The organism is Salinivibrio sp. HTSP, from assembly GCF_003390965.1.
Taxonomy (GTDB): domain Bacteria; phylum Pseudomonadota; class Gammaproteobacteria; order Enterobacterales; family Vibrionaceae; genus Salinivibrio; species Salinivibrio kushneri.
The window spans coordinates 1-56,432 of the sequence record NZ_PXUD01000001.1 but is presented as its reverse complement, the minus strand read 5'-3'; the positions used below and the strand labels follow the sequence as shown (position 1 = coordinate 56,432).

Sequence of the window (56,432 nt, the reverse complement as noted above, 5' to 3'; positions counted from 1 at the left end):
CTATAATGACGCCAAAATAGAAAAATAAACTCTTAAATAATACTTAATGGAAATAATTTTTCATGACTATCACTTTAGATGAGATAGATCGCACTTTACTTGCGGCGCTGCAGGAAGATGCCAACTGGTCTGTGGCTGCGTTGGCCGAACGGGTGAATTTAACCACCACCCCCTGTTGGAAGCGACTGAAACGGCTGGAATCACAAGGGGTGATCCGCGGGCGGGTGGCATTGCTTGACCCGGAAACCGTTGGCCTAGCCTTTACCGCTTTCGTTCACATTAAAACCAATGATCACAGTGAGCAGTGGTACAAAACCTTTACGGAAGTGGTGACCGAGTTCCCTGAGGTGATGGAATTCTACCGCATGGCAGGCGAGTATGATTACATGATGAAGGTGCAGGTAGCTGATATGACTCGATTTGATCATTTTTATAAAAAGCTGGTCAATTCTGTGCCAAGTCTGAATAATGTGACATCAACATTCGCCATGGAAGCGCTTAAGTACACCACCGCCTTACCGATCCGATAGTTCGTTGTGATGATAAAAAGGCGGGGATAAAAAGGAGACCTCATGAAGGTGTTTTGGCAGTTAGGCTGGTTTTTTAAACGTGAATGGCGTCGTTATGTCGGCGCCATGATTATCTTGGTATTTGTCTCTGTCTTCGAGCTCATTCCACCGATGGCTGTGGGCCATGTGGTCGATGGCGTGGTCGCGGGCGAGATTTCGACTGAGCTATTGATATGGTTACTTGCGGGTATGCTGGCCATTTGGGTGGTGGTATATGTGCTGCGCATTGTGTGGCGAGTGTGGCTGTTTGGTGCTGCGGCTGAGCTTGGCACTGTGCTGCGCAATCGGCTCTATGATCACTTTACCCGCCAATCCCCGCATTTTTTCCGTCGCTATCCGAGTGGCGATATCATGGCGCGTTCTACCAATGATGTGAAAGCGGTGGTGATGACGGCCGGTGAAGGAGTCCTGACCGCTGGGGATTCTATTATCACAGGCGTCGCCGTGCTCATTGTGATGGTGAGCCAAATTAGCTGGCAGCTCACACTCTTAGCGCTGTTACCGATGCCGGTAATGGCAGTACTGGTTAATCGCTTTGGTCGCCGTTTGCACCATACCTTCACCGAATCGCAAGCGGCGTTTTCTGAGCTGTCAGAGGTGAGTCAGTCCTCACTGTCGGCAGTGCGTATGGTGCGTACATTTGGCTTAGAGCAGCATCAAATGAATCAGTTTGATCAAGTTGCCGATCGTACCGGGGAGAAAAACCTCGCGGTGGCACGGGTTGATGCGCTGTTTTCGCCGGTGATCCAAGGCACCATTGGCGCTTCGTTTTTCCTAACCGTGTCTGGCGGCGGCTACATGGTCGCCACTGGTGAGATTTCGCTTGGGGATCTTACCGCATTTACCTTGTATCAAGGCTTGATGATCTGGCCGATGCTCGCGGTGGCGTGGCTGTTTAATATCATTGAGCGTGGGCGCGCGGCTTGGACGCGGATTGATGCGTTGCTGCAAGAGCAGCCGGACATTGTTGGCGGTGACACGCCGCTGCCTGACACCATGCAGCCATTGACGCTGGCCATTGAGCAGTTTAAGTGGCAACCGGATGACAGTTTTGCCCTCAAAGATATCCATGTGACGCTTCCGCCTGGGGCCATGCTGGGGATTGCCGGCCCAGTCGGCAGTGGTAAATCAACCTTATTGCAATTGCTACTTCATCTGACCCAGCTTGAAAAGGGTGATATTCGCTATGGTGATGTGTCGATAGCGGAGGCTGACTTGTCGTCATGGCGACAACGTTTCGCGGTGGTGACGCAAACGCCGTTTTTGTTTTCGCGTTCGATTGCGGAAAACATCGCCCTTGGTCGTCCGGATGCGACCCAAGCGGAAATTGAACAGGCGGCGACACTTGCCTGTATTGATGAAGACATCCGTCAGCTGCCGCACGGGTATGAAACCGCAGTCGGTGAAAAAGGGATCACCTTATCTGGCGGTCAAAAGCAGCGTATTTCCATTGCCCGCGCTTTGTTGGTGGAAGCGGAGTGTTTGATTTTGGATGATGCCTTGTCAGCCGTTGACGGTGACACCGAGCATCGCATTTTGCAGAACCTGCAACAGCATCAGCACACCCGTACCACGATTGTGATAGCCCACCGTTTATCGGCACTCGAAAACGCCGATGAAATTGTGGTACTCAGCCACGGGCAAGTCCGAGAGCGTGGCCAGCATCGCCAATTGATTCAACAGCCAGGATGGTATCAAGAAATGCACCAATATCAGCAGCTGGAAGCGGCATTGGAAGCCGATGAGGAGCCGCGCCATGACTAAGCGAGAGATCTTACTTCGACTGCTAAGCTACATGCGCCGCGATAGGCGTCAATTTGTGATTGCCACGATTTTCTTGCTGGTGGCGGCGGTGGCGGAAGTCACTGGCCCTTATTTGGTGCAAATCTTTCTCGATAACTATGTCGCCAAAGATCATTATCCGGCAATGATCATGTGGGCACTGGCAGTCGGTTATATCGTATCGACCATTGTTTCTGCAGGCTTTCAGTATCAGTACGAGCTGCGTTTTAACACCATGGCGGTGGCCATCATTCAACGCATTCGCAAAGCGGTGTTCGCCAATGTGATTAAACAGCCTTTGTCAGCCTTTGACTATGTGCCGATGGGGCGGATTGTATCGCGTTTGACCAATGATACTGAGTCGTTGAAAGAGCTGTATGTGTCGGTGCTTTCAACCTTTTTGCTCAACATCGCACTGATTGGGGTGATGCTGGTGGCGATGCTGATGCTCAGTGTGCAATTGACAATGGTGATGCTGGTATTACTGCCGTGTGTGGTGCTGGTGATGGCGCGCTATCAAAAACGCTCAGCGCCTGCGTATCGTCGAGCGCGAGATCGGCTAGCAGACATCAACGGGGTGATGAACGAATCTGTGCTCGGCATGAATTTGATTCAGCTAATGCAGCAAGAGCGGGCGTTCTCCTCGCGATTCAGTGATATGACTGCGGATCACCTAGATGCCATGGTGACTATTCAACGCCTGAACGGGATCTATCTTCGCCCTTTGATTGATTTATTGGCGGGGGCCGCCTTGCTGTCTTTGGTGGCTATCTTCGGTTTTAGCGGCACGGCAGTGATTGGGGTTGGCGTGCTGTATGCCTTTTTAAGCTACTTGGGGCGGATCACCGAGCCATTGATCGAAATGATGCAGCAACTGTCACTGCTTCAGCAGGCTATTTCGGCCGGTGAGCGGCTTTTCGAAATGATGGACACGCCGCCTGAGCAATATGGTCATGACACCACGCCGATCCCTGATGGTGCCATTGCACTGAAGAATGTGTCGTTTTCCTACGATGGTGAAACGCCGGTGTTGTCAGACGTCAATGTAGACGTCCCTGCCGGCGGCTTTCTGGCGTTAGTCGGTCATACAGGCAGCGGTAAATCAACCTTGGCGTCGCTACTGATGGGGTTTTATCGCGCAGGCGAGGGGACGCTGACGCTGGGAGGGTTACCGATCGAAAGCTTGAGTCATCAAAGCTTGCGTGAGGGCGTTGCCATGGTGCAACAAGACCCACACATGTTGACGGGGAGTTTGCGAGAAAACATCGCGCTGGGACAGACGCTGGACGATGAAAAAATTTGGCATGCACTCGAGCAAGTGGCGTTGGCAGATTACGTGAAAGGATTGCCAGCGGGGCTGGATACCTTACTTGGTGAGGGCGGAATGACCTTTTCTGCCGGTCAGCGCCAGCTGTTAGCTCTGGCGCGGGTGTTGGTGCGTCAGCCTAAAATTCTGATCCTTGATGAAGCCACCGCCAATATCGACTCCGGTACCGAAGAGCTTGTGCAACAGGCGCTGAATCGGTTACGCCAACAGATGACGGTGGTGGTGATTGCGCACCGCTTATCGACCATTGCCGAGGCCGATAACATCCTCGTCTTGCATCGTGGCCGCGTGATTGAGCAAGGGCGCCATCAAAGCCTGCTGCGTCAGCAAGGCCGATACTGGCAGATGTATCAGCTTCAGCAAGCCAGCGCGCATTTAGCCGCATTAGAGGAAGAGGCGCAGGTGTAGCGGCCCAGTCATGAGTGAAGCACAATTAAAAAGGGGCGCAATGCCCCTTTTTTGTGTCGCTCACGCTCGAGACGTTAATGGTTAGGAGAGTTTACGCATCAAACCCTCTTGGGTCGCTGAAGCAACAAGATCCCCTTGCTGATTGAAGAGTTCGCCGCGCACAAAGCCACGCGCGCCACTGGCGGAGGGGCTTTCAATCGCAAATAGCAGCCATTCATCCATTCTAAACGGGCGGTGGAACCACATAGAGTGATCAATAGTGGCCACTTTCATGCCCGGCGTAAGCAGCGTCACTGCATGAGGCTGCAGCGCCGTGACCAAAAAGCCCCAATCGGCGGCATAGCCGAGTAAATACTGATGGACATGAAAATCGTCCCCCACTTCGCCATTGGCGCGGATCCATAAATATTGCTTAGCGGGCGCGGCGTGGGGCTTGAGTGGGTTGATCACCGTGGCTGGTCGCACTTCAATCGGCTTGTCGCCCCCAAACGCTTTTACCACATTTGGCGGTAGCTTGTGGGCAATATCATTGACAAGCGATTGCTCAGAGCGCAAGGTCTCGGGCGCTGGCACGTCTGCTGGCATGGTGTTTTGATGCTCAAAGCTTTCTTCCTCCTCTTGATAAGAGGCAGTGAGATAGAAAATCGGTTTTCCGTACTGGACGGCTTTTATTCGCCGGGTACTGAAACTTTTTCCGTCTCTAAGTATCTCAACATCGTAGATGATCGGCTGCTCAGGGTCGCCTGGGCGTAGAAAATAACTGTGGAATGAATGCAAAAAGCGATCGGGCTCTACGGAGGTTTTCGCGGCAGACAGCGCTTGTCCAATCACTTGCCCGCCATACACTTGGGGCAGTCCAAGGTTTTCACTCTGGCCGCGGTAAAGGCCGGTGTCTAATCGCTCAAGCTGCAGCAGTTGTAAGAGTTCTTTTAGTGGTTGGCTCATAAGTCCTTGATTCATGCTATGCTTCCATTGTTATTGTTCAAGCTATCATAACCTTAGTGTTTTTGCCGCATTTGAACGTGCTTCAGTGAGGATTCTTTAATGAAGAAACTAACGTTTCTATTGTTCGCCTTATTCACTGCTTTGGTGTTTACTGCTTGTTCTGGAAATAGCCAACCTAATGATTTAGCGACTGTTTCTGGCAGTTTGGTGTATCGCGAACGCCTTGCGTTGCCGGAAAATGCCAGTGTGACGGTGCGGCTGGTAGAAATCAAAAATATGGATGCCCCAGGCAAAGTAATCAGTCGCCAGTCTTTTGTGACAGAAGGGCAGCAAACGCCTTTGCATTTTTCCCTCAACTACGATCCAGGCCAAATCACGGCGACGCACGATTATGTGATCACCGCCCAGATCGATGTGAGTGATCGGCCTCTATTTATTACCAATACGGTCAATAAAGTGATCACGGATACGAATCACACCTATGATCCAACGCTAACACTGGTGCGCGCGGGGCATTGATCGCTACACTGATAAGAGATACCCGCACAAGGAGTGTGCATGCGAATCTCACTGTTTCTCTGGCCAGCGTTGGTGCTATCGGTTATCGCTGTTGCGGGGATAAGTGCCACGTCTTCTCTTAATAGTCTAGCGATTGCCGCGTCTGCTTTATTCTTTCTCTATCCAGATAAAGTCGCGAGTTGGTGCCTAGCGCTAGCGATGGCGATTTTTGCCTTTACCTTGCCACATCTACCTGCGCTGTTAGCCGCGAGCACGCTATTGCTTTTACCGGCTTTGTCTCTCTGGTTCAATCCCGACCGACACCCACACGTCAAGCTATTACTCGGTGCGGTGATGGTAGCCATGTTTGCGGGGATGATGGCTTTGCAATCTGAAGCGAAATTGGGTGGCTCACCGACTACGCTCGCGCTGCAAACGCTAGCACTCATGGGGTTATGGCTAGCGATCAGATATTGGCCAGGTTACCAGCCGCCTCATCGCGGGGCCTGGTTGTTACTGCCTGTATTAGTGGCGGTGAGTGGCTGGCCTGCTGCGTTATGGAGTGCGACAACGGTGATGGTCATTTGGTTGTTACAGTGGGTGGGGTTCACACCGCAATTTGCTCGTTCTCGTCACCTTGCCTTGCATCTTATCCCGAGTATGCCGTTTTTGGTGATTACGTGGCTTACTCCTGGACAACTCACGCTGTCGCTATTGGTCGCGTGGGCCACCATGCTTGCAGCGATTTGGGTTGGTGAGTATTTGCTATTGGAAGAGCCGGACGATCAGTAGGAAAATTGCCTAGAAGATAAACAGTTAACGAATGAGGCCATCAATCCTCCTTGCATTGCATCCAGCCTTGCCACATAATGCCCCGCAGTTAAGCAAGCTTAACGACATATCGATGGAGGCCTCCTTGGTTCTCCCGCAACACTATCTTGTGTACTGGGTCAGGTCCGGAAGGAAGCAGCCCGCGCTTGGGACGTGTGTGCCGGGATGTAGCTGGGGAGGTCTCCGCCCTTTCTGCCTCTCGTAAAACGTTCTCACTTCCTCCATTGACTCTCTATCTTTATTGACTGTGTGACACAGCCACTTTCTAACCAGCTACAATGTTGACACTCGGGTGACACAGCTTTTAATTGCTTAACTATGATCTCATCATTAGCACTTGTTGCGTCAGTGTGAGGATCCAAAAGGGTGGCAAAGTGGTGTTTCGAGCGTTAGCAGCGTTACTGTTGGCTTTACTCAGCAGCCAAACGGCGGCCAGTGAGCTGCACACGCAACTGAAAGGGTTTTATGATAAGGCCTGGCAAACGGGCACCTTGATGGTTGCACAACCCGCATTAAATGCCTATCCACAGGCTTTATTGGTCAGTCAGTCGCAGTACCCTGATTTCGAGGAGGTTGATTGGCAGGACTTAAACGCGCTACACCAAGTGGTGCAAACGTGCCAGCCGACTCCCAGTATCGTGTCCCCCCTTTTGTTAGCCGCCCAGCGTTTTGAGTTGGCTTTGTGTCGTGATGAGCCTTTACCCATTGAGTGGTTTGAGCAAAACCCGCTACTCCATCCTGCCGGTGGCAGTTATGCGGAGCGCTATGTATCAGCGCGTGGTATCACCACGCCGTCATCCGAACTGGTACAACGTTTTACCTTAGCCAACGAAGAGCACCCTTTACATGCTGCACTGAATGCTCTCAGCCAGGCAGGCCGAGATGCGTTACTCAGTGGTTACCGCGCGTATTTGGATGGCGGACGTCTGTGGCTTAACGGCGAAGAAGGGTGGAAGGCGCTATCTCATGAACAATGGGCGCCAATTGCTGAGCAATATCGTTTGAGTTTATCGACCAATACGACGGGTTGTGATTACCGCTATGGCAATATTTGTAATCAACTCCACCCGGCGTACCGTGGCGTGATGATTGCGGTGTTGGTAGCGGTTTTTTGTGCGCTGATATTGGGTTTAGCGCGTAGCCTGTACGATCGATACCAGCAGCGCCGTGAGCGCCAATTTATTCTCCAGTTGCTGACGCACGAGTTAAGAACACCGATTGCTAGTCTCGGCATGACGGTGGAAATGTTGCGCAGCCAGTTCGATTCGCTTGAACCCAGCACGCAAGATGTGCTGTGGCGATTACTGGCGGATCATCAACGCTTAAGTCAGCTGACTGAGACCAGTAAGGGCTATTTAAGTACCGATAAACGCGAACAATTTAAATTACAAACGGCGTCATTATCGGAGTGGCTGGATAATATTTGCGATTGTTTAGAGGTTGATTACACCCTCGAGCAAGATAAAACACTGACGCTGCCTTTCTACTGGTTATCTATCTGCTTGAAAAACCTGATTCAAAATGCCCATCATCATGGCGGTGATCAAATTTGGCTTCGTGTATGCGTGGATAAGCGTGTACGTGTTTGTGTGTATGATAACGGAGTTTTTCCATCCTGGTGGCAAAGGCTGTGGCGGCGATATAAGTCGTCATCGTCAGAAAGAAATATGGGGATTGGATTGTTTTTAGTGGCGCGTTTAATGCGTCAAATGGGGGGTAAGCTAGTGATCAAACGCCATCCAACCTGCTGTATCCTGGAGTTGCCGCAATGAACCACCTATTGTTGATTGAAGATGACACCTTATTAGGGGAAGGCTTACGCCAGTTTCTGGTACAGCAAGGCTTTGAATGCACCTGGCTGACTGAGAGTCATAAGGTGGCTAAGCATTGGTTTCATGCTGATTTGGTGATTTTAGACCGCCAGCTCGCCGATGGCGATAGTTTGGCGCATTTGCCCCATTGGCTGTCTTTAAAAGCAGTGCCAGTGATCGTATTGACAGCCAAAATTGAGGTTGAGCAACGGGTTGAAGGCTTAATGGCCGGCGCCAAAGATTATGTGGTTAAACCTTTTTCACATCAGGAGCTTTTGGCGCGCATCTATGCCCAATTAAGGCCGTTAGGAGAAAGCCAACTCGTATACGGGCAGATCAAGGTTGAACCTGGCTCCCGTCATGTGTATTGGCAAGACCAGGATGTGACCCTCAAGCCTAAAGAGTTTGATTTATTGTTATTACTGTTACAAAACCAAGGGCGGGTTTTTCATCGCGAAGAGTTGCTCAATAAAATATGGGGATATCAGGCGTTTCCTACCACGCGCACGGTCGACAATCATGTATTGCGGCTACGACAAAAATTGCCCGGTTTAGCGATAGAAACGCACCGCGGTGTCGGGTATCGATTGGTGGTGCTGTGAACCGGTGTGGCTATCTCTTACTCGTGGCAGTGTGCATGGTTTGTAGCTTCAGCGTCCGCGCTGAGCAAGCTTGGCTGCCAAAAACACCGATGCAGGAAACCTATCAGGCACTCCTCGCAGATAGGCCCAAGGTGGCGTGGCAAGAGCTTATTTTTGCGCTATCGCAGCAGCAAATACCGACTGAGCGTTGGGCGAAGATAAAGTACGCGATCATCAATCAAACCGATTGTGGCCAACAGTTAACCGAGCCCAACGGTAAGGGGATCCCTCAAGGGCTTACTATTTCTTTTGTACGTCGGGCGGGCGCGTCGAGTCTTGGCTATGAAATCAAGCTCTCTGCCGAGCAGGTCGAGCGTGATACCTTGCTAACCCTCACTGATCCTACTGGGCAAACGGTGCTCAATGAGATTTTGAACGCGAAAAGCGGGTATCAAGAAATAGAATCAGGCCAGCTATTTACCCAGATTACACCGGGGATCTATGAGTTAAGAATGGGCGGCCAGCACTATAGCTTGGTGGTATATGGTTTGCCTCGTCGACCTTGGGTCAAACTGATTGGTCACCCTGAACAACAGCTCGCGGTCGATGTGCCCGATACGCCTATAAGTTGTTCACCCGCCGCAGCACACTGGCTGTGGCTTGATGATGCCTATCGCTGGATCGAACAAACGCCGATTTATTTGTCCGGCCGCGCAGATAACTCCTACGCGCCAACCAAGATAAAATTGCCCACCTCATCACTTGTTAATGCGGAGCATTTAAGCGCCACTGTCAGCCATTTTGAGTATCAAGGTGCCATTAAAGTCAACTATGTTGAGCGATTAGCGTTGCCGCTGCCGCGATCAGAGAATAAGAAATGAACCATAAAAAAAGCCCGCATTCACGCGGACTTTTGCTGAATCTTATTGATTGATGATTAGTTAAGGTAAGCGTTTAGCATCCACATCAGTTTTTCTTGTTCGCGGATATAATCGCTCATCAGTGCAGATGTCCCTTCGTCACCCGCATCACCGGCAAGGTTCATGATATCGCGTTGTAGGCCAATCAGAACACTAAAGCCTTCGACTAATGCTCGGACACCAGCTTGACCATTTGCTTCGGGTGCATGCTCTTTAATTTCACTGACCTTCAGGTACTCGCTGAAGCGATGCTCGGCGGTGCCACCGATGGTGAGAATGCGCTCGGCGACTTCGTCAATTTTGGTTTGAAGATCGGTATAAATCTCTTCAAATTTGGTATGCAACTCGAAAAAGTCGTTGCCTTTGATGTTCCAGTGAAAACCACGCACATTGGTGTATAGCACTTGGTAGTTCGCTAATAGCGTATCCAAACGCGCGCCTAGATCTTCGGCTTTGCTGCTGTCTAGTCCAATCAATGCTGCTTGCTTACTCATTTAATGCCTCCTTAGTGGCAAATCAATGTGTTCGACCCTTCGCTTTATCGCGAGTGCCAAGCACTGGAAACGGTTCGTTCCAAACGATGTGGATAGAGTAACTACCCGATATAAAAAAAGAAAATGGAGTTAACCTATATACGCGATAGGTGTGACCTATGATGTGATCTAGGTATCGTCATGAACAATAAAATGCTCCGGCAGGCGCTCGAGGCCAGCCATTAGCGCTTGTAAACATTGCGCGTCGATGGCTGTGCCTGTCTCTTCTTTCATGATAGAGAGGGCTTTGTTCATCGGAATCGGGCCACGATAGGGGCGCTCGGCAGTGATGGCATCGAAAATATCAGCGGTGGTAATAATGCGAGTGAGCAAAGAGATCTCATCGCTTTTGATCCCCTCAGGGTACCCAGTACCATCGAGCTTTTCGTGATGGGCGCTGGCGAACTTGGCAAGGTGATCGAATTGGTGGATTTTCGATAAGATGGTTTTACTCAGTGCGGCATGGCGTTTAACATGCTCCCATTCCTCGTCATCCAATTTTCCCGGTTTATCAAGCACATCATTGCTTACGCCGAGCTTGCCAATATCGTGCAGTAACGCGCCACGCTTTAGCCATTTTTTTTCCTGTTCACTGATACCAAGCTCATCAGCAATTAAGCTGGCGTAAACGGCCACGCGCTCGCTGTGACCGGAGGTGAAAGGGCTTTTGGCATCAACAATGCGCCCGAAAGCCGCTGCAATGTCATCCAAGTAGTCATCATCGACCGGAATACTTGTGTCAGCCGGCGTCATCGACAGCACGTCTTTTTTTAACGCGGGGCTGTCCAGTTGCTGCCAAAACTGCGGCTCGCGCGCTATCTGTAAAAAGGTATCGACCAGCGTTGGATCAAACCAGGTGCCGCGACGGTTTTTTAGCTCGCGAAGTGCGGCGTCGACACCGGACTCGGTTCGGAAGACATCAATGACTTGCGTCATCAATGCGATGCGCGAAAACAAGGGGATCTGATCGGCCTTTAACTGATCAGGACGCCCACCACCATCATAGTGTTCATCCAGCGCATAGATGGCTTCAGCAACGGTTTCACTAAAACGTAAATCGCGTGCGACATCGGCACCACGGGTACATCGCGTTTCGATCAGCTCTTGCGCATACATGTCACCGTTGCGGATGATATCGAGTGTGGTCGAGAGTTTTTGCATGAAGCCGCGTTTGACCCCAGTATTTTTTAACACAAAGTTAAGTACGCTGGACAAGCTACCGTCCACTACCTTGTAGCTTTGTTTAAACGCTAAATCATTGGTGAGGTACAGTTCGCAGATCCGTGCCGCATTGCTGCTGCAGCCCGCATCCTTTAGCAGCAGGGTATAGAAAAGATCATGACGTTGTTGATCATCGAGCGCTAAGGCGTCAGCGAGTTTCATTCCTAACCACGTGCAGCGCATACAATGTTCGGGAGGTTGCCCCTCCGTCATATCCAACGCGGTACTTAACGCCAGAATAAGCTCCGATAATTGCAACTGTGTCGCGCTGCTGGCCTGGGTGTGCATCGTATTTCCTTATCCTTTGTACTCATCGCGACCGAATGGCAATGAGATCGACGGTTATTGTGTCAGCCGGCGAACGGTAGCGGACACTTCTTCCGCGCCGGCATGAATGTCACTCATCACAGTGTCGGCAGCGGTGACTTTTTCTTGTCCTATGGTCGATTGCTCGGTCACTCTTTCCATTGCCTCACTCACGCCTTTGATCAGTTGTTGGTTTTCATCGACAACATCGGCAATTTCGGTGGTCGAGTGACTAGTGCGTTGCGACAGGCCGCGTACTTCATCGGCGACCACGGCAAAGCCTCGCCCTTGGTCGCCCGCGCGTGCGGCTTCTATTGCCGCATTTAGCGCTAGAAGGTTCGTTTGCTCTGCGATTTGCTTAATGGTGGTGACGATGTTTTCGATACTTTGTGCGTGCTCACTCAATTGTGCGACTTGATTGGTGGCCTCGACGGCTTGATCGTTCACACTCTGCGACAGCTTGACGGCCTCTTGTAACAAGGCACTGCCGTTTTCACTGTGGCGGAGTGTTTGTTCGGAAGAGGCTTGCGCGAGTTCTGCCGCCTGATTGACTGCCTGGTTTTGTTTCACCGTATCGGTGATGGCAGTAGCGAACTTGATTACCCGATGAACGTTTCCCTTCGCATCAAAAACGGGATTATAGGTGGCTTCTAACCAGACTTCGTTACCATATTTATCGCGGCGCAAATATTGCCCAGAAGTGAATTGTCCGCGTGCTAAATTCGCCCAAAAATCAGGGTTCTCATCGTAAAAGTCCTGATCACAGAACATACGGTGATGTTGGCCTTTGATCTCGTGGTCTTGATAGCCGACTGCAGCGAGAAAGTTATCGTTGGCACGAATTATGGTGCCATCGGGCTCGAATTCAATCACCGCCAATGAGCGGTTAATCGCTGCTAATATGGCCTCTTGTCGGCGGGCGTCTTGATACTGTTGCGTCACATCAGCCGCTAATTTGCGAATGCTGACGACTTTGCCGTTGGCATCTTTAATGGGGACATAGGTCGCTTCCATCCAAATCTCGGCGCCGGATTGATGTCGCCGACGAAACACCCCTTTTTGTGCCTTTCCTTGCGCGAGTGACTGCCAAAACTGCTGGTAACTTGGGGCTTGACTGGTCTCGTCAAAGCACACCGCACGGTGATGTTGGCCGATGACTTCATCGGCGGTGTAGCCGATAATATTGAGCAGCTTGTCATTCACATCGGTAATAATGCCATCAGGTGTAAAGGTGATGGTGGCAATATGTGCTTTGATAGCATCGAGCTCTGCTTGGAGCGCGGCTTTTTCTGCTCGGCAGGTGTCCAGCTCTCGCTGCGCTTTTTTGAACATGACAGCAAACTTCCTTTTGTTCAGGTGTTTATGTTAACGGCGCGTCTTGTTTCATCGTTATAAGGAGGCGCACCGTGATAAGTGTAGGCGATAATGACACTCCTAATGTGATCTTGTCCCCAAATACATTGTGGTTGCCAGTATAAAAAGCCATTTGTGTTGAGAAACTCGATGATTATAAAACTCTCAATTGTGTATCTGTTTGTGTGTTTTCCCTTTCTTTTCCGTCCGTGGGTACGTAACCTGTGTGACTTCGATCATGTTTAATTATAGCTGAATGTAACGTATTCATAACCTCTCTTCACCTTTGCTTACAACTTTGCTTTTCTATTTTCAATAATTTCTGAAATTTCCAAATTTTCATTGATCCCCCGCAAAGAAACTCCATATTATCCCACAGAAGCACTGTGAGGGAGATCAAGATGGAGCTATCACAAGAACTACGTAATGTGGTGATGCACTTTGGTGAAATGGGAAGTCGTTGGGGCTTTAATCGTTCGGTGGGCGAAATGTTGGCACTGATTGTGTTGAGCGAGCATCCACTGAGCGCAGACGACATTGTGTCGGCGCTCAACATTTCTCGTGGCAATGTCAGTATGGCAACCAAAGAGCTGCAAGGCTGGCACTTGATCCGTTCGCAGCGCACCCCCGGGGATAGAAAGGACTACTTTGTGCCCAATGGCACTATCTGGGAGTTGGCGCAGCAAGTTCTCGCCGAAAGGAAGAAGCGGGAAGTTGACCCTACTTTATCCATGCTGCGCTCACACTTTATGCGGAGTGAAGACGACGCAGAGAGTCACTCGGTTAAGCAGTTGCACGAAATCCACGATCTCCTAGAGCTGTTTAACCACTGGTTTGACGATGTGCAGCAAATGAAACCTGAACATCTAAAAAACTTGATGAAGCTGGGTAGCAGTGTCGGCAAGCTTCTTGAGTTATCCGGCAAGCTGTTTCACAGCAAGTCCAACGAAGAATCGGGTAGTTAACCTCCTGAGGGTAATGTCATGTTAGATACATTAATGTTGTCGCGGATCCAATTTGCGGCCAACATCAGCTTTCACATCCTGTTTCCCACCATCACAATCGCGCTTGGGTGGATGCTGGTGTTTTTCAAGTTCCGGCACAACCGTACCGGTGAGCAAATCTGGTTGGATACCTACTACTTCTGGGTAAAAGTGTTCGCGCTCACCTTTGCGCTAGGGGTGGTGTCTGGGATCACCATGAGTTTCCAGTTCGGCACCAATTGGCCTGGCTTTATGGAAAAGGTCGGTAATATTGCCGGGCCTCTGTTGGGCTATGAGGTGATGACCGCCTTTTTTATGGAGGCGACCTTCCTTGGCATTATGCTGTTTGGTAAAAATCGCGTTCCGAACTGGGTGCACACATTAGCGACGCTGCTGGTGGCGATTGGTACCACTATTTCTGCGTTCTGGATTTTGGTGCTGAACAGCTGGATGCATACGCCAACCGGTTTTGAAATTATCGATGGTGTGGTGCATCCAACCAGTTGGTTCGAGGTGATTTTTAATCCGTCTATGCCGTATCGCTTAAGCCATATGCTATTAGCGTCAGGGCTGACCGCGTCTTTCTTGATTGCCGGTATTTCTGCCTACCAAAAGCTAAAATCGCCTAAGTCAGGTGTGTCAGATAAACCATTAAAAGTGGGGATCACGGCTGCTGCCATCCTTATTCCGTTGCAAATTTTTGTCGGTGATATGCACGGCCTCAATACCCTTGAGCATCAGCCACAGAAAATTGCGGCCATGGAAGGGGTCTGGGAAACCGAGCAAGGTGCGCCTTTGCTGCTGTTTGCGGTACCCAATGAAGAAACCCGTTCCAACGACTTTGAAGTTGGGATCCCGAATCTAGCGAGCTTGATTTTGACCCACCAACTCGACGGCGAGATTAAAGGGTTGGAAAGCTTTGACTATCATCCGCCGGTCAAGCCGCTGTTCTTTGGTTTCCGAGTCATGGTTGGCGTCGGTGTGCTGATGTTGGCGGTTAGCTGGTTCACCGCGTATCGCGTGTGGCGTAACCAGCCCATGCCCAAATGGCACTTAATCGGCTTGGTGGCGATGACCTTCTCAGGCTGGGTCGCTACGCTTTCTGGCTGGTATGTGACGGAAATTGGTCGTCAGCCTTGGCTGGTACAGGGGGTGCTTAAAACCGCCGATGCGGTCACGCCAGTCGCCAGCTCGAACGTGGGGATTAGCTTAACCATTTACCTGACGCTCTACGCGGTGCTAATGGTGGCGTATATCCGCACTTTGTTCTTTTTGGCGAAAAAACGCCTGCCTGAATACCAATCAGACAATCACGCTCAGCCTGAGAAAGAGGTATCCGCATGAGTATAACGCCGTATTTACCTGAAATTTATCTATTGCTATTTGGTTTTTCGGTCTTTATGTATGCCGTGCTTGACGGCTATGACCTCGGCGTCGGTATGCTGTTACCGCGCTGCAATCAGGCACAGCGTGACCGTATGATTGCGTCGATTGGCCCTTTTTGGGATGCCAACGAAACCTGGCTGGTGTTGGCGGTAGGCTTGCTGTTGATTGCCTTCCCCGCGGCACATAGCATGATTTTGACCGAGTTGTATTTGCCCACTTCCGTGATGTTGGCGGGGCTTATCTTGCGTGGTGTCTCATTTGATTTTCGTGCCAAGGTGAGGCCAGAGCGTAAAGACCTCTGGGACCGCTGCTTTAAAGCGGGCTCTTTTATTGCGTCGATGACGCAAGGCTACATGATTGGTCGTTACGTGTTGGCCTTTGATGAGAGCACAGGATCGTATTTGTTTGCGCTATTAAGCGGCCTTTGTGTGACCGCGGCGTACATCTATATTGGCGGTACCTGGCTGGTAATGAAAACCGAGGGCGATTTACAAAAACGGGCGGCGAAATGGTCACGTCGTGGCGGCTGGCTGGCGGCATTGGGGGTGTTAGCCATCAGTGTCGTTAACCCTTTAGTCAGTGAGACAGTGGCGGAGCGTTGGTTTGGCTTCCCGGAAATTTTATTACTCGCGCCCGTTCCATTGGTTTGCCTTGCCATCATGCTGCTTGTTGATCGCTACCTACGCCACGTACCGGTCGAAAACGATGTGGGGTACCAGTTCCCGTTCATTGGTGCGATTTTCCTATTCGCATTGAGTTTCTTTGGTCTCGCGTATAGCTTTTTCCCCGATATCATTCCCGGGGTAATGACAGCGAAAGAAGCGGCCAGCGCGCCGGGGACCTTGTTGATTGTGGGCTATGGTGCCATGTTTGTCTTGCCGATGATCTTTTTATATACCCTGTTTGTGTATCGTGTCTTCTCTGGGAAAGCGACTGAGCTAAACTACGAGTAACCGACCCTAAACAGCAAATGAGGCGCTCAGGCTTTTTGACAGGCCTGAGCGCTTTTTTATTCCTTCCTGATTGCACGTCTTAAATGCGCTTTATTAAGCGGTGCTAAGATTGCCCGTTATCGTTTTATCCATCACTCTGTGCGGCTACAAACATTGCCACCCTAAACATTTACCGAGTTAACCATTACATCTCGTTTGTTTGTGGTGCGTTTGGTTTGGACTTCTTCTTTTGGTCATCGACCATGGTCATTGTCTTTTTTGTCTAATGTCGCTAATTTGCAGTCATTTGTCGCAAATGTACGTTTTTAAGCGGGTAATGTTCGCAATGTGACGTGATCAATGACCGGCTGTGGTCGAGGTGATGAGTTATTTTTCTTCTTTATACCCCTTATTAAAGCCAACATTTACTGTCAGTGAAGGCGAATTTTTGCGCAAATTGCTCACAAATAGTGCTATCAGCACAAAGTATTAGGTGTGTAATCAGTCAGGGTAAAATTGACCTAAATCATTGTTTTGTCTTTATCTTGCTGTTTTTGGGTGGGGGTGAGTGTAGCAAATTGGTTAAAAATAATGTTTGAGATCTAAAGATTAGCGTGTAAGATTATCTTTAACTAATCGTTCAATTAAAAACGAATGGGAGACGAAATGCCTAAGGTAGGGATGCCGGAAGTAAGAAAACCGCAGCTTGTTAAAGCCACCATGACGGTGATTGGTCGAGTGGGGCTGCATGCGGCAAGTATTTCTCTGATTAGTAAGGAAGCCGGCGTATCGACAGGCATTATCAACCACTATTTCGGTGGTAAGCATGGCTTGCTGGAAGAGACGATGCGCGTGGTATTGCGTGAGCTTTCAGCGACTGTGATCGACGCATTGAGAGAAATTCCGCGTCATCACCACCAGGCGCGTATTAACGCGATTATCAATGCCAACTTTGAAGGTTTTCAGGCCAAATCTGATGTGGTTAAAACCTGGTTGGCGTTCTGGTCTTATGCCATGCATGACAATGAGTTACACCGTTTACAACGTGTGAACGAGAAGCGCTTGCTGTCGCATTTGCGCATTGAACTTCGCGCACTATTGCCAGAAGAGCAGGCGGCGATGGTGGCTCAGGGGATTGCAGCATTGATTGATGGTATCTGGTTGCGTGGTGCATTGAACCCTAAAGGTATTGATGCCAACAACGCGCGAACCATCATCAATGACTACTTGGATAAGCAACTGACCTTTTATGGTCGTCCTCAGGGCTAAGCCTAGGTAGCACCTTACATGCACACTCGAACAGAAAAGAATTCAGGATTAATCATGAATGCGAAAACGCTTTTTATTAATGGTCAGCTTACTTCCGCAACAAGCGGCGAACAGTTTGCAACGGTAAACCCAGCAACGGGCGAGACACTGGCGCAAATCGATCAAGCCTCGGCAGATGATGTGCAAGCGGCGGTTGATGCGGCTAAGCAAGGTTTTGCGGTCTGGTCACGCATGACAGCTATGGAGCGTAGCCGTATTTTGCTTAAAGCGGTTGCGTTGTTACGTGAGCGTAATGATGAGCTAGCCAAACTGGAAGTACTGGATACCGGCAAACCGATACAAGAAGCGGTAGAAGTTGATGTGGTGACGGGTGCGGATGCGATTGAATATTTCGCTAACTTGGTACCATCAATGCAGGGTGAGCAGCAGCCGCTTTCTGACAACCAATTCTTCTACACCCGTCGTGAGCCACTTGGCGTATGTGCAGGCATTGGTGCATGGAACTATCCGATTCAAATTGCCATGTGGAAGTCAGCACCTGCCTTGGCCGCCGGTAATGCCATGGTTTTCAAACCGTCTGAAGAAACGCCGCTGACCGCACTGAAACTGGCAGAGATCTTTGCCGAAGCGGGTATGCCTGCTGGCGTATTTAATGTGGTGCAAGGTGATTATCGTGTGGGTCAAATGCTGACGGCACACCCTGAGATTGCCAAAGTCTCTTTCACCGGTGAAGTGGGCACGGGCAAAACCGTGATGGGCGATGCCGCGAAGACCCTGAAATCAGTCACTATGGAGCTGGGCGGTAAATCGCCATGTATCGTGTTTGATGATGCCGATCTGGATAACGCGGTATCCGCAGCCATGGTCGCGAACTTCTATACCCAAGGCGAAGTGTGTACACACGGCACCCGTGTATTTGTTCACGACAGCATTTACGACGCCTTTGTTGAGCAACTGAAAGCGCGTACAGAAAAGCTCGTTATCGGTGACCCAACCGATATGAACACCCAGGTCGGTGCGCTGATCTCGACCGAACACCTTAATAAAGTGATGACGGCGATTGAGACCGCGAAACAAAGCGGCGCGACCTTGCTGACCGGTGGTTACCGCGTCACTGAGAACGGTCTCGATAAAGGTAACTTTGTGGCCCCCACCATTTTCACTGACTGTGACGACAGCATGGCGCATGTTCGTGACGAGATCTTTGGTCCTGTGATGTCGGTGCTGCGTTTCTCTGACGAGGAAGAAGTAGTAGCACGTGCTAACAACACGCACTACGGCCTAGCGGCTGGTGTCTTCACCCAAAACCTATCGCGTGCGCATCGCATTATTCATCAACTCGAAGCGGGTATTTGTTGGGTCAATACTTGGGGCGACTCACCCGCCGAGATGCCTGTCGGTGGTTATAAGCACTCAGGGGTAGGGCGTGAAAACGGTGTCGAAACCCTCACGCATTATACCCAAACCAAGAGTGTGTTAATCGAGCTTGGCGACTTCGCCAGCCCTTACGCCTAATTTCTAACGGAGCGACCAATATGTCACAACGCTACGATTATATTATCGTCGGCGCGGGTTCGGCCGGCTGCGCATTGGCTGATCGGCTGACCGAGTCTGGCCAACATCAAGTGTTATTGCTGGAAGCCGGCGGTACCGATAAGAGCATTTTTATTCAGATGCCAACGGCGCTATCGATTCCGATGAATACCAAGCGCTACGCTTGGCAGTTTGAATCCTTGCCTGAGCCAGGCCTTGATGGCCGCCAACTGCATTGCCCGCGTGGCAAGGTGCTGGGTGGAAGCTCATCGATTAATGGCATGGTGTATGTTCGTGGTCACGCATGTGACTTTGAAGAGTGGGTTGAGCACGGTGCTAATGGCTGGGATTACGCAAGCTGTTTGCCGTACTTTAAGCGCGCGGAAACCTGGTCTGGCGGAGCCGATACCTATCGTGGCGGTCATGGCCCGGTGGGCACATGTAACGGTAACGACATGAAATTAAACCCGCTCTATCAAGCCTTTATTGATGCGGGTGTCGAAGCGGGCTACCCAGAAACCAAAGATTATAACGGTTATCAGCAAGAGGGCTTTGGCCCTATGCACATGACCGTCGATAAAGGCGTGCGTGCGTCTACGTCAAACGCTTATCTGCGCCGCGCACTGAAGCGTAGCAACCTGACCTTGAAAAAAGGCGTGGTCACACGCCGCATCTTGTTGGAAGGCAAGCGCGCGGTGGGCGTGGAATTTGAAAAAGGCGGCAACATCGAGCATGTGATGGCCGACAAAGAAGTCATTTCCAGTGCGGGTTCAGTGGGCTCCCCACAGCTACTACAGCTATCAGGGATAGGTTCGCGAGATGTGCTCGAGAAAGCCGGCGTAGACGTCAAGCATGAGCTGCCGGGTGTAGGCGAGAACCTGCAAGATCACCTCGAAGTCTACTTTCAGTTCCACTGTCAGCAGCCTATTACGCTTAACAGCAAGTTAGGTCTTATCAGCAAAGGCAAGATTGGTACCGAGTGGATTTTGACGCGTAAAGGCTTGGGGGCGACCAACCACTTTGAGTCATGTGCCTTTATTCGTTCTCGCGAAGGGTTGAAGTGGCCGAACGTCCAGTATCACTTCTTGCCAGCTGCAATGCGTTATGATGGCAAAGCCGCGTTTGCTGGCCATGGTTTCCAGGTGCACGTCGGCCCGAACAAACCAGAGAGCCGCGGCCATGTAAGGATCAAATCCGCTGATCCGCACGATAAGCCGTCAATCTTATTTAACTACATTACCACCGAGCAAGATCGCCAAGACTGGCGTGACACCATTCGTTTGACCCGTGAAATCATGGCGCAAAACGCGATGGATGCATTCCGCGGCGATGAAATTCAGCCAGGCAATGATGTTCAGTCTGATGAAGCGATTGACCGTTGGGTGAAAGATAACGTGGAAAGCGCGTATCACCCTTCGTGTACTTGCAAGATGGGTGCCGATGATGACGCACTGGCCGTGCTTGATGAGCAGTGCCGTGTACGCGGAATTCAAGGGCTGCGTGTGGTGGACTCGTCTGTCTTCCCAACCATCCCTAACGGCAACCTGAATGCCCCAACCATCATGGTAGCGGAGCGCGCCGCTGACATGATCCTTGAAAAGCCACTCTTGCCTGCCGAGCAGGTGCCAGTATGGATTGCGGCTGAGTGGCAGCACAAGCAACGCAATCAAAACGCGCAGAGTGATGATGCCACCGTCGGTGAGCACACACTAGAAACTAATCAGTAAGCATTACAAGGAAACTAAGATGTCAATGAATAAACGTAAAACCAGCAAAACTCTGATGACCGCAGTGGGTTTGAGCTCAATGGTCGCCTTTAGCGCCGCGGCTAATCAGTGTGAGACAGTCCGTTTTTCGGATATCGGTTGGACAGACGTGACCTCAACGACTGCCATCACTACTGAAGTGCTGAAAGGCATGGGTTACGAGACACAAACCGATCTATTGTCTTTGCCGGTAACCTTCTCATCACTTGCGTCGGGCGACATCGACGTATTCCTCGGTAACTGGATGCCTACGCAAACAGGCGATATCAAAAAGTATCTTGACGATGGCTCGATCGACAGCGTTCGCGCCAACTTAACAGGTGCCAAATATACGCTCGCCGTGCCTAAGTATGTTTACGATGCAGGTGTTACTAGCGTCGCAGATATCGCGAAATACGCTGACAAGTTCGACTCACGCATTTATGGCATTGAGCCAGGTAACGACGGTAACCGCCAGATTCAAAAAATGATCGATACCGATGATTTCAATCTGGGTGATTTCCGTCTCATCGAATCCAGTGAAGCGGGCATGGTGTCTCAGGTGTCTCGTGCCGTGCGTCGTGACAAGTGGGTTGCCTTCCTAGGCTGGGCCCCGCACCCAATGAACAGCAACTTTGATATGAAATACCTATCGGGTGCGGACGAGTACTTTGGTCCGAACTATGGCGGTGCCACGGTGCATACCAACGTACGTAGCGGCTATGTCGAGCAGTGCTCCAACGTCGGTCAAATGCTCGAACAACTTGAGTTCAGCCTCAAGATGGAAAACGAAATGATGGGCAAAATCCTGAATGACGGTGAAAAGCCTCAGGCTGCAGCACGCGAATGGTTGCGTAACAACCCAAGTGTGTTGAACAAGTGGCTGAATGGCGTGACCACCGTTGATGGTGAGAACGCGGTTGAAGCAGTCACTGAATATCTAAACAAGACTGAAGCGTAAATAAAAAAGTGTAGAAGGAGAGGGCGGTGTTAACGCCGCCCCTAAGGTTTTATTGTGAATATTATTACAGATAACAAGATCCCACTCGGTCAATGGATGGAAAATGGCGTTGACTGGCTAACCATGAACGCCGCCGGCTTTTTTGATGCGATCTCAATTGGCTTAGATACGACCATCACACTATTAGTCGACATTTTTAAATGGATGCCAGCGGCAGGGCCGATCCTCATGACAGCCGCCTTAGCATGGTACCTGCAGCGTCGAATTTCCATCGTGATCTTTGTTGTGAGTGCGCTCTTGTTGATCCTCAACCTGGGCTACTGGCAAGAGATGCTGGAAACCTTTGTTCTGGTATTTGCCGCGACAACGATTTCCGTATTAATTGGCATACCGCTTGGGATAATGGCCGCGCATCGGCCCTTGGTGTACACCATTATGCGGCCCTTATTGGACTTGATGCAGACGGTACCGCCGTTTGTCTACTTGATCCCAACCTTGGTGCTGTTCGGTTTGGGCATTGTCCCAGGTCTGATTTCTACCATCATTTTTGCCATCGCGGCGCCGATTCGTTTGACGTATCTTGGCATCACCCGCGTACCGGAAGAGTTGGTAGAGGCGGGACGCGCCTTTGGTGCTAACCGTATGAAATTATTGTTTAAAGTAGAGTTGCCTGCGGCGCTACCTAGCATTATGACCGGTGTCACCCAGTGTATTATGTTGTCACTATCGATGGTGGTGATCGCGGCGTTGGTCGGTGCTGACGGCTTAGGTAAACCAGTGGTTCGTGCACTGAATACCGTCAACATTTCTCAAGGTTTTGAAGCGGGTCTGGCGATTGTATTGGTAGCCATCATTCTTGACCGCCTGTGTAAAGCACCAAATCAAGGCAACGAATAAGGGGGAAACCATGGACGCAATCGCAATTAAAAATTTAGACGTGGTGTTTGGCGACAATGTTAAGCCAGCACTGGACCTGCTTGATAACGGATTAAGCCGCTCAGAGATCATCGAGAAAACCGGTCAAGTCGTGGGCGTGGACAATGTTTCACTCAATGTGAAAGAAGGTGAAATCTGCGTCTTGATGGGCTTATCGGGCTCAGGTAAATCGAGTCTACTGCGCGCGGTGAATGGATTGAACCCCATCAGCCGCGGTAGCCTTGAACTCCGTGATGACAACAGAATGGTCGACATGGCAACGGTTGATTCGCAAACCCTTCGCCACCTTCGCACTAACCGTGCGTCTATGGTGTTCCAAAAGTTTGCGCTTATGCCTTGGCTGACAGTGGTTGATAACGTCGCCTTTGGCCTGGAAATGAAAGGTATCAGCAAGAAAGAGCGTCGTCGACAAGCGCTGGAAAAACTAGAAATGGTCGGGTTGGACGATTGGGCTTATCAATACCCGCATGAGCTGTCGGGTGGTATGCAGCAGCGCGTTGGCTTGGCTCGTGCGTTCGCGATGGACAGTGATATTCTGCTGATGGATGAACCTTTCTCGGCATTGGATCCACTGATCCGTGCGCAGCTGCAAGACGAGTTGCTAGAGCTGCAGAAAAAGCTCAATAAAACGATTTTGTTTGTGAGCCATGATTTGGACGAGGCACTAAAAATTGGTAACAACATTGCCATTATGGAATCGGGCCAGCTTATTCAACATGGTAAGCCTGAAGACATTGTGCTGCGTCCCGAGACCGATTACGTGCGTGACTTTGTGGCTCATACCAATCCACTAAATGTGTTGAAAGGGCGGTCGATGATGAAGTCTGTTGACGACTTACCACATGTCGACAACCGTTGGAAAGTGTGTGAGCAGCGTGATATTTGGGTTACCGCAGAGCAGGGTGGTCGCTTGTCAGCTGCGGCTGGCTCACAACCCTTGCGTGTCGTTGAATGGCAAAAAGACGTTCAAGATCTGTCACAAGTTGGAGACGACACCATAGTGGTTGCCTCGCCTGACATTGAAATGCGTGATGCGATTGAAATTCGCTACCACACTGTTAAACCGGTGTTACTCATCGAAGAAGGAAAACTGGTTGGCACCTTATCTGACCATGACTTCTACCACGCGCTGTTGGGTAAGTTTCAACAAAAGTGCACGGATAAAGCGGCGTAAAATCCGCTGCATGCGTCGTCACTAGACGGATGAATAAAACAGCCTACTCGTGGAGTAGGCTGTTTTTTTACGTCCTTATCTATCCTTGCTGTCTCGCCCATATTGCTTCACAAGCGCCCTTTGAACGCGAGACGAATAAGGTGCTAGGGCATTATTACGGTATCAATCACATGGATAACGCCGTTAGTGGTCATGATATCGGGCTTGATGACGGTGGCGTTATCGACTTTCACATCCCCGTATGATGTTTTAATCATCACGTCGCTGCCTTGCACTGTGGTCGCGGAAGACATTCCCATTACTTGCTCAGCCGTTACTTTTCCTGGAACGACATGGTAGGTCAGGATATCGGTGAGCTTGCCTTTGTTTTCCGGCTTGAGTAACGATTCTACCGTGCCGTCAGGTAACTTGTTAAAGGCTGCGTTAGTGGGGGCAAAGACGGTAAATGGGCCTTCTCCTTTCAAAGTATCAACCAGATCCGCTGCCTTTACGGCTGCCACCAAGGTTGAAAAGTCGTCATTTTTCATCGCCGTATCAACAATGTCATGCTCGCCTTTATGGTGGGCAGCAACGGCGCTTCCCATTCCAACTAGCAATGTCGCAGTGATAGCTAATGTCGAGATCGTGCGTGTTAACATCATTGTTCTCCCTTTTGCGTTCGTTTCCCCACCCAATAAATTGCCTTATTGCAAACCTTGGTGACGACTTGGGAAGGATCACTTTGTTGCAAGGGTGAAAACGAGGATGGGAGTAAAGTCGATCACTGGACAGAAAAATATTCCCCATCTTCCCCTTTTCTACGCCGAATAACTGCCGCCGTCTTGTGAAATTTTTCGAACGAGTTATTCATATTATTGTGATTGTCGTCACGGTATTTCAGGCGTAATCTCACTCTCGTTCCAAGGCAATAACGCAACGGCGATATTGAACCGTGCTAGCACCTTGATGACTCTCTGAAACCAGGTTTTAGAAATGGAGACATTGAGGTGACAAATCGCCGGCACAATTTGCGTTTAATAGCCGTCAACCCATTACGAAAGAGGAAACAAACCATGAAAAAATTGGCTGCAATCTTTGCCCTAGCGTTCGCTTCAACGTCTGTGATGGCGGGTGGTCTGAACCTCAATGTAGACCCTGCAGAAGGGGGCGCTTGGGTAACGGTCACTGAACAAGGTCAAGCGGTAAAAGGCGCTAAAGTCGCCAGCGAATCGGGTCTGGATGCGAAGGTAACGGATGAGTCTGGTCGTGTATTTATCCATGCCCAAAACCAAAACAGCCGCTCAATCAACTTTGTCGCTAGCACCGACCAAGGTGAGCGCGCAGAGCAAGCTGCATTCATCAAAGGTGACCACAGCTAAGCGACGCGCGATGGCGTTTAGGCCGCTATGGACAATGGCGGCGCTGATAAAAGAGAGCATGATTGCTCTCTTTTTTTTGGATCCATGTTTAGGTCGGCAGTAGCCAGTTCTTTAATTGATGCAAGGAGCTAACTTGGTGTGTCGGCGCAATATCTTCAGGCACGGGCGTGTTATCAGCGTTTAGCCAGCATGTATCAATGCCCGCTTGCATCCCGCCAAGGACGTCGGAATGTGGGTTATCACCCACCATCAATATTTTTTCTTTTGGCGGGCGGCCCATTTTTTCAAACGCGTGTTCAAAAATACGTGGATCAGGCTTAGCGATACCGACCTGTTCGGAAATAACCAACGTAGAAATCGCATCCTTCAACCCTGTTTTTTCCAAACGAATATCTTGTAAAGCCGTAAACCCGTTAGTGATGATGCCAATATGGGCATGTGGGGAAATGGCGTCGATCAGTTCCCGTGCCCCTGGTAATGGTTCACAGATGTCTGCCATGGCATCTAAAAAGCCTTGGTTTAAGGTGGAAGGGGCGACGTTTAAGTGCTTTCCCCAGTAAGTAAAGCGTTCGGTCTGTAGAGTCTGGGCGTCAATTTCGCCATTTTGATACTGTACCCACAGTGGTTTATTGCGTGCGGAGTACTCGGCAAACGCCTGATGATCAAAATCGACATCATAATGTGAGAATAGACGTTGTAGGCCAGAGAAGGCATCAAAGTGAAACAAGGTCTCGTCGGCATCGAATAAAACCCATGGGTATCGCATGTTATTACATCTCTTTACGTAAAGTTAACTAAGTGTAACAGAGTGCCAATGCGGTTTTCGAGTCTATTTTTTTACTCACCGTCCATGGTGAGAAACAGTGTGCGTGGTCGCGAGCGAATACGCTGTGCCGTTACAGGGAAAGATAGAGGCCAGCGAGCGTCGCACTCATCAGGTTGGCTAGGGTCGCCGCGAGAATGGCTCGCATACCGAGTTTAGCGATGTCGCCACGGCGTTCGGGTACGATACCGCCCAGGCCTCCCATCAACATGGCAATGGACGTCAAGTTGGCAAAACCACACAGTGCAAATGTCACGATAGCTTGACTGTGAGCGGATAACTGGCCTTTTAGGTTCATAAAATCAGCAAACGCAACAAACTCGTTCACGGCGATTTTTTTACCAATCAAGGTGCCTGCGGTCATGGCTTCTTGCCAAGGGATACCAATTAACCAAGCGACGGGCGCGAACAGGTAACCAAATAACCACTCAAGGCTTAGCTGAGGCACGTGTACCATCGGACCAAGCTTACCTAAGCCACCATTGATAAGCGCAATCATGCTGATCACAGCCAATAAGCTGGCACCCACCGCCATGGCGATTTGTAAGCCACTTAATGCGCCTTGCGTGCCGGCATCAATCAGGTTGACTGGCTCATCCTGTGCGTCTTCTACTGATTGATGTTGCGCTTGACTCATCGGCGTTTCGGTTTGTGGCACCATGATTTTGGCCATCATGAGTCCTGCCGGTGCCGACATAAACGCCGCTGCAATGAGGTACTTCATTTCCACACCGAGCCCGGCATAGCCGACCATAGTGCCGCCAGCCACTGAGGCGAGCCCGCCCACCATGACAGCAAAAAGCTCTGAGCGTGTCATGGCAGCAAGAAAAGGACGAACGACCAGCGGCGCTTCAACAGAGCCAACAAAAATATTGGCGGTAGCAGACATAGATTCTGTACGCGATGTGCCGAGTACACGTCGTAGTAGTCCACCAATCAGGCGAATGATCCATGTCATGACGCCAATGTGGTACAGCACGGCGATCAGGGCAGAGAAAAAAACGATGGTGGGTAATACATTAAAGGCAAATATAAAACCGAGTTTGAATGTAGCGAGGTCGCCAAAGAGGAATTCTGCACCAATGTCACCAAAGCTGATGATCGCAGAGACGGTTTCAGATGCATTGGCTAAAATACGCTGGCCTAGGGGAACCGAGATGATAAAGCCAGCAAAGACGATTTGTATCAGGAATGCACCGCCAACGGTGCGCCAGTTAATCGCGGCGCGATTTTCAGAAAAAACCATTGCGACAAGAAAGAGGACGCTAATCCCCAAAAGGCCAATGCCAAACTGCATGATGTTGCTCCGCAAACGTTAAACTTAGGATGGAAAACGATTGCGGCGGTATTGTACGTGGTTTTATAGATGTGACAAGAGTCACTTTGTTTGAGTTATGTTTGCATTTTGTTGCATTGAAGGGGGATGTGATATGAGAAAGCGCGATGACCAAGCGTGAAGACTGTCATGCTCGCGATATTTGCTTCGCAATGGTGGAAAATACGACTATGATTTTAAAAGGGTCTTAGGGATTCTCAAGCCTATTAACCAAATTGTTTATTGTTCTGAAATAAAGAGTTCAAATAACTGGGAAGGCCAGTAAAATCGGGACATGGAGGGAAGTTAGAATTAGGTGGTTGGTCAGAAAGTAAACATTTGGTTAGGGGCCTAATTAAATTTTTTCTCAGATGTGGTAATGTAGCGGATTGTGTGGTGACAGCTGGTCTTTTATTGCTGATAAAGATGGCTTGAACGGCAATAAATAATGGGCGCACCACCAACACTCACAGGCTTCCGAATAAACGGACTAAGGAGTTAACTCGTGAGCGATAAAAGCCATGAAGATATGATGACACCAGACGGGAAGGTTAACCCGATCGATACTGACTATCAGGTCGGTCAGGATAACGTGGCACTGAAACTCGGCCCGTTTGGTTTTGATATTCACAACCGAGTATTTATGGTCTCAGGGCTGGCTATTTTGGCCTTCATTTTTGTCACCCTGGCCTTTCAAAACCAAATTGGTCCTGTTTTTGGGGATCTACGTGGATGGCTAACTTCAAACCTAGACTGGTTCTTCCTTTCAGCAGGAAACATTTTTGTCATTGCCTGTCTAGTTCTGATTGCGTCTCCACTGGGTAAAGTGAGGCTCGGTGGTACCGAAGCGAAGCCTGACTACGGCTACGGCGGCTGGTTTGCAATGCTTTTCGCTGCTGGTATGGGTATTGGCCTGATGTTCTACGGGGTATCAGAGCCATTGACGCATTTCCAAACGGCGCTAGGCGGGACATCCGTGGGGGCTGATGGCCTTCGCACTGACTGGGCGCCTTTAGGGGCTGCTGCCGGCGATACAGAGGCGGCGCGCCGCTTAGGTATGTCTGCCACCATTTTCCACTGGGGCTTGCACCCATGGGCGATTTACGCAGTATTGGCGTTAGGCCTGGCACTGTTTGCGTATAACAAAGGCTTGCCTTTGACCATGCGTTCTGTGTTCTACCCACTGTTCGGTGAGCGTGTTTGGGGCTGGACGGGCCACGTGATTGACATTTTGGCAATCATCGCGACCTTGTTTGGTCTTGCGACATCGCTCGGCTTAGGGGCCTCACAGGCATCAGCGGGTCTTCACTATCTGTTTGATACACCGCTAGGCGATACCACAGAAGTGTTATTGGTCATGGGTATCACAGGGGCAGCGATTCTTTCGGTTGTTGCTGGTGTTGATAAAGGGGTCAAGCGCCTATCTGAAATCAACATGATGCTTGCGCTATTGCTGCTAATCTTTGTGATTGCAGTGGGTCCAACCATCGCTATCCTGACCGGTTTCTTTGGTAACTTGGGCGCGTATCTGCAAAACTTGCCTGCGCTGTCAATGCCATTTGGCCGTGAAGATGCCAACTTTACCCAAGGCTGGACATCCTTCTACTGGGCGTGGTGGATTTCTTGGTCCCCATTCGTCGGTATGTTTATTGCGCGCGTATCGCGTGGCCGTACCGTGCGTGAATTCATCACTTGTGTGTTGATTATCCCATCAGCTGCATGTGTGTTGTGGATGACGGCCTTTGGCGGCACCGCAATTGGTCAGTTCGTCAATGAAGGCTACACAGCCGTTGTGGATGCAGAGCTGTCACTGAAATTGTTTGCGATGCTAGATGATCTGCCACTGGCAGCGATCACTTCGTTTATCGGTATTGTCCTGGTCATGGTGTTCTTTATTACCTCGTCTGACTCAGGGTCATTGGTTATCGACACCATTTCTGCCGGTGGTAAAGTGAACGTGCCTGTACCACAGCGTGTGTTCTGGGCATCTTTCGAGGGCTTAGTCGCCGTTGCGCTGATCCTTGGTGGGGGCTTGGTCGCCCTACAAGCAATGGCGGTCTCGACAGGCTTCCCATTCACCATTGTGTTGCTGATTGCTACCGTGTCTCTGTTCAAAGGTTTGGCCTCAGAGCCGCGTGCTTAATTAGCAAAACATCGGTAATTTTGTCGATGACGAAAGAGGCAGCGCACTACGCGCTGCCTCTTTTTTATTCCTCTCTTTCTTATCAGACCGTTTCTGCCGCTAATGTCTGTTCCCCTGGTATGAAGAGTCGTGAAGTGGTTGATCCTTGACCAAGCTCGCCAAGCCTTTATTCACCTCTTTAGCTTGTGTGATATTCTTGCTGACTTTTCTGTCATTGTGTCTTTTTGTGGGCTGACGTTTACCTCGATATCGAGTGTCACCCAGACAGCGTTCAGCAACAATGGCAGGTTGCCGAGTAGACGGAGTAAGGAGTTTACGTGTGAGCGATAAAAGCCATGAAGATATGATGACGCCAGACGGTCAGGTGAATCCGATCGATACTGACTACCAAGTGGGTCAGGATAACGTCGCTCTAAAAGTGGGCCCGTTTGGTTTTGATATTCATAACCGTGTATTTATGGTCTCAGGGCTGGCGATCATGGCCTTCGTCTTTGTGACCTTGGCCTTTCAAGACAAAATGGGGCCGATTTTTGGTGATTTACGTGCTTGGTTAACGGCAAATCTCGATTGGTTTTTCCTCTCGACAGGTAATGTTTTCGTCATTGCTTGCTTAATATTGATTGTCTCGCCGTTAGGTAAAGTGAGGCTGGGTGGCACAGAAGCCAAGCCGGATTTTGGCTATGGTGGCTGGTTCGCGATGCTTTTCGCCGCGGGTATGGGCATTGGTCTCATGTTCTATGGTGTGTCAGAGCCGCTGACACATTTTCAAACCGCGCTCGATGGCACGTCGACAAATGCCCATGGTATCCGGACTGACTGGGCACCGTTAGGCGGTGCCGCGGGGGATACAGACGCGGCTCGTCGCTTAGGGATGTCAGCGACTATTTTTCACTGGGGACTGCATCCTTGGGCGATCTACGCGGTGCTGGCGCTTGGCCTTGCCCTGTTTGCGTATAACAAAGGGTTGCCGCTGACTATCCGCTCGGTATTCTATCCCTTGTTCGGTGAACGCGTTTGGGGCTGGACGGGGCATGTGATTGATGTGCTCGCGATTGTTGCGACCTTGTTTGGCCTCGCGACCTCTTTAGGTATCGGCGCGTCACAGGCTTCGGGTGGATTGCATTATTTGTTTGATACGCCGTTAGGGGCCACGACTGAAGTCATCTTGGTAGTGTTGATCACCGCAATGGCGATTTTCTCAGTGGTCGCCGGCGTCGACAAAGGGGTAAAGCGCCTATCCGAGCTTAACCTTATCCTGGCGTTCTTATTGCTGCTGTTTGTGATTGCGGTTGGCCCAACGCTCGCGATTCTGACCGGCTTCTTTGGCAATCTTGGTGCCTATTTAGAAAACTTGCCAGCATTGGCGATGCCATTTGGCCGTGAAGATGCCAACTTTACTCAAGGTTGGACATCCTTCTATTGGGCATGGTGGATCTCTTGGTCACCATTTGTCGGGATGTTTATCGCGCGGGTGTCGCGTGGTCGAACCGTGCGTGAATTCATTACCTGTGTGTTGTTGATCCCATCCGCGGCGAGTGTACTTTGGATGACGTCATTTGGGGGGACGGCAATTGACCAGTTTGTTAACGAAGGGTACACCGCCGTTGTCGATGCCGAGCTTTCTTTAACGCTGTTTGCAATGCTTGAAGGCCTGCCGCTCGCGACGATTACCTCGTTCATTGGTATTATTCTGGTCATTGTCTTCTTCGTCACGTCATCCGACTCAGGCTCTTTGGTGCTTGATACCATTTCGGCGGGCGGAAAAATGGATGTACCGGTCTCACAACGGGTATTCTGGGCATCATTCGAGGGCTTGGTTGCGGTGGCGCTGATCCTTGGCGGCGGCTTGGTAGCGTTGCAAGCGATGGCCGTCTCAACAGGCTTCCCATTCGCGGTGGTGCTGCTGGTTGCGACTGTCTCTTTGTTTAAAGGCTTGGCTTCGGAGCCACGCGCAAAATAAAGAGGTGTGCTAACTGTTTGATTGTTAGCTAAGATAGGAAAGGCAGGCCGTCGGGGCTGCCTTTTTTATTATCCGGCGAGCGCTTGAGCTGTGCCGCTCGCGAAAGAACGGACGCCCCGATCTGGGCGTCCTTCAATAAAATGCAGGTTTAGGTGAGCATTATGGAAGCTGAACAGATTGAAATCGCGACATTTCTTGCGCAGTACGCGCCGTTTGACGCGATGCCGGAAGAGGTGGTGGCTGAGGTGGCAACCAGCATTGAAATCAGTTACTACCGCGCAGGTACCGATATTTTTGCTTACGGTGATGAAATTCACGATTTGGCCATTTTGCGTAGTGGTGCCGTTGAGCTATTTCGCCGTAATGGCACCTTATACAACCGTATTTCAGAAGGCGATATCTTTGGTCAAATGGGCCTTTTGATGAATAACCGTGTCCGGATGCCTGCCAAAGCGATCGAAGATACGCTGATCTATTTCATCCCTGAAGCGATGTTTAACCGTTTGTTTGACGACTTTGAGCATTTCGCTGACTTTGTTGAGGTAGAAGACCGAACTCGGTTACGCCAAGCGGTATCGAGTCATAATGAAGCCAACGACTTGACCACCTCCAAGGTCAAAAAACTGATTATTCGCGATCCGGTAATGATTTCAAGTACCGACTCGGTTCAGCATGCCGCTCAGGTGATGTCCCAAGAGACAGTCTCCTCTATTCTGGTGATGGGCGATGAGCCTGACCCTGACACGGGGTTCAAGCCTGTATTAGGGATCATTACTGATCGTGACCTACGTAATCGGGTGTTAGCGGAAGGCTTGCCTTATGAGACGCCAGTGCAAGAAATTATGTCACCACAGCTGATCACGCTTGACCACAATGCGTATATCTTTGAGGCAATGCTGACCATCTTGCGCTCAAACCTCCATCATGTGCCCGTGCTCCAACACGGTAAGCCGATTGGTGTGGTTGCCCTGTCTGATATTGCGCGCTATGAGTCGCAAAACAGCTTGTTTTTGGTGGCGAGTATTTTCCGCCAGCAATCTGTGGATGATTTGGTGATCCTGTCTCAACAGGTGAAAGATTGCTTTGTCCGTATGGTCAACGAAGACGCGAATTCACACATGATAGGCTCTGCGCTGTCGGTGATTGGCCGTAGTTTCAAGCAACGTTTGCTTGAGCTTGCCGAGGAAGAGCTCGGTGAGCCACCCGTACCGTATTGCTTTTTAGCCATGGGCTCGATGGCGCGCGACGAGCAACTGATTGTTACGGACCAAGATAACGCCATTATTTTGGACGATAGTTATGAGCACAGTGAGCACAATGCTTATTTTGAAGCCTTGTCTAAGCGTGTCTCTGATGGCCTTAATGCCTGCGGGTATACCTATTGCACTGGCAATATTATGGCGACCAACCCTGAATGGCGAAAAACGCTCAAAGAGTGGGAGCAATGCTTTGCTGATTGGATTGATAACCCCAGCCCGCGCTCGCTGCTTGACAGCAATATCTTTTTTGACCTCGATGGCGTGCATGGCCGTACCAACTGGGCAGAGCAACTTAAAGCCTTTATTGGTCGTCGGGCTCGTCGCAACAACCGCTTCTTGGCGGCGATGGCACGCAATGCGCTCAATCGCACACCGCCACTGGGCTTTTTCAAAGACTTTGTGATGGAGCAAGACGGGCGTCATAACAATTCCATTAACTTGAAGCGTCGCGGTACTGCGCCCTTGGCCGATCTGATTCGGGTGCATTCATTGGCGATCGACTCACGCTCGCAAAACTCTTTTGAGCGCTTGGACGATATTATCGAGTCTGGGATCTTGCCGAAAGGTCGCGGGCCAGACTTACGTGATGCCATGGAGTTTATTTCTATGGTACGTATCCGACATCAAGCACTGGATATTGAGGCTGGGCGTGAGCCGGACAACAACATCGAGCCAGAGAACCTATCTGATTTTGAACGTCGAAACTTAAAAGATGCGTTTCAGATCTTAAGCAACGCACAGAAGTTCTTGAAATTCCGTTATCAGCCGAATCGGTCTTAAGGGGAGGGTATGCTTCATTTCGATTTAAGAAAAAAAGAGGATGCCGACTACGTGGATTGGCGTGCCATGTTAGAAACCAAACGTGAAACGGTTCAGCACGAGACCTTGCAAGCGTTTTATCAGCAAGGCTGGGTATCGCCTGATACCCCTGTCTCTCAGGTGTCTTTTGTGGCGTTAGACTTTGAAACCACAGGACTTGATAGCCAGCAAGATGCCATCGTCAGTATTGGCTTGGTGCCCTTTACCCTGAATCGTATTCGTTGTCAGCATGCGCAACATTGGATTGTTAACCCTAATCGGCCGTTGGCAGAGTCGTCGATTGTGATTCATGGCATCACCCACTCGGATATCGTGAATGCCCCTGACTTTTCGCATGTGATTGAGCCCTTACTGAGTGCGTTGGCCGGCTCCGTCGTCGTCGTTCACTACCGCCGTATTGAGCGGGAGTTTCTCGACCGCGCGTTCAAACAGCGTTTGGGGGAGGGGATTATTTTCCCAATGGTCGATACCATGGAGTTAGAAGCGCGCAAACACAGAAGTGGTAAACGCAGTTTCATGGATTGGATTGCACGCCGCCCGCCTGAGTCGATTCGTTTAGCCGACAGTCGTCATCGTTATCACTTGCCCTTTTACCAAAGCCACCATGCGCTGACGGATGCAATGGCTACCGCTGAATTGCTGCAAGCGCAAATTGCTCATGACTTTTCACCGGACACGCCCATCAGTGAACTATGGCGCTAACCATGGGAACGGTCCTCGCGACTAAAGTAGAGGCTCTCGTGGCGAGACAATGAACCCTTCGCTGATGGTTTTCGTAGTGGCTCTCAGGGCGTATAATCAACGTGCTACAAGTCAGTGACGAAAGTGAGAGGAAAAATGACATTGATCCATGCGGTTGAAGGGTTGGCGTTCGGTCTCGGTGTGCTATTGCTGTCATCGTCCATTGGCTTTGCGTATTGGGGGATCACCTTAAAGCCAGAAGAGGCAGAGGACATGACGGCGCGTAAGATTGAATTAGGTTTTTATGCGGGCGCGTGTTTTGTCTTCACCCTGCTGATTGGTTATTGGTTGAGTGTTTAACGCCGCAGCGTCTATGGGTGAGAATCTAGATTTCATTCAGTGAGTAACAAAAAACCACCGATGACTCGGTGGTTTTTTCGTATACCCCGCAAGGAATTACCAAACGTCTTTATCGATTTGTTTATCCAATTTCGGGAACTTAGTGCGATCAAAGGTGGGTTTTTTGCCCGCACGGCGCTGATCTTCGTAGTCTTTCATCAGCGCAAACGCAACACCCGACAAGAGCGCGATAGCCACCAAGTTGATCACCGCCATCATGCCCATCGACAAGTCCGCAAAGCTCCAAATCAGTGGCAGATCCATCACCGCGCCGATTAATACCATCGCGAGCACGGCGATACGGTAGAGTAAAATGGCTTTCCGGCACTTGAATATATACTCGATGTTTGACTCACCATAAGAATAGTTGGCAATAATCGAGGTAAAGGCAAACAGCAGAATCGCAATGGCAATAAAGGCCGCGCCCCAGTCACCCACTTGGCTCACTAATGCTTCTTGGGTAAGCGCAATACCCGTAAGGCCGCTATTTGGCTCAAGCATACCGGAGATCAAGATGATCGATGCCGTCGCGGTACAGATAACGATGGTGTCGACAAAAACCCCCAGCATCTGCACATAGCCTTGCGCCGCTGGGTGATTGGGTTTAGTGGTTGCGGTAGCGGCCGCATTCGGTGCCGAACCCATGCCTGCTTCGTTGGAGAACAAACCACGCTTGATACCGTGCATCATCGCTTGCGCGATCGCATAACCCATTGCACCACCAGCCGCTTGTTCAAGCCCGAGCGCGCTTTTAACAATGGTTGAGATTACCGCAGGCAGTTGTTCGATATTCATACCGACCACGATAAGCGAGACCAGCAAATACGCCAATGCCATAAACGGTACGATCAGCTCTGCTACACGCGCAACCGAACGCATACCGCCAAAAATCACAGGTGCGGTCACTAAGGCAAGGCCGATGCCAACCGCTAAGGCATCAAAGCCAAACGCGGTATTCATTGCGGCGGCAATCGAGTTGGACTGGACACCGTTAAACGCCAGACCAAAGGCGATAATCAGGCAGATAGCAAACGCAATGCCTAACCAGCGCTGACCTAAGCCTTTTTCGATATAGTAAGCAGGGCCACCGCGAAAGGTCTTGTCGTTGTGATTCACTTTGTACGCTTGCGCCAAAGTAGATTCGACAAAGCTAGTTGCCATACCGACCAATGCCGTCAGCCACATCCAGAATATCGCACCAGGGCCACCCAGATAGAGCGCCACGGCCACACCGGCCATGTTTCCGGTACCGACGCGCGCCGCCAAACTGGTACTAAAGGCTTGGAAAGAAGAGATACCACCTGACGCGCCATCGCGGCTGTTGGCCATCAGTTTGAACATGTGGCCAAAGTTACGGAATTGAATAAAGCCAGATCGCACGGTGAAGTACAAACCTAAGCCAATCAAAAGATAAATGAGTACGCTGCCCCAAAGGAGGCCGTTACCTGTATCGACTATGGACACAAATAGATTTTTAAGTTGTTCCATCATTAAACTCTGTTTTGTCTGTTGGGAGACGCCTTGCTCTTTCGCGACGAGAACTTATTGTTCATGGTGAGAGAGCGAGGGTCGACAACCACTGTCCATGTGAGATCTCTGCCGTCCATGCAGGTGAGCAACGAAACGCGCAGTAGCACCAAAATGTCTGGCTGCTATGACGCGTGATGTTGGATCTGCAACAGCATTTTGAATCCATGCTCGGCTGTTGCCAGAGTGCACCGTTAACCGCGATATTGATGTCTTAGCACAGCAATACACTAGGTGGAGCACGCCGGATAATACCGACATTTATGAGACAAAACACTAGATGATTATTGATCTGTTGGTTTTTTGAACGCTTGCTAGTGTTAATAACAGCACTAAAAACTGTAACTAGAATGTAATGCGTTGCACGCTAATTACTTGATGTTAAAGCAGTCACTTTAATCATCCGCGCATACTTTAGCGAATTGAGTGACTAAATATCGGCGTGACACGCGCTGAACGAAATGTGATCAATGCCTCATATTTTCTCTGCGCGCTCTTACTGATTCCCCAGCTACACTGCTCGAACGGATAGATAAAGATGACTTATTCACTGGATGACGCAGCTTTTTTAGTCAGCAAATCATGCTTAACCATATCGATCGCGGAGAGCGCTGTGTCGGTATCAATCGCATGGCTTTCAAGCAAGTAAATAAGATCGACCGCGAGCTTGACGTCGTCGGGCGCCTCTTCGAGTGCTGTTGACGAGGAAGAATGTGAGTCGGTCATGATGCCTCCAGGCTGGCGGAAAAGTCGGGAAAGTGAGTGATAGCGGCTTGGATGAGTTGTTCGTGCAGTGGGATCAGCTGCTCATGGGTGTCATGATAACCTCCTCCAATGACAGCAGCGACCGGTATCTGGTGGGCGGCACACCGTGATAACACGCCTGCATCGCGTTGAAAAATCCCCTCAGTGGTAAGCGACAAATACCCCAACGCATCGTCTGTATGCACGTCGACCCCCGCATCATAGATCACCATGTCGGGACGATGCTGAGCCAGTGCAAGGTCGAGTAAAGGTAAAAAGGCATCAAGGTAGTCGTTATCTTGGGTGCCAATCGGGAGGGGTAAATCAAGCGTTGATGCTGGTTTCCGCGAGGGAAAATTTTTCTCACAGTGGACGGAAAAGGTCACAATATCTGGATGTGAAGAGGCCAGTGCGGCCGTGCCGTCACCGTGATGAACATCGCAATCGACGATCATCACCGTTTCTATACCTGGCTGTGTGAGAGCATGACGCGCCGCAATCATTAGATCGTTAAATAAGCAAAAGCCACTGCCAAAATCATAGTGGGCGTGATGGTAGCCGCCAGTAAGGTGAATCGCCAGACCCGTGCGCAATGCCTGATCCACCGCTAAGGTGGTGCCACCCAGTGAGGTTAAACTGCGTTTTATAAGTGACGCACTCCAAGGAAACCCAATACGACGCATTTTAACCAAAGGCAAGCTTCCCTCGAGCAATTGACTCACATAGGCGGGATCGTGGACCGCGTCAATGATCTCTCTTTGCGCGGCGGTGGGCTGATAAAACGCAACCGGTAATGCAAGTGCTTGCAAGCGCTCAAAGAGCAGACGGTACTTTTGCAGAGGATAACGGTGACCCTCGGGAAGCGGGAAATCAGAGTAAATGGGATGGTATATCAGTGGTAGCACATTCGCTCCTTACGTTATCGCTTTTCCCGGTAAGTAATGGTGGTTTCAATACGCTCTCTGGCTTTGGTGCATCGTGCCAGACGCTGCTCGAGCGCGAGAACCTGTTTTTGGTATTGTTGTCGCACAGCCGGACTGGAAGCCATCTCAACACTGGCGTTGGCATCACGGAGTTTGTCGGCGAGACGCCTTTCCCAGTCTTGGTGTTTGGCCAAGTCTTGATAAAGTTCACCGATTGACTGTCGCCGTGGCCCACGCCGCGCTTGTTCTTGCTTACGTAAAGGTTGGGTGGCAAGCTCACGTTGCAGTGCAGTGATTTGTGCCAACAAGGTTTCGCAAATATGGGTGGCACGCGCATCCGTTAGCACGCCTTGTTGATGGTCGCGGCGCATCACCGCCAATAAGCCTTGCGCTTCATTAACACAAGGCGTTAACAGCTTGCCTTTGCAGTGAAAAAGTGGCGTGGCAAATAAAGGGGCTTTGGCTTCGCCGCGACGCCGATCGACCTCTGCCGCTTGAACAGCGAGTTGGTCTAAATGTTGAGCCATGGCATCGATTTGCGCTTTCATGGTGTTGTTCTCTTTTATTGAGGGCTAAAACCACGCATCAACGGCAAGTTTGCCCGCTAGAATAACCACCGCAGTGATAAAAATGGGGCGAATAAAACGGCTACCAAAGCGGATTGCTGAGTGAGCGCCAATAAAAGCCCCTAGCATTAAGCAGGCTCCCATGGTTAAGCCCAGTGCCCAGCTCACATGGCCTAATAGTGCGAACGCCACCAGTGAGGTGAAGTTGCTGGTAAAGTTCATCGCTTTGGCCAACCCAGAGGATAGCAATATATTCATCCGATAGAGCGACATGGTGGAAACCGTCCAAAACGCGCCGGTTCCCGGGCCGGCCACCCCGTCATAAAAGCCTAGTGATAACCCCTGACTCCATTGTTTTATCGGCAACTTTGGACAAGGTGCGGGTAGCTGGTTGTTATCGCCCTTTGGGTGCGGGTGCCAAATGGTATACACCGCGGCCACCAATACCACGATTGGTATGGCTTTTTCGAGCCACTCGGTGCTTAACACGTCCACCAGCAGGGTGCCGGCCGTGGCGCCAATTAAAGTGCCCCAAAAAGCATGTTGCCAAAACGAGGGAGAAAATAGGCGCTTTTTATAATAAGTGAAGGCAGCGGTGCTTGAAGCAAAGGTCGCGGCTAGCTTATTGGTGCCTAACGCAACATGCGGCGGCAGGCCTAGCGATAACAGGGCAGGCACCGTGAGCATACCGCCGCCGCCAGCCACCGCATCAATAAATCCAGCGACAAACGCAGTCAGCCCCAGAATAACTAAAGTAGAGAGGTCAATCAGTTCCAGCATGTTAACTCATCAGTTTAAGATTCGATCACGCGCTTAAAGGGCGGCAGCGAGTCGAGTAAAGATTGGCCATATCTGCGGGTGATAATGCGCCGGTCAAGGAGCACTACTTTACCAGAGTCCTCTTCTTTGCGCAGTAGTCGCCCCACGGATTGCACCAGCTTTTTACTGGCTTCTGGCACGGCAATTTGTAAAAACGGATTGCCACCACAGCGCTCGATATATTCAGCGTGTGCTTCTTCAACCGGCGACGTCGGCACGGCAAAGGGGATTTTAGTAATAATAAGGTTGGTCAATAAGTTACCCGGTAAATCTAAACCTTCGGAAAAGCTGCCGGTGCCAAAAATGATGCTGGTTTTATCATTATTAACGGCTTGTTGATGCGCTTTGAGTAACGCAGTACGCGACTGGTTTCCTTGGCAAAGCAGCTGCCAGCCCCGTTGCTTACAGGTACGTTCAATCGCTTGTGTCACTTGCTTCATCTGCCAATAGGAGGCAAAGAGCACCAAAGAGGCACGTTCGCCTTCTAGGTGCTCAAGTATTTTATCGTTTAATGCCTCTGTAAAGGCACTGGCTTGCGGCTCACAAGGCATCGTCGGGATCACCAAGCGCGCTTTATTGGCGTAATCAAAGGGTGAGGGTAAGGCTAAATAACGCGAGCCGTCGGTTTCGCTCAAACCAACCTGACGGCAGAAATAGCTAAACCGATTTAGAGCACGCAAAGTAGCGGAAAAAAGGCCCACTCCAGCGGCGCGAGACCAGAGCATTTGATCTAGGCGCCAACCGACTTCTAAGGGAGAGACATGCACCCAAAGATCGCCTTCGCGCTCACGGCAGGCTTGCACCCAACGTGCCAAGGGGGCGCCTTTCTCCGAGTTAGGTTGAGCCATCAAGGTCCATACTTTTTCCAGGTTCTCTAACCGTTGCAGGAAAAACGCGGTTTCCGCGAGTGCCGGATCAGCCAGTTTTGCCGAAATGTCATTTTCTTTCAGACGCTCATTGATCAAATCATGAATTTTTCCCAATGCTTGATGGGCTTTTTTGCTCGCCGTTTTAAGCTGCTCACTGGGTGCAATCAGGGCTTCGGGCAGTTCACCGTCGGCAAAGCGATAACAACCGTCGTCGTTGAGCGACAGTTGGCTGAGCATGTTTTTTGCTTCGCGCAACCCTGGGATCAGGGTTTGAATCGCGTCTAGCAAGCTGTCCACAAACCGATGTGCACGCTTGATATCCGCGGTGTTCCCCAACTTAGTCGTCGCTTGATTGAGCTTTTCCAGCCAACCGACCACGCCGAGCAAACTCGCACTGGCGGCCGAAAAGTCTCGTGCCACCGTGGGCAAGTGGTGAGCCTCATCAATCATATACAGGCATTGTTCTGGCTCGGGTAAGATAACGCCGCCGCCGAGCTCTAAATCGGCCAGCAGTAGGCTATGATTCACCACCACCACATCCGCTTTATCCATCGCTTCACGTGCTTTAGCAAACGGGCAACCACGGTGGGCGGGCAAACCGGCATGACAAGTGTGCTTATCAGAGGCGATGGCTTGCCAAAGATGATCAGCAATGGGCTTTGGCCAGCTGTCTCTGTCACCATCCCACTTGCCCCGACTCAGCGCTTCGTAAAGATCATTCAGCAACAATTGTTCGCTGCGCTTGGGTTTTTGGGTAAATAGCGCGCCTTGAATGCTTTCCGTATCCGCCACCGCGCTCAGTTTATGTGCACAGCAATAGCGTTGGCGCCCCTTGGCCAAAATAAAATCAAACGGCTTGGGGCAAATGCGATGAAAAAACGGGATATCTTTATTGGCAAGCTGTTCTTGCAACGCCACCGTCGCGGTGGAAATGACCACTTTTTTATTGTTGTTGAGTGCAAATGGGATCGCCCCCATCAGATAGGCCATCGACTTGCCGACCCCAGTGCCTGCTTCTGCCACCAATAATCGGCGTTTAGGCTCGTAATCACCGGCCAGAGTTTTCGCCAGCTCTGCCACCAAATAGTTCTGGGCTTTACGGGGAATAAAGTGAGGAAGTTGATCTTGTAGCGTTTGGTAGCACGCGCGAATGTCTGATTTTACGGCAGGGCTGAGCATCAACAGGTCCGAGTTGCAAAGGTTGGCGGTCAGTATAACACGAGGCAAAAACGTGAAAACGATCGCGAACTGCAAGATTTCCTTACAGATATGAGATCCTGGTCACGAATTTAATTTGAACCATTCTTCGCTATCTTGCTGATCTGCCGTTTGATTAACAAAACGCCTGATTTAAGCGACTGATTAGTTTTTTATTCTGAAAGATGATTTTTTTATTGGTGTTTTTGGTGGTTTATATTGCCTTTGTTTGTTGTTTATTTTCATCAAAAGGCGAATTATGAGTCAGATAAACTGTGATCTCAGTTCATAAAACATTGCTATGTTTTTGTTTTTAAGTGGTTTTTGTCTAGGTTGTAATGCGCTTCCGGCGAGTTGACAGAACCACAAATGTTCTGCACGATTAGCCACGAAGTTTCAGTGAACTGGCATTTTGTGCTTCGCAGCGTTTTTGCTGCCGGTAATAGAGTGACAGTCACCATAAAACAGAGTTCCAAGAAGGAACTCATAATGACTAAATAGAAAAGGCAGTGGATTAACCATGAAAAAGACTATTTTAGCAATGGCAGTGCCAGCTCTGCTGGCTGCTGGCTCAGCATCAGCAAGCATCAACCTGTATGACGCAGAAGGCGTTAAAGTCGATTTGTCTGGTGCAGCTGAAGTTCAGTACATGCAAGAAATTGGTAATGACAAAGACGGTATGTGGCGCCTAGACGATGGCGATATCGCTGTTAACACCGAAGTCGCAATCTCGCCAAAAATGAGTGCGCTAGCGGGTATGTCGTTTGAGTTTGAAGACGAGTCTACTGATGCTGGTTCAAATAGTGGCGTAGAAAACAAAGAGCTGTTCGTTGGTTTTAAAGGTGACACTTTCGGCCAAGTTACTTTCGGTCGTCAATATCTCCTAAGTGATGATATTGGTATCACCAAAGATTATGAGCTTTCAATTTCATCTTTTGACGGCACTGAAGCAACTCACGGTGCGCAAGTGGCTAAGTACGTCTACGACAACGGCACAGTGTATGGCGGTATTTCTACGCGTCAAGACAGCGATGGCAATGATGATGGAAGCGCAGAACTGTCTATCATCGATGCGCGTTTAGGCTACCGTGTAGCTGACTTCGATATGCGTGGCTATTACTACAAAGCTGATGACGTTGGTGCAGATAAACCAGCTTCAAGCACAGATGTAACAGCGTATCAGTTTGAAGTTGAGTATGCAGGTATTGAAAATGTAGGCTTGGCAGCTTCTTATGGTAATGGCGAAGCTGAAAGAGTTGTAGGTGGTGCGGAAGTCGCTGATACTGATTATTTCTCTTTGGCTGCTGATTACACCATGGGCAATACTACCTTCGCTGCAGGCTGGGACCGCCAAGATCCAAAAGAGGGTGATAATGTCAACGGTTATTACGCTAACGTGACATATGCTCTGCACAGCAACGCTAAAGTATACGCAGAAATCGGCGATACTAACGCAGACAATTCAGACCTAGGCTACGTAGCAGGTATGGAAGTTAAGTTCTAATTGAGTTTACACCATCCTTGCTAAATGTAGCATTGGTTACAAAAGCCGCCTTAGGGCGGCTTTTTTCGTCTTACCGTTTGGAGTGACAATGAAAAAGTTAACAAAGGTCGCGTGGGTACTGGGTGCACTGATGGCATCGAGCGCCATCCATGCAGCGGAAATTACCTCCGCCCCTCATATTGAATTTTTGGTGGTGGATGGCAGCAAAGTCAGTTTTGAAAACTGGGCGCCGCAGCAGACGATTGAGCTAGATAACGGTACCCACCAATTAGTGATGCGCTTTGACGGCGAAGTGAAACGCGGCAGTAAAGAGGTGATCTTTACCTCCCGCCCGTATCTGTTTGAGCTTGAGGTCGATGGCCGCAATGCCACCATCAATATTGACTCGAAATTGCGGGTAAAAAGCCAAGCGACCAGCTATTTTGACGGCAACCCGCAATGGCAAGCCGAGTTCGATAACGGTGACGTGATGCCGTTGGATGCCGTCGAGTTAAAAGGTGATGGCTTTGCTGCCTATGCCGATATGGAAGCGCTGGTAGCGGAGTATAACCGTGAGAATGGGATCATTATCGACCAAGGTGAAAGCAAAAACCTTAACGACGTATTAGTCGAGGTCGACGATCAAGGTCAAGCTTCAATTAAGGGTGATGCACTCTCTCAGTTGAAGCTTTGGTATACCAAAGCCAGTGACCAAGAGCGTAAGTCGTTCCGTCGTTGGATTATTGACCAAGATTAAGCGCCTAGTGTGATGGATGGCCACTAGTTCCACGCGCTTGACAGCTTTAAACAGTCAATAAAAAACGCGCCCAGCTGATGCTGGGCGCGTTCCGTTTAAGCCACGATGAGACAAGCGAAAGTCAGCCTCGCGATCACACGGTTTTACGTTCTCCCGCTGTGGCTTGGCGAGTGGCTGGATCGTGATGATAATAATTGGACGCACGGCACTGCGGGCAGCGCTGCTCGGCAGCGTCTTTCATTAAATCATCCAGTGGAATGTCACTTTCACAATCGGCACACAAGCCATAAATCTCCAAATCCATGGCACATAAAGCCGCATCGACTTTTTCTAAACGTTCACCGAGACATCGGATGGCGCCAGGTACCCCTTGGCTTTCTTTAATCAGATCCGAAATGGTGAGGTTTTCGCAATGCTTGTCCCAGTCTTCACGCAATCGCGTGGTTAGTGTTGCTACTAGCTCAGTGCGTTCGCGGTTAAGTTCACGCCCCAGCTGAGCAAGGGTTGTTGTATCCATGGTCAGTTCGCTTGATTGGCTAAAATGACGTTTATCATGACGCAGTCACACAAGTTGTTACCCTGATGTAAATCAAGGATTCAGTTAAAACCTTACAAATCGTCCGTTTTTAGCGCTGTTAACCTGAGCTATAGTAGCCGCTCACTGTTGTTATGCTGTTGTGAGTGAAGTAACAAAATGGAACACGATTTTAAAGAGCCTTATAACGTTAAGTACTTCATCGGCTTTCTGCTGGTATTACTGATCCCGACCTTACCTGCCAGTCTCACCTGGCTTGGCATTATTTTTGGCGGCTAATCACCGCCTTGTTCACTTACCGCACCGTATTCCTTATTCGCCATCCTGTACCTCCATTGTCTCTGCCACTACACTTAGCGTGAGTGAACAAGCGCAACCATCGTGAATCGAGAGGTAGTAGAGACTATGCAGCAAGCACCGACAGCCGCATGGCGTTGGTTATGGAACGGATTAGGGTGGTTATGGGTCGCGTTGGGTGCGACAGGCGCCTTTTTGCCGGTACTCCCGACCACGCCGTTTTTGCTGCTCGCCAGTGGTTGCTTTATGCGAGGCTCTCCTCGTATCGCTAACTGGCTCCATGCCCACCCCACGTTTGGACCGATATTGACCGATTGGTACCAAAAGCGCGCGATTAGTCGCAAAGTAAAACGACGCGCGACCGTCATGATTGTGGCAAGTTTCAGTTTCTCCATTTATATCGTCGGGGCGATGTGGCTGAAAGCGTTACTGATTACCTGCCTAATTGTGCTCTTGTGCTGGTTTCTCCGCCTACCTGAAACGGAATCTGTTGCTGGTTCGGCCGAAAATTCATAACATGGCGGTTTGCGTTTTTTATCGGCGAGAATTGGCCATGAGCACCGACAGCTTGAATGTCATCAAACAAAGTATTCAAACCATCCCAGATTACCCCAAACCTGGCATCTTATTTCGAGATGTCACCAGCTTAATGGAAGACCCTGCTGCCTACCAAGCGACAATTGACGCCTTGGTGGCACAATATCGCGATCATGGATTTACCAAGGTGATTGGTACCGAGTCACGTGGTTTTTTATTCGGTGCGCCTCTGGCGCTTGCGCTAGGGCTCCCGTTTGTGCCGGTTCGTAAACCTGGCAAATTGCCACGCGCGGTGATCAGCGAAAACTACCAGCTGGAATACGGTGAAGATACCCTGGAAATCCATCGTGATGCGATTGATGAGGGGGATAAAGTGCTGGTGATTGATGATCTACTGGCGACAGGCGGCACTATAGAAGCCACCGTGAAGTTGGTGCGCCGTTTAGGTGGCACCGTAGAACACGCTGGCTTTGTGATAAGCTTGCCGGAGATCGGCGGGGAAGAAAAACTGGCCGCGCTTGGGATCAACGTTTATAGCTTGTGCGAATTTGCCGGTCATTAATGACAGGCTATGTGCAGGGTCTCGCGTTAGCCATAAGCATACAGGAAGCGAATTGACATGAGCTACCAAGTTCTCGCACGTAAGTGGCGACCCCATAATTTTGAGTCTGTTGCTGGTCAAAGTCATGTGCTCACGGCCTTGGCCAATGCGTTGGATCATGACCGCTTGCATCACGCATACTTGTTTAGTGGTACTCGCGGTGTGGGTAAAACCACTATTGCGCGTATTTTTGCCAAAGGGCTTAATTGTGAGCAGGGCGTGTCGTCATCGCCATGTGGACAGTGCGCAACCTGCCGTGAGGTCGACGAGGGCCGGTACGTTGACTTGCTGGAGATTGATGCCGCTTCTCGTACCAAGATAGAGGACACGCGAGAGCTGCTCGATAACGTCCAGTACAAGCCTGCACGTGGCCGTTATAAGGTGTACCTGATTGATGAGGTACACATGCTGTCGCGCCACAGCTTTAATGCATTGTTAAAAACGTTAGAAGAGCCGCCCGAATACGTGAAGTTTTTGCTGGCGACCACGGATCCACAAAAGCTACCGGTCACCATTTTATCGCGTTGCTTGCAGTTTCATTTAAAGCATTTTGACGCCAGTCAGATCCAAACACAGCTAGAGCATATTCTTGGTCAAGAAGGTGTCGAGGCAGAGTCACGTGCTTTAATGCTATTGTCACGGGCGGCGGAAGGCAGTATGCGCGACGCCTTGAGCTTGACTGATCAGGCGATTGCGCTGGGAAATGGCCAAATTAGCACCCAAGCAGTGGCAGAGATGCTAGGGACACTGAGTACCGATAACGCACTCTTACTCCTTGAAGCCTTGGCGAAACATGATGCGGTCGAGTTGATGAACATGCTGACGCAGATTGCGCACGTCGAGGTGGAATGGGATGGCTTACTCAAAGAGTTAGCCAGTCAGCTTCACCATGTGGCGCTGGCCCAAGCACTGCCTCAGACGCATGATGATGACAGTGGTGAGCAAGCACGGATCCACGCCTTGGCCTCGCGACTTGCGCCACAAGATGTGCAGCTGTGTTACCAAATGGCACTGCAAGGACGGCAAGACCTGCCTTACGCCCCTGATGGGCGGGCGGGATTAGAAATGGTCTTGCTGCGTATGTTGGCGTTTCAGCCGGTCAAAACCGTGCCGTATGAACCGGCTACCATATCGGTGCCGACACATGATCCCGCTTCTGTGTCACAGCAGCCGACAAAAAAAGATCCTTCGCAAGCGCTGAATGCATTAAAAGCGCAGGTCTCATCGGCCAGTGTGGCGTCGCCAAACCAAGCGCCACCAAGCCATGCGCCTCAGGAGCATGAGGCACAACAGAGCCGAACCATGGGCGATACTCCGGTGCGCAATGACCGAGATACGCCGGAAAGCCCCCAAAACGCCAATGCTCCCCACGCGCCAGCGCCTCAGCAGCCGATGGCAAAGACTGGCACGGAGGAGCCCAGCATAGATGCGTCCGGCAGTGAGGCACGTGACGCGAGTGTCGTCGAGCAAAGCCAACCGGTGGTTGATGACTCGGTGTCGGATGCAGCGCCAGCGCCCGCGAGTGAGCCATCTGCCTCTTCGCCTGCCTCTAGCCTTATCCAGGCGCGTAATCAGCTGCGTAGTCGTATGAAACGTCAAGCTGATAAAACGGGAGATGGGGTAAAAAAGACGGGACGGACACCGGCCAAGACTGATGCGTTATCTGTGCTCGATCGCGTAGCGACGGCGGCAGAGAGTGCATCGCCTGTGTCCGCCCCGGCGCATCAAACGGGCAATTCGACGTCAGCCCCCCAGCAGACATCGCATGGAAATACGATGTCGTCAGAGCCTTATCAATGGCGTCCTACTCAGCCTGTGTCACAATCGCCTGAGGTCGTACCAACCCTGACCCCTAAGTCGATAAAACAGGCGTTAGAGCATGAAAAAACGCCTGCCATGCGTGACAAACTGGTGGAGGAAACCAATGCGCAAGATCCTTGGTGTGCACTGGCAGACAGCTTGGACGTAGAGCGATTGGTCAAGCAAATGGCACTCAACGCGGCCATGTGCCAGCAAGGTGAGCAGGTACAGCTTATCTTACGCCCGGATCAATCGCACTTGAATACCGAAAAAGCCCAGCAGCAATTAACTCAGGCCTTGACGACGGCATTGGGTGCCCCCATAACCTTAGAGGTACAGCTCGGGGAATCGGGAATCACACCGTTAGAGCGGCGAGAGCAGCTCTATCAACAAAAATTAGCGCAGGCGACACACAGCCTGCATAATGATCCGAATGTCACTTTTATGCTTCAACGCTTTGCGGCGGAGTTAGAGGAAGACAGCATTCGACCAATTTAAGACACCTAACCAAGAGAGAGAATTATGTTTGGTAAAGGCGGCATGGGTAACATGATGAAGCAGGCGCAGCAAATGCAAGAGCGCATGCAGAAAGTACAAGAAGAAATTGCCAGCATGGAAGTGACAGGCGAAGCGGGCGCAGGCATGGTGAAAGTCACCATGACAGGCAGCCACAGCATCCGTCGTGTCGACATCGACGATAGCTTGATGGAAGATGATAAAGACATGCTGGAAGACTTGATCGCGGCCGCATTCAACGATGCTGCCCGTCGTGTTGAGGAGCAGCAAAAAGAGAAAATGGCGGACGTGACAGGCGGTATGCAGTTACCACCAGGCATGAAAATGCCATTTTAATCTATGCGCACCAGCCAGTTACTTGAACAACTGATGGACTCGCTGCGTTGTTTGCCCGGGGTGGGCCCTAAATCAGCGCAGCGGATGGCCTACCACCTATTGCAACGAAATCGCCAAGGTGGACTGGCTCTCGCGCAAGCACTGAGCACGGCAATGACAGACATTGGCCACTGCAGCCAATGTCGAACTTTTACCGAGCAAGACGTGTGTGCGATTTGTGATAACCCGAAACGCCAAGAAACCGGGTTGATCTGTGTGGTTGAAAGCCCGGCAGACATTTCGGCCGTCGAGGCGACTGGGCAGTACGCTGGGCGGTATTTTGTCTTGATGGGGCATCTGTCCCCCCTTGATGGCATTGGTCCGGCAGACATTGGCCTTGATGTGCTAGAAAAGCGTTTGCAGCACGAACCGATTCAAGAGCTTATTTTGGCGACCAATCCAACAGTGGAAGGCGAGGCCACCGCGCAATACATCGCTGAGCTTTGCCAAGAACATCAAGTGGGTGCCAGCCGAATCGCACATGGCGTGCCCATGGGCGGCGAGCTTGAACTGGTCGACGGTACGACACTGTCTCATTCGATTATCGGTCGCCAGCAGTTGAAATATCGCTAGAAGCGCCTGCCGTGCCCAAGAGACCGCACCTACCGGTTGTGACATTGTCTTCCTCCGCGAGGGGCCGAAAGACAATGTGGCAACACCAACCGTCAAAGCAGCGATGTCAATCACGCTACTGACTTGCAAAGCCTAGCCTCTGGTTAGGCTTTTCTTTTTCTATGGTTTATAGCCCCATCCTGTGTGATATACCTCGAGTGTCGGCAACTTAACACTAACTGGCTTATATTTGACCACTTAGGCCTTGAAAGCGTGGTACCGGATCCCTATATCCAAGGAGACTGAGTAACGAATTCATTGAAACGTGGGCATCGAGTCCACGTCGCCATTAATCCTCATAGTGTTAGGTAGATTGACATGAGCGTGAAAACCCCAGAAAAACATCAGTTTGGTTCTGATACTTCCAAATTGCTGCAGTTGATGATCCACTCTCTCTACTCAAACAAAGAGATTTTCCTGCGAGAGCTGGTGTCAAACGCGTCAGATGCTGCTGATAAGCTGCGCTTTAAAGCATTATCCGCGCCTGAGCTTTACGAAAATGACGGTGACCTGCGCGTTCGCCTTTCCTTTGATAGTGATGCCGGTACGTTAACTGTCTCAGACAATGGTATTGGTATGAGCCGTGATGACGTCATCGCTAACCTCGGTACCATTGCCAAATCTGGCACAGAAGAGTTTCTTAAAGAGCTTAACGAAGATCAAAGCAAAGACTCGAACCTGATTGGCCAATTCGGGGTCGGTTTTTACTCTGCCTTTATTGTGGCTGACAAGGTAACCGTGTGCACTCGCGCGGCGGGTCTTGCGGCCGACGAGGCAGTGCAGTGGGAGTCAACCGGTGAAGGTGAGTATACCCTAGAGCCTATCAGCAAAGCAGAGCGTGGCACTGAAATTACGCTGCATCTTAAAGACGACGAGAAAGAATTCCTCAATGATTGGCGCCTCCGTGAGGTGATCGGTAAATACTCCGACCATATCGGTATTCCGGTAGAAATGTGGACGCAAGAGAAAGACGAGGAAGGTAACGAGACGGGCGAAGGTAAGTGGGAGCAAGTCAACAAAGCGCAAGCGCTTTGGACCCGCGCTAAGTCAGATATCTCGGCAGACGAATACAAAGAGTTCTATAAGCATGTGTCCCATGACTTCGCCGAACCGCTGACCTGGAGCCACAACCGCGTTGAAGGTAAAAACGACTACACCAGCTTGTTGTATATCCCGTCAAAAGCCCCATGGGATCTTTACAACCGCGAGCACAAACATGGACTGAAACTCTATGTACAACGCGTCTTTATCATGGATGATGCGTCACAGTTCATGCCAAGCTACTTGCGCTTTGTCCGTGGTTTGATTGACTCTAACGATCTGCCACTTAACGTCTCGCGTGAAATTCTGCAAGACAACAAGATCACGCAGTCACTGCGTGGTGCATGTACCAAGCGTGTGTTGTCGATGCTAGAAAAACTGGCTAAAAACGATGCGGAGAAGTATCAGACGTTTTGGCGTGAATTTGGCTTGGTGATGAAAGAAGGGCCGGCGGAAGATTTCAGCAATAAAGAAAAAATTGCTGGCTTGCTGCGCTTTGCCTCAACGCATGAAGACAGCGCTGAGCAGACCGTCTCCTTGGCCGACTACGTGTCGCGCATGAAAGAAGAGCAAGACAAGATCTACTATATCACCGCGGATAGCTACAATGCGGCCAAGCACAGCCCGCACTTGGAGCAGTTTAAAGCCAAAGGCATCGAAGTTATCTTGATGTATGACCGCATCGATGAGTGGTTGATGAGCTACCTGACCGAGTTTGATGGTAAGTCGTTCCAGGCAATCACCAAGGCAGACCTCGATCTGAGCCAATTCGATGATGAAGAGGCAAAAGCAGAGCGTGAAGAAACCGAAAAAGCCTTTGCGTCTGTGATTGAGCGAGTAAAATCGCACCTAGGTGAGCGTGTTAAAGATGTGCGTACCACCTTTAAGCTCTCTGGCACACCGGCGGTGGTAGTGACCGATCAGTTTGAGATGGGCACGCAAATGGCGAAGCTTCTTGAGGCGGCTGGTCAGCAAGCGCCTGATGTGAAGTACATCTTTGAACTGAACCCAGAGCACGATCTGGTTAAGCGCATGGCGGATGAGAGCGATGAGCAAAAATTCGGTACCTGGGTAGAAATGCTGCTGGGTCAAGCGATGCTGGCAGAGAAAGGCAGCATGGACGATCCGTCAGACTTCTTGGCCTCGGTCAACCAGCTTCTGACTAAGGTATAATCGACAGGCGATTGTCGAGACCACATACTGAATGACTATCGAACAAGCCCGGCCGGATTGCCGGGCTTGATAGCGTTTAGTTAAGCGTGTATGTTTCGTGTCTTTGCGAATATAGACGCAGTTTAACGAAACCTAAATAATCATAAAGGGGATCACTATGCGCATCATTCTGTTGGGTGCACCGGGCGCGGGTAAAGGGACGCAAGCGCAGTTCATCATGGAAAAATACGGGATTCCGCAGATTTCTACGGGTGACATGCTGCGCGCCGCGATTAAAGCGGGCACTGAGCTTGGTTTAAAAGCCAAAGCGGTTATTGATGCTGGCGAATTGGTGTCTGATGACATCATTCTTGGATTGGTTAAAGAGCGTATCTCGCAAGATGATTGTGCCAACGGCTTCTTGCTAGATGGGTTCCCACGCACCATTCCTCAAGCTGATGGACTGAAAGAGATCGGTGTTGCGATCGATTACGTACTCGAATTCGACGTTCCGGATGACGTAATTGTTGAGCGTATGAGTGGTCGCCGTGCTCACCTTGCTTCAGGCCGTACTTATCACGTTGTTTACAACCCACCGAAAGTGGAAGGAAAAGACGACGTGACTGGCGAGGAGCTAGTGGTACGTGATGACGATAAAGAAGAGACAGTGCGCGCACGGTTGAATGTGTATCATAACCAAACCGCACCTCTGATTGCTTACTACAAAAAAGAAGCGGATGCTGGCAACACTCAGTTTGTGACCTTCGATGGTACACAAGCCGTGGAGCAGGTGAGCGTAGAGATCCAAAAGGTACTCGGCTAAACCCGGCTCAAGGTGTCGCGCGTTTACGTGCTAACACAGGTTGTCATCGGTATAGCTAATAGTAGAAACCGGAGCTGACGATTAGTCGCTCCGGTTTTTTTGTGGCAAGCTACGCGTCATTCTCCAAACAATTTAATCAGATACGTTAAATTGGAAAGGTACAACAAAAATACTAGGCTCGTGGCCGAGCCAAAGCCAAGGACAACAAACATGACCGAAAAGCATAACCAAGTTGGCGTACTTCTGGTCAACCTGGGAACCCCAGATGCGCCTACTTCTTCTTCTGTAAAGCGCTTTTTATCTGAATTTCTGCATGATCATCGGGTGGTCGATTTAACGCGTTGGTTGTGGTGCCCACTGCTGCATGGTGTGATTCTGCCGGTACGCTCTCCCAAGGTGGCGAAGCTCTATCAAAGTGTTTGGATGGATGAGGGCTCACCGCTGATGGTATACGCCACACGCCAGCGTGATGCCTTAGCCAACAAGTCGGGATTACCCGTTGCCCTAGGCATGACCTATGGTTCCCCGTCGATTACGGATGGTATAGAGAAACTGCAGCAACAAGGCTGCGAAAAGGTCATGGTTTTGCCCTTGTATCCGCAATACTCTGCGACCACCACCGCCGCGGTATTTGATAAAGTTGCCAAATCCCTCAAAGGACGCCCCTTGCTGCCTGAGCTTCGCTTTGTGCATCACTATCACGATCATCCAGCGTATCAATCCGCATTGGCAGACTCCGTGCAGCGACACTGGGATAAGCATGGCAAGGGCGATCTCTTACTGTGTTCATACCATGGGATCCCGCAACGCTTTGCCGATAACGGCGATCCGTACCCGCAACACTGTGAACAAACCACAGCATTGTTGCAGGCGGAACTCGGGCTCCCCGATCAGGCGATCATGATGAGCTACCAATCGCGTTTTGGGCGTGAAGAATGGCTTAAGCCTTACACGGATAAAACCTTGGAAGCGCTGCCCGCGAAAGGGATTAAAACCCTGGATATCATGACGCCAGCCTTTTCCTCTGACTGCTTGGAAACCTTGGAAGAAATTGCCGGTGAGTGTCGGGATATCTTTTTAGAAGCGGGTGGCGAAGCCTTCCGTTTTATCCCATGCTTAAACGATGATGAGGCGCATATTGAGTTAATGGCGACGCTGGTGGCAGAGCATACCCAAGGGTGGTAGACAGATAAAATTCGTTTCTCCAACGCTATGCAGGCGCAAATTCTGTGGTAGAATTCGCGCCTCCCTTCCATTAGCTAGTTACACGAACCATGAAATTTCCAGGACAACGTAAGTCTAAACACTACTTTCCGGTTCATGCCCGGGATCCTTTGCTTAACCCTGCCAGTGAGCGTGGCTTTAAACGCCCCCATGTGATTGGCATTGACCAAACCTTGGTGGATATAGAAGCAAAAGTGAGTGATGACTTCCTGGAGCGCTATGGTTTGAGCAAAGGCCACTCGTTAGTGATTGACGATGAACGGGCTGAAGCCTTGTATCAAGAGCTCAAAGACAACAATTTGGTGACGCATGAATTTGCGGGCGGCACCATTGGTAATACCTTACATAACTATTCCGCCTTGGCTGATGATCAATCCATTCTGCTTGGCGTGATGAGTCAGGATATTCGCATTGGTAGCTACTCTTATCGCTATTTATGCAATACATCCAGCCGCATGGATCTCAACTATCTGCAACCTGTCCAAGGCCCGATTGGCCGTTGTTACGCGCTGATTGGCGATTGCGGTGAGCGTACCTTTGCTATCAACGAAGGCTTGATGAACCAGCTGCGTCCTGAATCGATTCCGGAACATATCTTTGAGCACGCGTCAGCCTTGGTTTTGACAGCGTATTTGGTTCGCTGCAAAGACGGTGATCCGATGCCGGATGCGACCATGCGTGCCATCGAATATGCCAAAAAGCATAACGTGCCTGTAGTGATGACGCTGGGCACCAAGTATGTGATTGAACAAAATCCACAATGGTGGCGTGATTTTCTGGCTGAACACGTCAGTGTGGTGGCGATGAACGAAGATGAGGGCGAAGCGCTCACGGGTGAAAGTGATCCTCTGCTCGCGGCCGACGCCGCCTTACAATGGGTGGATATGGTGCTTTGCACCGCCGGCCCGATTGGCCTCTACATGGCGGGTTATAGTGAAGATAAAGCCAAACGCGAAACCTCACTGCCTTTATTACCTGGCGCTATTCCCGAATTCAATATGTATGAGTTTAGCCGTCCAATGATCAAAGCCGATTGCGAAAATCCGATCAAAATTTATTCGCACATTGCCCCATACATGGGCGGGCCGGAACGGATCAAAAACACCAATGGTGCGGGTGACGGTGCGCTGTCTGCCTTGCTGCACGATATGTCAGCGAATCGTTACCACCGTGATAACGTGCCCAATTCGAGCAAACATCAGTACCCATTTTTGACTTACTCTTCGTTTTCTCAGGTGTGCAAATACGCTAACCGTGTTAGCTATGAGGTGCTGGCGCAGCACTCTCCGCGCTTGTCACGTGGCTTGCCGGAGCGCGAAGATAGCTTGGAAGAGGCTTACTGGGAACGTTAATCGCATTGCCCTAAACGATAAAAAACCGCCAATTGCTGTTGGCGGTTTTTTATTATTGGTCGTGAGGGGGCTTATTGATACGCTTTTTCGTGTACGTTGCGGACCGCACGACCTGATGGATCAGCTTGGTTTTTGAACGATTCATCCCATTCAATCGCTTTGGCACTGGAGCAGGCGATCGACGGGCCACCAGGAACACACTTCGCGGCATCTTCCAGAGGGAAGAGTTCGGCGAAAATCTCACGATACATATACGCTTCTTTGGTGGTCGGCGTATTGTATGGGAAACGGAACGCGGCGGTTGCTAACTGTTGATCGCTGACTTTTTCATCGGCGATGGCTTTTAAGGTGTCAATCCAGCCGTAACCGACGCCATCGCTAAACTGCTCTTTTTGACGCCATGCCACTGACTCTGGTAACAGATCCCCGAAGCACTCACGAATAATGTGTTTTTCCATTTTGCCGTCACCGCACATTTTATCGTCTGGCTTGATTTGCATCGCCACTTCCAAAAACTCTTTATCCAAGAAGGGCACACGCGCTTCAACGCCCCAGGCGGCCATCGATTTGTTTGCGCGGGCGCAATCAAACATGTTGAGCGCAAGCAGCTTGCGAACGGTTTCCTCGTGGAATTCTTGAGCGTTGGGCGCTTTGTGGAAATATAAGTAGCCGCCAAACACCTCATCGGCGCCTTCTCCTGAGAGCACCATTTTGATCCCCATCGCACGGATTTTACGTGACATCAGATACATAGGCGTTGATGCTCGGATAGTGGTTACATCATAGGTCTCGATGTGATACACCACGTCGCGGATGGCATCCAAGCCTTCTTGAATGCTGTAGGTAAACTCGTGGTGAACGGTGCCAAGGTGATCAGCGACCTCTTTGGCGGCCTTCAAATCCGGCGCCCCTTCTAGGCCGATAGCAAACGAGTGCAAACGTGGCCACCATGCTTGGCTTTGGTCGTCATCCTCGATGCGGTTGGCGGCATACTGCTTGGTCACTGCGGAAATCACCGATGAGTCCAACCCGCCGGACAGCAATACACCATAAGGCACATCCGTCATCAATTGGCGATGAACTGCTTTCTCTAGGGCTTCTTTGAGTGCCGCCTTATCCGTGGTGCTGTTTTTTACGCCATCGTATTCCATCCATGCGCGTTTGTAATAGCGGACCGGCTCACCTTGTTTACTCCATAAAAAGTGACCCGGAGGGAACTCACTAATGGTTTTACAAATAGGGGCTAGCGCCTTCATCTCAGACGCGACGTAATAGTTGCCGTGCTCATCGTGGCCATGATAAAGCGGGATAATGCCAATATGATCACGACCAATTAAATATGCATCTTGCTCCTCATCATACAAAATAAAGGCAAAGATACCGTTGAGGTAATCGAGTAACTCTGGGCCTTTCTCTTGATATAGGGCGAGAATAATTTCGCAGTCAGACTCGGTTTGAAACGGGTAGTCGGGGGCAAACTCAGCGCGGAGCTCTTTGTGATTGTAGATCTCACCGTTGACTGCGAGGGCTTGAGTTTGGTTTTGGTTATAAAGTGGCTGTGCCCCACTGTTAAGATCGACAATCGCAAGGCGCTCATGAACGAGAATCGCTTTTTCAGACGAATAAATCCCTGACCAGTCTGGGCCACGGTGACGCATGGTCTTCGACATTTTTAACGCGACTTCCCGCAATTGTTGCGAGTCGGTTTTGATGTCAAGCGCTCCAAAAATTGAACACATAATCTTCCTCTCTGTTTATGTTATGCGGTGTTTGTCGCCGTGTTATGCCCCCGATAAAGGGCGACTGGCGGCGACTTGTTAACCACACTTTGCCCTGTGGCAGAGAAAGACACAAGTAGATAAAACAAATTCGTTATCTAAACTTGCTTTATAGTGAATGAAATTTAATAAAAGATAAATAT

Annotated in this window: 49 protein-coding genes and 1 other RNA gene; 35 read left to right on the top strand and 15 right to left on the bottom strand. The window is 50.3% G+C overall.

The window, feature by feature from the left end:
- Positions 1-62 precede the first annotated feature (62 nt).
- The 3 genes from C7A19_RS00255 to C7A19_RS00245 are packed head-to-tail and all read left to right on the top strand — an operon-like array spanning position 63 to position 4,086.
- A complete protein-coding gene (locus C7A19_RS00255; protein WP_046073854.1) occupies positions 63-530 on the top strand; it encodes an Lrp/AsnC family transcriptional regulator in 468 nt (155 codons plus the stop codon).
- Between the two features lie 42 nt (positions 531-572).
- Positions 573-2,333, top strand: a complete 1,761-nt coding sequence (locus C7A19_RS00250; RefSeq protein ID WP_116643844.1) for an ABC transporter transmembrane domain-containing protein — start codon at positions 573-575, stop codon at positions 2,331-2,333.
- Complete coding sequence (locus tag C7A19_RS00245; protein ID WP_116643843.1) at positions 2,326-4,086, top strand: ABC transporter transmembrane domain-containing protein; 1,761 nt, start codon at positions 2,326-2,328, stop codon at positions 4,084-4,086. Before C7A19_RS00250 ends, C7A19_RS00245 begins: the two co-directional genes overlap by 8 nt.
- A gap of 81 nt (positions 4,087-4,167) precedes the next feature.
- Here C7A19_RS00245 and tesB read toward each other — a convergent pair whose 3' ends face one another.
- Complete coding sequence (tesB, locus tag C7A19_RS00240) at positions 4,168-5,031, bottom strand: acyl-CoA thioesterase II (protein ID WP_077673588.1); 864 nt, start codon at positions 5,029-5,031, stop codon at positions 4,168-4,170.
- A 99-nt stretch (positions 5,032-5,130) separates the two neighbouring features.
- On the opposite strand from tesB, the gene C7A19_RS00235 reads away from it, so the two are divergent.
- The 6 genes from C7A19_RS00235 (at position 5,131) to C7A19_RS00210 (ending at position 9,633) form a co-directional block, all read left to right on the top strand.
- Positions 5,131-5,550, top strand: a complete 420-nt coding sequence (locus C7A19_RS00235; protein WP_069361358.1) for a YbaY family lipoprotein — start codon at positions 5,131-5,133, stop codon at positions 5,548-5,550.
- Positions 5,551-5,589: 39 nt separating this feature from the next.
- Positions 5,590-6,321, top strand: a complete 732-nt coding sequence (locus C7A19_RS00230; protein WP_116643842.1) for a hypothetical protein — start codon at positions 5,590-5,592, stop codon at positions 6,319-6,321.
- A 122-nt stretch (positions 6,322-6,443) separates the two neighbouring features.
- An RNA gene (gene ffs, locus C7A19_RS00225) (signal recognition particle sRNA small type) lies at positions 6,444-6,540 on the top strand.
- A 197-nt stretch (positions 6,541-6,737) separates the two neighbouring features.
- Positions 6,738-8,132 carry a DUF3404 domain-containing protein gene (locus C7A19_RS00220; protein WP_158075201.1) on the top strand — a complete coding sequence of 465 codons (1,395 nt, stop codon included), beginning with the start codon at positions 6,738-6,740 and terminating at the stop codon, positions 8,130-8,132.
- Positions 8,129-8,773 (top strand): response regulator transcription factor, encoded by a 645-nt coding sequence (locus C7A19_RS00215; protein WP_069361360.1) that lies wholly within the window; start codon positions 8,129-8,131, stop codon positions 8,771-8,773. The genes C7A19_RS00220 and C7A19_RS00215 overlap by 4 nt, the downstream gene beginning before the upstream one ends.
- A 35-nt stretch (positions 8,774-8,808) precedes the next feature.
- Positions 8,809-9,633, top strand: coding sequence for a DUF2861 family protein (locus C7A19_RS00210; protein WP_162300221.1), 825 nt, complete (start codon positions 8,809-8,811; stop codon positions 9,631-9,633).
- Between the two features lie 56 nt (positions 9,634-9,689).
- On the opposite strand, the gene C7A19_RS00205 is transcribed toward C7A19_RS00210, so the two are convergent.
- The 3 genes from C7A19_RS00205 to C7A19_RS15830 form a co-directional block, all read right to left on the bottom strand.
- On the bottom strand, positions 9,690-10,166 hold the full coding sequence (locus tag C7A19_RS00205) for a Dps family protein (protein WP_077486604.1): 477 nt from the start codon (positions 10,164-10,166) through the stop codon (positions 9,690-9,692).
- 168 nt (positions 10,167-10,334) lie between these two features.
- Positions 10,335-11,714 (bottom strand): HD-GYP domain-containing protein, encoded by a 1,380-nt coding sequence (locus C7A19_RS00200; protein WP_116643839.1) that lies wholly within the window; start codon positions 11,712-11,714, stop codon positions 10,335-10,337.
- Positions 11,715-11,768: 54 nt separating this feature from the next.
- Complete coding sequence (locus C7A19_RS15830; RefSeq protein ID WP_116643838.1) at positions 11,769-13,064, bottom strand: PAS domain-containing methyl-accepting chemotaxis protein; 1,296 nt, start codon at positions 13,062-13,064, stop codon at positions 11,769-11,771.
- Positions 13,065-13,486: 422 nt separating this feature from the next.
- Between C7A19_RS15830 and C7A19_RS00190 the strand changes: the two genes are divergently transcribed.
- The 9 genes from C7A19_RS00190 (at position 13,487) to choV (ending at position 24,004) form a co-directional block, all read left to right on the top strand.
- Complete coding sequence (locus C7A19_RS00190) at positions 13,487-14,050, top strand: MarR family transcriptional regulator (RefSeq protein WP_046073610.1); 564 nt, start codon at positions 13,487-13,489, stop codon at positions 14,048-14,050.
- A gap of 18 nt (positions 14,051-14,068) precedes the next feature.
- The gene (locus tag C7A19_RS00185) at positions 14,069-15,412 is read left to right on the top strand and encodes a cytochrome ubiquinol oxidase subunit I (RefSeq protein WP_069361365.1); all 1,344 of its coding nucleotides are present in this window, start codon (positions 14,069-14,071) and stop codon (positions 15,410-15,412) included.
- A gap of 2 nt (positions 15,413-15,414) precedes the next feature.
- A complete protein-coding gene (gene cydB, locus C7A19_RS00180; RefSeq protein WP_100297946.1) occupies positions 15,415-16,407 on the top strand; it encodes a cytochrome d ubiquinol oxidase subunit II in 993 nt (330 codons plus the stop codon).
- Between the two features lie 645 nt (positions 16,408-17,052).
- Positions 17,053-17,655, top strand: a complete 603-nt coding sequence (gene betI, locus C7A19_RS00175; RefSeq protein WP_069361367.1) for a transcriptional regulator BetI — start codon at positions 17,053-17,055, stop codon at positions 17,653-17,655.
- Positions 17,656-17,709: 54 nt separating this feature from the next.
- On the top strand, positions 17,710-19,170 hold the full coding sequence (gene betB, locus C7A19_RS00170; RefSeq protein ID WP_069361368.1) for a betaine-aldehyde dehydrogenase: 1,461 nt from the start codon (positions 17,710-17,712) through the stop codon (positions 19,168-19,170).
- Positions 19,171-19,190: 20 nt separating this feature from the next.
- The gene (gene betA, locus C7A19_RS00165; RefSeq protein WP_069361369.1) at positions 19,191-20,915 is read left to right on the top strand and encodes a choline dehydrogenase; all 1,725 of its coding nucleotides are present in this window, start codon (positions 19,191-19,193) and stop codon (positions 20,913-20,915) included.
- 19 nt (positions 20,916-20,934) lie between these two features.
- On the top strand, positions 20,935-21,894 hold the full coding sequence (locus tag C7A19_RS00160; RefSeq protein WP_077456639.1) for a choline ABC transporter substrate-binding protein: 960 nt from the start codon (positions 20,935-20,937) through the stop codon (positions 21,892-21,894).
- Between the two features lie 54 nt (positions 21,895-21,948).
- Entirely contained in the window at positions 21,949-22,791 is an 843-nt protein-coding gene (gene choW / locus C7A19_RS00155; protein ID WP_069361371.1) for a choline ABC transporter permease subunit, read from the top strand.
- A 10-nt stretch (positions 22,792-22,801) separates the two neighbouring features.
- Positions 22,802-24,004 (top strand): choline ABC transporter ATP-binding protein, encoded by a 1,203-nt coding sequence (gene choV, locus C7A19_RS00150; protein WP_069361372.1) that lies wholly within the window; start codon positions 22,802-22,804, stop codon positions 24,002-24,004.
- 143 nt (positions 24,005-24,147) lie between these two features.
- Here the strand turns inward: choV and C7A19_RS00145 are convergent, their stop codons facing one another.
- Entirely contained in the window at positions 24,148-24,588 is a 441-nt protein-coding gene (locus C7A19_RS00145; protein ID WP_235607548.1) for a fasciclin domain-containing protein, read from the bottom strand.
- A 468-nt stretch (positions 24,589-25,056) separates the two neighbouring features.
- Between C7A19_RS00145 and C7A19_RS00140 the strand changes: the two genes are divergently transcribed.
- Positions 25,057-25,362 carry a hypothetical protein gene (locus C7A19_RS00140; protein ID WP_069361374.1) on the top strand — a complete coding sequence of 102 codons (306 nt, stop codon included), beginning with the start codon at positions 25,057-25,059 and terminating at the stop codon, positions 25,360-25,362.
- Between the two features lie 88 nt (positions 25,363-25,450).
- Here the strand turns inward: C7A19_RS00140 and yjjG are convergent, their stop codons facing one another.
- Both yjjG and C7A19_RS00130 read right to left on the bottom strand, forming a co-directional pair.
- Positions 25,451-26,128: a pyrimidine 5'-nucleotidase gene (yjjG, locus tag C7A19_RS00135; RefSeq protein WP_116643837.1), complete on the bottom strand. Its 678-nt coding sequence runs from the start codon at positions 26,126-26,128 to the stop codon at positions 25,451-25,453.
- A gap of 130 nt (positions 26,129-26,258) precedes the next feature.
- A complete protein-coding gene (locus C7A19_RS00130; RefSeq protein WP_116643836.1) occupies positions 26,259-27,482 on the bottom strand; it encodes a NupC/NupG family nucleoside CNT transporter in 1,224 nt (407 codons plus the stop codon).
- 547 nt (positions 27,483-28,029) lie between these two features.
- Here C7A19_RS00130 and C7A19_RS00125 point away from each other — a divergent pair.
- The 5 genes from C7A19_RS00125 (at position 28,030) to C7A19_RS00105 (ending at position 34,722) form a co-directional block, all read left to right on the top strand.
- Positions 28,030-29,643 carry a BCCT family transporter gene (locus C7A19_RS00125; protein WP_201264046.1) on the top strand — a complete coding sequence of 538 codons (1,614 nt, stop codon included), beginning with the start codon at positions 28,030-28,032 and terminating at the stop codon, positions 29,641-29,643.
- A 343-nt stretch (positions 29,644-29,986) separates the two neighbouring features.
- Positions 29,987-31,603 (top strand): BCCT family transporter, encoded by a 1,617-nt coding sequence (locus C7A19_RS00120; protein WP_235614232.1) that lies wholly within the window; start codon positions 29,987-29,989, stop codon positions 31,601-31,603.
- Between the two features lie 161 nt (positions 31,604-31,764).
- On the top strand, positions 31,765-33,642 hold the full coding sequence (locus C7A19_RS00115; protein ID WP_069361379.1) for a DUF294 nucleotidyltransferase-like domain-containing protein: 1,878 nt from the start codon (positions 31,765-31,767) through the stop codon (positions 33,640-33,642).
- Positions 33,643-33,651: 9 nt separating this feature from the next.
- Positions 33,652-34,383, top strand: a complete 732-nt coding sequence (locus tag C7A19_RS00110; protein ID WP_116643835.1) for a 3'-5' exonuclease — start codon at positions 33,652-33,654, stop codon at positions 34,381-34,383.
- Positions 34,384-34,518: 135 nt separating this feature from the next.
- The gene (locus C7A19_RS00105; protein ID WP_069361381.1) at positions 34,519-34,722 is read left to right on the top strand and encodes a hypothetical protein; all 204 of its coding nucleotides are present in this window, start codon (positions 34,519-34,521) and stop codon (positions 34,720-34,722) included.
- A gap of 96 nt (positions 34,723-34,818) precedes the next feature.
- Here C7A19_RS00105 and C7A19_RS00100 read toward each other — a convergent pair whose 3' ends face one another.
- The 6 genes from C7A19_RS00100 to dinG form a co-directional block, all read right to left on the bottom strand.
- Positions 34,819-36,249 (bottom strand): alanine/glycine:cation symporter family protein, encoded by a 1,431-nt coding sequence (locus tag C7A19_RS00100; RefSeq protein ID WP_116643847.1) that lies wholly within the window; start codon positions 36,247-36,249, stop codon positions 34,819-34,821.
- A 582-nt stretch (positions 36,250-36,831) separates the two neighbouring features.
- Positions 36,832-37,014 carry a DUF2496 domain-containing protein gene (locus C7A19_RS00095; protein ID WP_069361382.1) on the bottom strand — a complete coding sequence of 61 codons (183 nt, stop codon included), beginning with the start codon at positions 37,012-37,014 and terminating at the stop codon, positions 36,832-36,834.
- Complete coding sequence (locus tag C7A19_RS00090) at positions 37,011-37,937, bottom strand: histone deacetylase (RefSeq protein WP_116643834.1); 927 nt, start codon at positions 37,935-37,937, stop codon at positions 37,011-37,013. Before C7A19_RS00090 ends, C7A19_RS00095 begins: the two co-directional genes overlap by 4 nt.
- Before the next feature lie 14 nt (positions 37,938-37,951).
- On the bottom strand, positions 37,952-38,503 hold the full coding sequence (locus C7A19_RS00085; protein ID WP_235607543.1) for a primosomal replication protein: 552 nt from the start codon (positions 38,501-38,503) through the stop codon (positions 37,952-37,954).
- A gap of 24 nt (positions 38,504-38,527) precedes the next feature.
- Complete coding sequence (locus C7A19_RS00080) at positions 38,528-39,298, bottom strand: TSUP family transporter (protein ID WP_102505634.1); 771 nt, start codon at positions 39,296-39,298, stop codon at positions 38,528-38,530.
- Between the two features lie 17 nt (positions 39,299-39,315).
- Positions 39,316-41,388 (bottom strand): ATP-dependent DNA helicase DinG, encoded by a 2,073-nt coding sequence (gene dinG, locus C7A19_RS00075; protein WP_116643846.1) that lies wholly within the window; start codon positions 41,386-41,388, stop codon positions 39,316-39,318.
- A 538-nt stretch (positions 41,389-41,926) separates the two neighbouring features.
- Between dinG and C7A19_RS00070 the strand changes: the two genes are divergently transcribed.
- Complete coding sequence (locus C7A19_RS00070) at positions 41,927-42,910, top strand: porin (RefSeq protein ID WP_069361385.1); 984 nt, start codon at positions 41,927-41,929, stop codon at positions 42,908-42,910.
- 88 nt (positions 42,911-42,998) lie between these two features.
- Positions 42,999-43,646, top strand: a complete 648-nt coding sequence (locus C7A19_RS00065) for a DUF2057 domain-containing protein (protein WP_116643833.1) — start codon at positions 42,999-43,001, stop codon at positions 43,644-43,646.
- A 133-nt stretch (positions 43,647-43,779) separates the two neighbouring features.
- On the opposite strand, the gene C7A19_RS00060 is transcribed toward C7A19_RS00065, so the two are convergent.
- Positions 43,780-44,163: a hypothetical protein gene (locus C7A19_RS00060; protein WP_069361387.1), complete on the bottom strand. Its 384-nt coding sequence runs from the start codon at positions 44,161-44,163 to the stop codon at positions 43,780-43,782.
- Between the two features lie 423 nt (positions 44,164-44,586).
- Between C7A19_RS00060 and C7A19_RS00050 the strand changes: the two genes are divergently transcribed.
- From C7A19_RS00050 to C7A19_RS00010, 9 genes are all read left to right on the top strand, one after another.
- Entirely contained in the window at positions 44,587-44,994 is a 408-nt protein-coding gene (locus C7A19_RS00050; protein ID WP_116643832.1) for a YbaN family protein, read from the top strand.
- 37 nt (positions 44,995-45,031) lie between these two features.
- Complete coding sequence (gene apt, locus C7A19_RS00045; RefSeq protein WP_116643845.1) at positions 45,032-45,577, top strand: adenine phosphoribosyltransferase; 546 nt, start codon at positions 45,032-45,034, stop codon at positions 45,575-45,577.
- A gap of 57 nt (positions 45,578-45,634) precedes the next feature.
- Positions 45,635-47,914: a DNA polymerase III subunit gamma/tau gene (gene dnaX, locus C7A19_RS00040; RefSeq protein ID WP_116643831.1), complete on the top strand. Its 2,280-nt coding sequence runs from the start codon at positions 45,635-45,637 to the stop codon at positions 47,912-47,914.
- Between the two features lie 24 nt (positions 47,915-47,938).
- Positions 47,939-48,268: a YbaB/EbfC family nucleoid-associated protein gene (locus C7A19_RS00035; RefSeq protein ID WP_021022483.1), complete on the top strand. Its 330-nt coding sequence runs from the start codon at positions 47,939-47,941 to the stop codon at positions 48,266-48,268.
- Positions 48,269-48,271: 3 nt separating this feature from the next.
- Positions 48,272-48,880, top strand: a complete 609-nt coding sequence (gene recR, locus C7A19_RS00030) for a recombination mediator RecR (RefSeq protein ID WP_069361390.1) — start codon at positions 48,272-48,274, stop codon at positions 48,878-48,880.
- A 357-nt stretch (positions 48,881-49,237) separates the two neighbouring features.
- A complete protein-coding gene (gene htpG, locus C7A19_RS00025) occupies positions 49,238-51,133 on the top strand; it encodes a molecular chaperone HtpG (protein WP_116643830.1) in 1,896 nt (631 codons plus the stop codon).
- 157 nt (positions 51,134-51,290) lie between these two features.
- The gene (gene adk, locus C7A19_RS00020) at positions 51,291-51,935 is read left to right on the top strand and encodes an adenylate kinase (protein ID WP_069361392.1); all 645 of its coding nucleotides are present in this window, start codon (positions 51,291-51,293) and stop codon (positions 51,933-51,935) included.
- A gap of 210 nt (positions 51,936-52,145) precedes the next feature.
- Positions 52,146-53,120, top strand: a complete 975-nt coding sequence (hemH, locus tag C7A19_RS00015; protein ID WP_116643829.1) for a ferrochelatase — start codon at positions 52,146-52,148, stop codon at positions 53,118-53,120.
- 89 nt (positions 53,121-53,209) lie between these two features.
- A complete protein-coding gene (locus C7A19_RS00010) occupies positions 53,210-54,511 on the top strand; it encodes an inosine/guanosine kinase (protein WP_069361394.1) in 1,302 nt (433 codons plus the stop codon).
- A gap of 71 nt (positions 54,512-54,582) precedes the next feature.
- Here C7A19_RS00010 and asnB read toward each other — a convergent pair whose 3' ends face one another.
- Positions 54,583-56,250 carry an asparagine synthase B gene (gene asnB / locus C7A19_RS00005; RefSeq protein ID WP_069361395.1) on the bottom strand — a complete coding sequence of 556 codons (1,668 nt, stop codon included), beginning with the start codon at positions 56,248-56,250 and terminating at the stop codon, positions 54,583-54,585.
- Positions 56,251-56,432 lie beyond the last annotated feature (182 nt).

Coding starts and splice junctions, on each gene's coding strand:
- C7A19_RS00120 (WP_235614232.1), top strand. CDS start 29,987: ATGATGACGCCAGACGGTCAGGTGAATCCGATCGATACTGACTACCAA.
- C7A19_RS15830 (WP_116643838.1), bottom strand. CDS start 13,064: ATGTTCAAAAAAGCGCAGCGAGAGCTGGACACCTGCCGAGCAGAAAAA.
- C7A19_RS00105 (WP_069361381.1), top strand. CDS start 34,519: ATGACATTGATCCATGCGGTTGAAGGGTTGGCGTTCGGTCTCGGTGTG.
- htpG (WP_116643830.1), top strand. CDS start 49,238: ATGAGCGTGAAAACCCCAGAAAAACATCAGTTTGGTTCTGATACTTCC.
- C7A19_RS00145 (WP_235607548.1), bottom strand. CDS start 24,588: ATGGGAAGCGCCGTTGCTGCCCACCATAAAGGCGAGCATGACATTGTT.
- dinG (WP_116643846.1), bottom strand. CDS start 41,388: ATGCTCAGCCCTGCCGTAAAATCAGACATTCGCGCGTGCTACCAAACG.
- C7A19_RS00115 (WP_069361379.1), top strand. CDS start 31,765: ATGGAAGCTGAACAGATTGAAATCGCGACATTTCTTGCGCAGTACGCG.
- C7A19_RS00235 (WP_069361358.1), top strand. CDS start 5,131: ATGAAGAAACTAACGTTTCTATTGTTCGCCTTATTCACTGCTTTGGTG.
- C7A19_RS00060 (WP_069361387.1), bottom strand. CDS start 44,163: ATGGATACAACAACCCTTGCTCAGCTGGGGCGTGAACTTAACCGCGAA.
- recR (WP_069361390.1), top strand. CDS start 48,272: ATGCGCACCAGCCAGTTACTTGAACAACTGATGGACTCGCTGCGTTGT.
- C7A19_RS00130 (WP_116643836.1), bottom strand. CDS start 27,482: ATGCAGTTTGGCATTGGCCTTTTGGGGATTAGCGTCCTCTTTCTTGTC.
- C7A19_RS00230 (WP_116643842.1), top strand. CDS start 5,590: ATGCGAATCTCACTGTTTCTCTGGCCAGCGTTGGTGCTATCGGTTATC.
- C7A19_RS00095 (WP_069361382.1), bottom strand. CDS start 37,014: ATGACCGACTCACATTCTTCCTCGTCAACAGCACTCGAAGAGGCGCCC.
- C7A19_RS00050 (WP_116643832.1), top strand. CDS start 44,587: ATGCAGCAAGCACCGACAGCCGCATGGCGTTGGTTATGGAACGGATTA.
- asnB (WP_069361395.1), bottom strand. CDS start 56,250: ATGTGTTCAATTTTTGGAGCGCTTGACATCAAAACCGACTCGCAACAA.
- C7A19_RS00100 (WP_116643847.1), bottom strand. CDS start 36,249: ATGGAACAACTTAAAAATCTATTTGTGTCCATAGTCGATACAGGTAAC.
- C7A19_RS00210 (WP_162300221.1), top strand. CDS start 8,809: ATGGTTTGTAGCTTCAGCGTCCGCGCTGAGCAAGCTTGGCTGCCAAAA.
- hemH (WP_116643829.1), top strand. CDS start 52,146: ATGACCGAAAAGCATAACCAAGTTGGCGTACTTCTGGTCAACCTGGGA.
- C7A19_RS00085 (WP_235607543.1), bottom strand. CDS start 38,503: ATGAAAGCGCAAATCGATGCCATGGCTCAACATTTAGACCAACTCGCT.
- C7A19_RS00160 (WP_077456639.1), top strand. CDS start 20,935: ATGTCAATGAATAAACGTAAAACCAGCAAAACTCTGATGACCGCAGTG.
- betI (WP_069361367.1), top strand. CDS start 17,053: ATGCCTAAGGTAGGGATGCCGGAAGTAAGAAAACCGCAGCTTGTTAAA.
- C7A19_RS00125 (WP_201264046.1), top strand. CDS start 28,030: ATGATGACACCAGACGGGAAGGTTAACCCGATCGATACTGACTATCAG.
- C7A19_RS00250 (WP_116643844.1), top strand. CDS start 573: ATGAAGGTGTTTTGGCAGTTAGGCTGGTTTTTTAAACGTGAATGGCGT.
- betB (WP_069361368.1), top strand. CDS start 17,710: ATGAATGCGAAAACGCTTTTTATTAATGGTCAGCTTACTTCCGCAACA.
- C7A19_RS00185 (WP_069361365.1), top strand. CDS start 14,069: ATGTTAGATACATTAATGTTGTCGCGGATCCAATTTGCGGCCAACATC.
- tesB (WP_077673588.1), bottom strand. CDS start 5,031: ATGAGCCAACCACTAAAAGAACTCTTACAACTGCTGCAGCTTGAGCGA.
- C7A19_RS00070 (WP_069361385.1), top strand. CDS start 41,927: ATGAAAAAGACTATTTTAGCAATGGCAGTGCCAGCTCTGCTGGCTGCT.
- C7A19_RS00065 (WP_116643833.1), top strand. CDS start 42,999: ATGAAAAAGTTAACAAAGGTCGCGTGGGTACTGGGTGCACTGATGGCA.
- C7A19_RS00190 (WP_046073610.1), top strand. CDS start 13,487: ATGGAGCTATCACAAGAACTACGTAATGTGGTGATGCACTTTGGTGAA.
- C7A19_RS00215 (WP_069361360.1), top strand. CDS start 8,129: ATGAACCACCTATTGTTGATTGAAGATGACACCTTATTAGGGGAAGGC.
- C7A19_RS00035 (WP_021022483.1), top strand. CDS start 47,939: ATGTTTGGTAAAGGCGGCATGGGTAACATGATGAAGCAGGCGCAGCAA.
- C7A19_RS00140 (WP_069361374.1), top strand. CDS start 25,057: ATGAAAAAATTGGCTGCAATCTTTGCCCTAGCGTTCGCTTCAACGTCT.
- C7A19_RS00010 (WP_069361394.1), top strand. CDS start 53,210: ATGAAATTTCCAGGACAACGTAAGTCTAAACACTACTTTCCGGTTCAT.
- betA (WP_069361369.1), top strand. CDS start 19,191: ATGTCACAACGCTACGATTATATTATCGTCGGCGCGGGTTCGGCCGGC.
- C7A19_RS00205 (WP_077486604.1), bottom strand. CDS start 10,166: ATGAGTAAGCAAGCAGCATTGATTGGACTAGACAGCAGCAAAGCCGAA.
- apt (WP_116643845.1), top strand. CDS start 45,032: ATGAGCACCGACAGCTTGAATGTCATCAAACAAAGTATTCAAACCATC.
- adk (WP_069361392.1), top strand. CDS start 51,291: ATGCGCATCATTCTGTTGGGTGCACCGGGCGCGGGTAAAGGGACGCAA.
- choV (WP_069361372.1), top strand. CDS start 22,802: ATGGACGCAATCGCAATTAAAAATTTAGACGTGGTGTTTGGCGACAAT.
- C7A19_RS00200 (WP_116643839.1), bottom strand. CDS start 11,714: ATGCACACCCAGGCCAGCAGCGCGACACAGTTGCAATTATCGGAGCTT.
- yjjG (WP_116643837.1), bottom strand. CDS start 26,128: ATGCGATACCCATGGGTTTTATTCGATGCCGACGAGACCTTGTTTCAC.
- C7A19_RS00255 (WP_046073854.1), top strand. CDS start 63: ATGACTATCACTTTAGATGAGATAGATCGCACTTTACTTGCGGCGCTG.
- dnaX (WP_116643831.1), top strand. CDS start 45,635: ATGAGCTACCAAGTTCTCGCACGTAAGTGGCGACCCCATAATTTTGAG.
- C7A19_RS00245 (WP_116643843.1), top strand. CDS start 2,326: ATGACTAAGCGAGAGATCTTACTTCGACTGCTAAGCTACATGCGCCGC.
- C7A19_RS00110 (WP_116643835.1), top strand. CDS start 33,652: ATGCTTCATTTCGATTTAAGAAAAAAAGAGGATGCCGACTACGTGGAT.